Below are 57,090 nucleotides of genomic sequence, written 5' to 3'. Positions count from 1 at the left end.
CCGAGCCGGGGATGTAGGGATAGCCGGTCACCGCCTCGCGCGCCACCTTGAGATCGATCGCGCCATCGCTCTGGCCACTGCCGGGGTGGAGGAAGGTTTCGGCCAGAAGACCGAACATCACGTCGCTCATGATCAACTCGCCTTATCGTCGTGCAGAATACCAGAGAGGCAATCGCCGAAGCCCCAGCGATGCCGGGGCCCCAGAGGGCCGGGCGTGCCGGTCGCGCCATCGAGAAACCAGGTGGTGCCGGCGGTCAGCACCGGCCGCATGGGGTGCGGGCGTCGGCCCAGATCATCCCAGCCGCCGATCATGCCGGGCTTCCTGGCGCAGACCATGCGAATGCTGCCGCCGCCGCGGCCGAGCGCTCCGCCGGGGGTCAACAGGGCCGGTGTGGCGATCACCGGGCCGGTCGCGACCACGACGGCCCCGGCACCCGGCGGCTCGGTGGCCTCGGTGATCCCATCCGGCGCCACATCGCGGAGCCCGGCTGCGCGATGCTCGCCGCCCAGGGCGACGGTGCCCGGCAGGCCATCCAGCCCGGCCAGCCGCGCGGCGACCTGTGGATCGGTCGCCTGCACCCGCACGCAGATCTCCAGCCCCTCGGCCGGACGGATATGGACCGGGGCGTAGAGCGCGCCCTCCTCCACCCGCCGTGTCGCCACGTCGCGGCCGATGCCGATGCGCGGTTCGGATTTCCAGAGGCACGCGGTCAGGCGCAGATCGCCCTCCGCGGGCACCTGGCCCGCCAGGAAGCAGGTCATGCCACCGGCGGTCAGCCAGGCATCGGTGACCATCTTCGATTTCTCCGGCAGCTCGGGCAGGCAGGTCGGGCCCAGATCGGTCTCGATCACCTCGCCCGGCCGGGCGCGGGCCAGCTTCTCGTCCTCCAAGCGCAGCAAGGCGGCCGGGGCCGGGTAGAGCCGTTCGCCGTTCAGCGCCAGGAAGGGTGCACCGAAACGCAGATGCCCGCCATTCAGCAGCCCGGCGGTCGTCTCCGACCATCGGCCACCACGGGGGCCCTCAAGCGCCTGGGCCAGGGCGTTGCGCACGGCGCCGACGAGGGTCGGCGGGTTGGGCGGGAACAGGCTCTCGGCCTCGGCGGCGCCGGGGTCGCTCTGGTTGAACGGCCGGCCGCTGCGGAAGAACAGCGTGTCCACCGGGCGGAAGGCGAAAATGCGGTCGAAGCGCCCGGTCATCGGCCGTCTCCCGTATCGGCCACATCCGGTATCGGCACCTGCGACCGGGCACCGCCGACCGACTGGCGGGCAAAGAAGCGCAGGAACAGGGCGGCATCCGGGTTGAGGCACGGCCGGCCACGCCGGGCCCCTGCCCCGCCCGGCACCTCGCGGAGCAGAGCCACGAGCGGCCGGATTTCCTCGCGGGCGATCTTGAGCCTCTCCTCTTCGGAGAGGTCGCCCCCGGGCGCATCCATGGCCGGCAGATCCCGGCTGCGATTCCTGAGATGGGCCTGGGCCAGCAGACGCTCGAAATCATCGTCATGGCCGCCATCGGCAAAAAGGTCCAGCACCGGCGCCCCGAAGCGCCCGCCGATCGCATGCAGCAGGCCCGACGAGGCGGCGAGCGGCGCGTGCTGTCCCGACGCGAACCCCGCAAAGGCCTCGACACCCGGCGCATCCCATTGCGACACCCAGCTGCGGCTGAAATCGCCACCGCGAATGATGTCGGCGGCCAGGCTGTCGCGGCCATTGCCGTTCTTTGCCACCTCGTCCAGCACCTCATGCGCCCGGGCCAGCACCAGGCGCAGCGGCACGGTGGCCTCGGCGAAGATCACGGCGGCAGAGATGGTGGGTCGGGTGCCCTCGCCCATCGCCGCCTCGGCCGCTTTCGTCCAGTGCTCACGCAGCTCACGCGCGCAGGTCACCGCATCCGGCACCGACAGCAGGGCCAGCACATCATCACCGCCGGCATAGATGCAGATGCCGTCATGCCGCCAGATCGTCTGGGTCACCTGCTTGCCGAACCTCTTGAACAAGGTCGCAATCGCGCCCGGCCCCGCCTGCGCCAGCGCCGTGCCGATCCGGTCGCCATCCATCAGCAGCAGGGCGTAATGGGTGGCGGGCTCGCCGATACCGGCGGCGGTTACGAGAGCGGCGCGGGCAGCCTCCAAGTCCCGGCGACGGTCGCCGGCTTTGTTGTCCGCGATGGGAAAGTCTTTGGTGTTCCTGAGGGCATCCCGATCGAAGAGGTTGCCGTCAAGCTTGCCGATCTCCCCCAGATCGCTGGCCAGATGCGCAGCGGATCCGCTCTCGGTCTGGAAATCATTTCCGACAAGGTCCCTAAGCCGGTCGATAAACGGCTTGTTCGCGACATGCCGGTTCGCGACCCGCCGAAGCCAGGGCAGCACCGCCATATAGCGGGTAGAAGGCCATGAGCGGATCCTGCCGCTGTCGTTGCCAGGCACCCAGTCGATGGCGCTTTTCAACGCACAGGCTGGCAAGGTCGGGAACAGACGCTTGACCAGCGCCGGTGCGCACAAACGTTCGCCTTGCGCCAACTCTATGGCATTGTGCCCAAGTATCATCCCGATCTGGTCGCGGATGCTGCCCCAGAAGGCATCCTGCGCGTCCGCATGGCTCGCCCGGGCATAACCCGACAATTCCCGCCAGTCGGGCATCAGCTGGCAGTGATCGCCGCCCTCGCGGCCAAGCGTGGCGTATTCATCCGGCAGCAGATGCCTGCGCCAGAGCTTGCGCCGACGCAGCAGGTCTCCGGCGCGCTTCAGGGTCTGCCGCCCGTCCTCGCCGTCGACCGTCGGCACGACCACCCAGGCGATTTCCCAAAAACCCTCGATCTGCTGCGTCCAGACCGCGGACAGGTCGTGGAAGTTGGAAAGCTCCTTGACCGGTTTGACGAACTTGCACCAGACCGCCTCGGCAAGCTTTCGCCAGGCACCCTGGACGGCCTCGCGGCAGATCTCAGGCCCGACACCCACGGGCAGGCGTGCGGTGAACTGGTTGGGCAGTGATCCGACGACCGGCGGTGTCACCCCATTGCCGTGGATCAGAAGCCTGATCATCGGATCGTCGTCCACCTGCGGCATGACGATCTCTCCGCCCGCCTTCTTCACCGCCGCCATCGCCTGCGCCGACAGCCAGGACAGAAGATAGGATCCGGCCCAGAGATCGCGGGTGCGGCGCGCCTGGCCGACGAATTCCTGGACGGGGGTGATGGAGAGGATGAACCATGTCTGCTCAGGCATCGGTCACCTGACCTGCGAAAATCATATCCTGATCCTCGATCTTGATCGGTCCTCTGGCGGATACCGGGAGGGCCGGGCCGCCGAGAATGCCGATCGCGTCGGATGCGTGCAGGCGGCTGTAGCGCTGGATCTGTGGCGAACCTCCGGAGGGGAAGACGGCAATTCGTGCATCATTCGGCAGGAAACGGCCGGGAAAGACCGTGACCACCCCGACATACCCGTCCGACAGCCTGTGCACATGAAGCATGACCGGGCTGGCCCGGCGGCCCTGTTTGTTGCCGGCTTCAAGGGTCGACAACTCGCTCGATCCTTTGTGGTGTTGCGGCAGGCCGAGCGCGATCTTTTGGGGTACGCCGGCTCTCAGATCCTTGCGATAGGACTTCAGGTCGTGACCGAACGCACCGATCACGCCCAGAGGCGACGTAAACCTCTCCCAGGCGATGGCGCAGATGGTTCCCATGCCAGAGGATGTGCCGAAGAATGCTGTCCAGTCCGGCTCGCCAGTCGTGTCTGTATCGGGCATCAGCTGTTGTAGCTGGCGGACATAGTCCACACGCCTTGTCGGGCCAGCGACACGTCGCCCGTCGAAGGAAAGCGCCTGGAGGCTGACGCTGCCGAATCCGCGGCGCACGCGTCCGCCAAGACCACCCAGGAGGCCGAAGAGCCTCACAGCCTGCAGCAATTCTGCTTTCTGCACGGGCGAAAGCGTGAGGCGGGGCAGAAAAGTGACGTCGAAGGTGCTGCCCTTATCAAGGCCAGGGCGCACGGTTGTTGGCGCGTCACCCGTGGCAATCAGCCCGTACCCCGCATACTGTGCCCCCGCCATCGCCTCTCGCCTTTGCCGCTGGCGCCCATCCTTTTGAGGAAAGAACGTCCCCAGCCCGGTTCCCTTCGGCAGGGGGAGCAGCCGATCCGTCCGCACCCGCAACAGAAACGCCCCCTGCCCCCGCCCGCCGGCGCCGTTCCGGCCCTCATCCGCCGCCGCGCCGAACAGGATGTCTTCCTGCTCCTTCAGCGCCTGAGGCGTGCGCACGCCGCGCCCCCAGGCGAGCGCGCGCCACCAGAAGCGCAGCGCGGCCTTGATTTCGGTCGGGCGGATCTCGGCCGGGCCCTTGTCGCCCTCCTGGCCCGAGAACATCGGCGCCGAGAGTTCGAAACGGGCAGTGATGACGTCGGACGGTCTGAAGGCGACGGACATGGACGACTTCCCGTTCAAAGGCAATTTCCGGGCCGCTATCGCCCGAGAATGACATGACACATGCCAGATGGTTGCACGGGTTTTGCCGCCTGTCATCACCAACGCGCATATTGCGCCGGGTTGCACCCGCAGCCGCAGGAATGTGAGTTTCGTTTGACATTCGTATTACCTTCACATTACGCTTCCCTGACTTTCGAGCAGTACAAAGAATGCTGCGTTGCGAAAGCCTGGGGAGGGAAGACGGGTGACGGGCGATCCGGTCCATGACATTTTCGTCATCGGCGGCGGCATAAACGGCTGCGGCATCGCGCGCGATGCCGCCGGGCGCGGCTATTCGGTCGCGCTGGCCGAGATGAACGACCTCGCCTCGGGCACCTCTTCCGGGTCCACCAAGCTGATCCATGGCGGCCTGCGCTATCTGGAACACTATGAATTCCGGCTGGTGCGCGAGGCGCTGATGGAGCGCGAGGTGCTGTGGCACAACGCCCCGCACATCATCTGGCCGATGCGCTTCGTGCTGCCCCATCACAAGGGGTTGCGGCCGCGCTGGCTGCTGCGGCTGGGCCTGTTCCTCTACGATCATATCGGCGGGCGCAAGCTGCTGCCGGCGACACGCACGCTGGATCTTCGCCGCGATCCGGCCGCGAAACCGCTGAAGCCGCTGTTCCGAACCGCTTTCGAATATTCCGACTGCTGGGTGAACGATGCCCGGCTGGTGGTGCTGAACGCCATGGATGCCGCCGCCCGCGGCGTGGAGCTGATGGTCCGCACCCGCGTGACCTCGGCGCGGCGCGAGGGTGAGCTTTGGGCGGTGACCGTGCAGAGCGTCGACCACCCGGAGGTGACCCGCAGCTTCAGTGCGCGCATGTTGATCAATGCCGCCGGCCCCTGGGTTGATCAGGTGCTGCAGGGCACGCTGGCGCGCAACGACGTCCACAATGTCCGCCTGGTTCAGGGCAGCCATATCGTGGTGCGGGCGAAGTTCGACGATCCGCGGGCCTTCTTCTTCCAGAATTCCGACGGCCGGATCATCTTCGCCATTCCCTATGAAGACGATTTCACCCTGATCGGCACCACCGACCAGGACTTCAAGGGCGATCCGAAAGATATCCGGATCACCGAAGGCGAGATCGATTACCTGTGTGCCGCGGCCAGCGAGTATTTCGCCGAGCCGGTGCGGCGCGAGGACATCGTCTGGACCTATTCCGGCGTGCGGCCGCTCTATGACGACGGCGCATCCAAGGCACAGGAAGCCACACGCGATTATGTGCTGAAGGTGGAGCGCGGCCCCGGTACGCCCGGCAGCGGTGCGCCGATGCTGCCCGGTGCGCCCGGCACCGGCGCGCCCATGCTGAACGTGTTCGGCGGCAAGATCACCACCTACCGGCGTCTGGCCGAATCGGCGCTGGAGAAGATCGAGGCCGAACTGGGCGCGCGCGGACCGGCCTGGACCGCCACCGCCACCCTGCCCGGCGGTGACTTCCCGGCCACGGGTTTCGAGGCCGAGGTCGCCCGGCTGCGTGCCGAATACGGCTTCCTGGACGACGGTTTTGGCCGCAGACTGGTGAGACTGTATGGCACACGGGCGCGGATGATCCTTGGATCCGCGCGAAGCAAGGCGGATCTGGGGCGCGATTTCGGTGCGGATCTGACCGAAAACGAAATCCGCTATCTGGTCACCCACGAATGGGCGCGGACGGCGGAGGATGTGCTCTGGCGACGCACCAAACACGGCCTGCATCTGTCGGAAGACCAGCGGGCCGCCGTCGACGACTTCATGCAAAGCCTGCCCGCCGCCGGCACGGCGGCCGCCGAATGACCGTCGCAGGACACACCCACCCCGTCCCGAAAGCGAGCCGACCGCGAGATATGGAACACCGCGATGCTTGAACTCAAAGGCGTTTCCAAACAGGTGGGCGACGAGACCCACATCGGCGAGGTCACGCTCACCCTGGAGCGCGGCACGCTGAACGTGCTTCTCGGCCCCACCCTCTCGGGCAAGACCACGCTGATGCGGCTGATGGCCGGGCTGGACCGCCCGACCCGCGGCTCGCTCTGGTTCGACGGCCGCGACGTCACCGGCGTACCCGTGCAGAAGCGCAACATCGCGATGGTCTATCAGCAGTTCATCAACTATCCGATGATGACGGTCTACGACAACATCGCCTCGCCGATGCGTCTGGCCGGTGCCGACCGCGCGACCATCGACCGCGAGGTCCGCCAGGCCGCCGAACTGCTGAAGCTGACGCCCTATCTGGACCGCCAGCCGCTGAACCTGTCGGGCGGCCAGCAGCAGCGCACGGCGCTGGCCCGCGCGATCGTGAAGAAGGCGGGGCTGGTGCTGCTGGACGAGCCGCTGGCCAATCTGGACTACAAGCTGCGCGAGGAGCTGCGCACCGAACTGCCGAAGATCTTCCAGGAATCGGGCGCGATCTTCGTCTATGCGACCACCGAACCGTCGGAGGCGCTGCTGCTGGGCGGCAACACCGCCACCCTGCACGAGGGCCGCATCACCCAGTTCGGCCCCACGATCGAGGTGTTCCGCCGGCCCGCCGACCTGATCACCGCCACCACCTTCTCGGACCCGCCGCTGAACACGCTGACCATGACCAAGACGGGCGCGGCGTTCCGCCTGGCCGACGGCCAGACGCTGGCGGTGCCGGGCGACATGACCCGCCTGCCCGACGGCGCCTATACGGCCGGCTTCCGGCCGCATCACCTGACGACCACGCCCGCCGCCGCCGGCGCGATCCACTTCGCCGCCCGCAGCTTCGTGACCGAGTTCAACGGCTCAGAGAGCTTCGTGCACCTCGATTTCGCCGGCGCCCGCTGGGTGATGATCGCCCCGGGCGTCCATGACCACGACATCGGCACGGCGCTGGATGTGTATCTGGAGCCGCGCCACCTGATGTTCTTCGACGCCACGGGCCGCGCGGTACACCTTGCCGCCGCCACCCGGGCGCAAGCGGTCTGAGCCGGGGAGAGGACACGCGACATGGCCCTGATCGACCTCGACCATATCCGCCATTCCTATGGCCCGGCGCCGAAGTCGGAAGACGATTACGCGCTGAAGGAAGTTCATCACCGCTGGGATGACGGCGGCGCCTATGCCCTGCTCGGCCCGTCGGGCTGCGGCAAGACCACGCTGCTCAACATCATCTCAGGGCTGCTGCGGCCGTCGGAAGGCCGCATCCTGTTCGACGGCCGCGACGTCACCGGGCTGTCGACGGAAGAGCGCAACATCGCCCAGGTGTTCCAGTTCCCGGTGGTCTACGACACCATGACGGTCTATGACAACCTCGCCTTCCCGCTGCGCAATCGCGGCGTGCCCGAGCGCGAGGTCGATGCCAGGGTCCGCGAGATCCTGGAGATGATCGATCTGGCCGACCGGGCGAAGAAGAAGGCGCGCGGCCTGACTGCCGACCTGAAGCAGAAGATTTCGCTGGGCCGCGGCCTGGTGCGCAACGATGTCAGCGCCATCCTGTTCGACGAGCCGCTGACCGTGATCGATCCGCATATGAAGTGGATGCTGCGCACCCAGCTGAAGCAGCTGCACAAGCGCTTCGGCCACACCATGATCTACGTCACCCACGACCAGACCGAGGCACTGACCTTCGCCGACAAGGTGGTGGTGATGTATCAGGGCCAGATCGTGCAGATCGGCACGCCGGACGAGCTGTTCGAGCGCCCGGCCCATACCTTCGTCGGCTATTTCATCGGCTCGCCCGGCATGAACGTGCTGCCGGTGACGCTGGACGGGGCGACCGCGCGGCTGGGCACCCATGCGATCGGCATCGGCGCGGCACCGGCCACGAAGCCGGGTGCCAGGCTGGAACTGGGCGTGCGGCCCGAATTCGTCCGCCTGGGCCGCACCGGCCTGCCGGCCACGATCACCAAGGTCGAGGATATCGGCCGTCACCGCATCGTGCATGCCGATCTGGCCGGGCACGGGATCGCGGCCGTGGTGCCGGAAGACGGCGAGATTCCGGCCGAGGCGCGGATCACCTTCGACCCGCGCGGCATCAACCTCTATGCCGACGCCTGGCGCGTCGACACGGGAGCCTGAGCCCATGGAAAAGACCTGGAACAACAAGGCCTGGTTCATGGTGCTGCCGGTGCTGGTGCTGGTGGCCTTCTCGGCGGTGATCCCGCTGATGACCGTGGTCAATTATTCGGTGCAGGACACCTTCGGCAACAACGAGTTCTTCTGGGCCGGCACCGAGTGGTTCAAGGAGATTCTGCAGTCGCCGCGCTTCTGGGATTCGATGTTCCGGAACCTCGGCTTCTCGCTGCTGATCCTGGCGATCGAGGTGCCGCTCGGCATCCTGATCGCGCTCAACATGCCCAAGAAGGGCTGGGGCGTGCCCTTCTGCCTGGTCACCATGGCCCTGCCGCTGCTGGTGCCGTGGAACGTGGTCGGCACCATCTGGCAGGTCTTCGGCCGCGGCGATATCGGCCTTCTGGGCCATACGCTCGAATCGCTCGGCATCCCCTACAACTATGTGCAGGATCCGCTGTCGGCCTGGATCACCGTGGTGGTGATGGATGTCTGGCACTGGACCAGCCTGGTGGTGCTGCTGTGCTATGCCGGCCTGGTCTCGATCCCCGACGCCTATTACCAGGCGGCCAAGATCGACGGTGCCTCGCGCTGGGCGGTGTTCAAGTACATCCAGCTGCCCAAGATGCATCGCGTGCTGCTGATCGCCGTGCTGCTGCGCTTCATGGACAGCTTCATGATCTACACCGAGCCCTTCGTCGTCACCGGCGGCGGCCCCGGCAATTCGACGACCTTCATGTCGATCGATCTGGTGAAGATGGCGATCGGGCAGTTCGATCTGGGCCCCGCGGCCGCGATGTCGCTGGTCTACTTCCTGATCATCCTGCTGCTCTCGTGGGTGTTCTACACCGTCATGACCAATTACGACGCGAGGACGTGACATGACGACCTCCGCCATGCCCGCCACCCGCACCGACGCCCGGGACGAACAGCTGGCCCGCCGCATGCGCAAGCGGGGCACCAGGTCCCGCTGGTCCTGGCTGGTGCCGACCCTCTACATCATCTTTCTGATGCTGCCGCTCTACTGGCTGGTCAATATGAGCTTCAAGACCAACGAGGAGATCGTCTCCGGTCTGACGCTCTGGCCGGCGGAGCCGACGCTTCGGAACTATGAGATCATCTTTACCGATCCGTCCTGGTATTCGGGCTACCTCAACTCGATCACCTATGTGGTGATCAATATGGTGGTCTCGGTGGCGGTGGCCCTGCCGGCCGCCTATGCCTTCTCGCGCTACCGGTTCCTGGGCGACAAGCATCTGTTCTTCTGGCTGCTGACCAACCGCATGGCGCCGCCCGCCGTGTTCGCCCTGCCCTTCTTCCAGCTCTATTCGGCCTTCGGGCTGATCGATACCCATATCGCGGTCGCGCTGGCACACTGCCTGTTCAACGTGCCGCTGGCGGTGTGGATCCTGGAAGGCTTCATGTCGGGCGTGCCCAAAGAGATCGACGAGACCGCCTATATCGACGGCTACTCCTTCCCGCGCTTCTTCGGGAAGATCTTCCTGCCGCTCATCTCCAGCGGCATCGGCGTCGCGGCCTTCTTCTGCTTCATGTTCTCGTGGGTGGAACTCCTGCTGGCCCGCACGCTGACCACCGTCGATGCCAAGCCGATCGCCGCGACCATGACCCGGACCGTCTCGGCCTCGGGCATGGACTGGGGCCTGCTCGCCGCCGCCGGCGTGCTGACGCTGATCCCCGGCGCGCTCGTGATCTGGTTCGTCCGCAACTACATCGCCAAGGGCTTCGCCCTGGGCCGCGTCTGAGGGAGGCCGCACCGATGTCGTTCGACTTCTCGTGGATGGCCTGGACCTGGCCCACGATCATCTTCTTCGTCGTCATCGCCTGTCTGCTGCTGGGCATGGGTGTGTGGGAATACGCCCGCCCCGGGGGGGCGCCGAAGGTCGGCGTGCTGCGCTTCGAAACCACGCGCGGCGACCGCCTGTTCATCTCGCTGCTGGGCAGCGCCTTCATCCATCTGGGCTGGCTGGGACTTGCCGATGCCAGCCTGTGGTGGGCGACGGGGCTGTCGGTGATCTACGCATTCCTGGTGTTCCGCTTCGCCTGACCCCGCTGCCCGGGGTCCTGCACGGCGGATGATCCAAGACCAATCGACCTGAGACCAATCGAGGCTTGCTTCGAACGACGGATGCCCCGTGTCGGCATCCGCGGCTGATCAAGAGGGAGGTAGCTTATGCGGAAGCATCTGATGGCATCCACGGCAGCGCTGGCGCTGCTGCTGGCTGCCGGCCAGGCCTGGGCCGGGATGGAGGAGGCGAAAGCCTTCCTCGACAAGGAGATCGGCGATCAGTCGGTCCTGTCGCGTGCCGACCAGGAAAAGGAGATGCAGTGGTTCATCGATGCCGCGAAGCCGTTCGCCGGCATGGAGATCAAGGTCGTCTCGGAGACGATCACCACCCACGAATACGAAAGCAAGGTGCTGGCGCCGGCCTTCACGGCCATCACCGGCATCAAGCTGACCCACGACCTGATCCAGGAAGGTGACGTCGTCGAGAAGATCCAGACCCAGATGCAGACGGGTCAGAACCTCTACGACGCCTGGGTCAATGATTCGGACCTGATCGGCACCCATTGGCGCTATAAGCAGGTCCGCAACCTGACCGACTGGATGACCGGCGAAGGCAAGGACGTCACCAATCCGGGCCTCGACATCGACGACTTCATGGGCAAGTCGTTCACCACCGCCCCGGACGGCAAGCTCTACCAGCTGCCCGACCAGCAGTTCGCGAACCTCTACTGGTTCCGCTACGACTGGTTCAGCGACCCCAAGATCAAGGAAGAGTTCAAGGCCAAGTACGGCTACGATCTGGGCGTGCCGGTCAACTGGTCTGCCTATGAGGACATCGCCGAGTTCTTTACCGGCCGCGAGATCGACGGCCGCAAGATCTATGGCCACATGGACTACGGCAAAAAAGACCCGTCGCTGGGCTGGCGCTTCACCGACGCCTGGCTGTCGATGGCCGGCAATGGCGACAAGGGCCTGCCCAACGGCATTCCGGTCGACGAATGGGGCATCCGCGTCAACGAGAAGAGCCAGCCGGTCGGCTCCTGCGTTGCCCGCGGCGGCGACACCAACGGCCCGGCGGCGGTGTACTCCATCCAGAAGTATCTGGACTGGATGAAGGCCTATGCGCCGCCGGAGGCCCAGGGCATGACCTTCTCGGAATCCGGCCCGGTGCCGGCCCAGGGTCACATCGCCCAGCAGATCTTCTGGTACACCGCCTTCACCGCCGACATGGTGAAGAAGGGCCTGCCGGTGGTGAACGAGGACGGTACGCCCAAGTGGCGCATGGCCCCCTCGCCGCACGGCGTGTACTGGAAGGAAGGCATGAAGCTCGGCTATCAGGACACCGGTTCCTGGACGCTGATGACCTCTACCCCCACCGACCGCGCCAAGGCCGCCTGGCTCTATGCGCAGTTCGTGACCTCCAAGACCGTCGACGTGAAGAAGAGCCATGTCGGTCTGACCTTCATCCGCGACTCGTCCGTCCGCCACGAGAGCTTCACCAAGCGCGCCCCGGAACTGGGCGGCCTGGTCGAGTTCTACCGCTCGCCGGCCCGTGTGCAGTGGACGCCGACCGGCACCAACGTGCCCGACTATCCGAAGCTGGCCCAGCTGTGGTGGCAGGCGATCGGCGATGCGTCCTCGGGCGCCAAGACCGCGCAGGCTGCCATGGATTCGCTCTGCGCCGAGCAGGAGAAGGTCATGAGCCGGCTGGAGCGCGCCGGCGTGCAGGGTGAGTTCGGCCCCAAGCTGAACCCCGAACATGACCTCGCCTACTGGAACGAGCAGGCGAAGAAGAACGGCACCATCGCGCCGCAGCTGAAGATCGAGAACGAAAAGGAAAAGCCCCAGACCGTCAACTATGACGAGCTGGTGAAGAGCTGGGCGGACGCCAACGCGAAGCAGTGATGCGCGCGTGACCGCCGGACCGATGCATCGCCTTCGGGGGAAGGGGGTGTGACGGAGAGGGGGCCATCCGGAGGGGTGGCCCCCTTTTTTCGGGTCAATGCCTGGTCATCCGACGACGAAGCCATGGGCGAAGGGATCGCGGTCGTCGATGAAGATCGTGTTGATGCCGGTCATGCGCGCCCAGCCGGCGATCGAGGGGATGATGGCATCACGCCCGGTAACCGTGGCCGCCGCTTCCACCCGGCCGTTGAACAGCGAGCCGATGATCGATTCATGGACGAAATCATCGCCGACCTTCAGCCTGCCCTTCGCGACGAGCTGCGCCATGCGCGCCGACGTACCGGTGCCGCAGGGCGAGCGGTCGATCGCCTTCTCGCCATAGAAGACGGCATTGCGCGCATGGGCCTCCGGCCGGGTCGGCGCCCCTGTCCACAGGATGTGGCTGAGGCCGCGGATCCCGGCATGCTCCGGATGGACGACCTCGTATTTTTCATTGAGCGCGGCCCTGAGCTTCGGGCTCCAGCCGATCAGCTCTCCGGCGGTGTGGTCGGCCATGTCGCGGAAGGCTTTCTGCGGCTCGACGATGGCGTAGAAATTGCCGCCATAGGCGATGTCGACGACAACCTCGCCCAGCCCCTCGACCTCGACGGTCAGACCTTCGGCGTAGAGAAAAGCGGGCACGTTGGTGAGGCGTACCTCTTCCACGAAGCGCCCCTCCTGCCGGTAGGTGATGTCGACCTTGCCGGCCGGCGCGTCGACCGACAGCCGGCCCGGCTCCCGCGGGGTGATCAGGCCGTTCTCTACACCCATGGTGATGGTGCCGATGGTGCCATGGCCGCACATGGGCAGGCAGCCGGAGGTCTCGATGAACAGGATCGCGACATCACAATCGGGCCGGGTCGGCGGATAGAGGATCGCGCCCGACATCATGTCGTGGCCGCGCGGCTCGTACATCAGCCCGGTGCGGATCCAGTCGTACTCCCTGACGAAATGCGCGCGCTTTTCAAGCATGGTCGCGCCCTCAAGACGCGGGCCGCCGCCGGAGACGAGGCGGACGGGATTGCCGCAGGTATGCCCGTCGATGCAGGAGAAGGTGAAACAGGCCATGGCGTTCACTCTGTCAGAAGCGGTGGGGCGAAAAGGGCGTGAGGTCGATCGGCGGTCGTTCATCGGTCAGCAGGTCGGCGACCAGCCGCGCGGTCCCGGCCGATTGGGTGAGGCCGAGATGGCCGTGGCCGAAGGCATAGATCACGCGCGGTTGGCTGCCCGCCCGGCCGATCGCCGGCAGGCTGTCGGGCAGGGACGGCCGGAAGCCCATCCATTCCACGCCCCCCCGGGCGGCAAGCCCGGGCAGAAAGGCCTGCGCCTTCATGAGCATGGCCCGCGAGCGCCGGTAGTCGGGCGGCAGGTCCAGCCCGCCGAGTTCGACCGCGCCGCCGACGCGGATGCCGGTGGACAGGCGGCTGACCACGAAGCCATGCCCGCCGAAGGTGATCTGGGTTCTGAGATCAAAGGCGCCGGGCGGCAGGGTGGTGTTGTAGCCGCGCTCGGTTTCAAGCGGGACGACGTCGCCGAGGGTGCGGGCGATGCGGTGCGAGAAGGCACCCGCGGCAAGCACCACCCGGGCCGCGGGCCGCGACGCCCCGTCGGCCGTCACGATCCCGATACCCGCCGCATCGGGCCGGAGTGCCGTAACCTCTGCCCGCTCGATCCGGCCACCCCGCTCCCGGACATGATCGGCAAGCGCCAGGGTGTAGAGCCTGGGGTCGGCGATGGAGTACCAGCCGGGGGTGAAGGTTCCATGGGTGAAGCGCGACGAGAGCCCCGGCTGGATCGCCGCCATCCCCGCCGCATCGAGATGGTGGAAGTCGATGCCATGGCGCTCGCGTGCCGCCCAGCCGGGCCGCGCGGCTTCGAATTCCGCCCGGCCTTCATAGACCTGAAGGTTGCCGTCCTTGCGCAACATGGCGCGCGTGCCGGTCTGTTGCAGGAAAGGTTCCAGCTCGGCCCTGGACAGATCCATCAGGGCCGCCTGCGCATCGGTGGCGGCGGCGACGCGCGCGGGCGCACAGGCCCGCCAGAAACGGTACATCCAGGGCGCGATCTTGAGCGCATAGGCCGGCGGCACCGAGAGCGGCCCAAGCGGATCGAGCAGCCATCGGGGCGCCTTGCGCAGGATGCCGGGCGAGGCGAGCGGGAGAATATCGGTGAAGGCGAAGGCGCCGGCATTGCCGGCCGAGGCACCGGCCGCCGGCCCCTCGCGGTCGAGCACCGTGACCGCAAAGCCCCGTGCCTGAATGGCAATCGCCGCAGAGAGGCCGATCACCCCCGCCCCGATGACGACGACCTCCGGCGCCGTCATCAGCGCACACTCCCCAGAAAGGCCTGCGTCTCCGGCCGCCGGGGGGCGCCGAAGATCTGATCCGGGGCGCCGATCTCTGCCAATACGCCCTGATGAAAGAAGGCCACCCGGTCCGAGACGTCACGCGCGAAGGCCATTTCATGGGTGACGCAGATCATCGTCATCCCCTCTTCGGCCAGCATCCTGAGGGTGTCGAGCACCTCCCCCACCAGCATGGGATCGAGCGCCGAGGTGACCTCGTCGAACAGCATGTATTCAGGCGACATGGCGAGTGCGCGGGCGATGGCCATGCGCTGCTGCTGCCCCCCGGACATGCGGTTCGGATAGACCGACAGCTTCTCCCCGAGGCCCACATGGGTGAGCTGCCGCACCGCAATCTCCTCCGCCTGCTGCCGGGAGAGACCCAGAACCTTGCGCGGCGCCAGCATCACATTCTCCAGCACCGTCAGATGCGGGAAGGCATTCCATTGCTGGAAGACGATCCCGACCTTGCGGCGCAGCCGGTTCAGATCCGTCGTCCGGGCATGAACCTCGGTGCCGTCGATGCGGATCACGCCCGCATTGATCGGCTCCAGACCGTTGATGCAGGTCAGAAGCGTGGATTTGCCCGAGCCCGACCCGCCGATGATCGTCACCACCTCGCCCTTGTCGACGGCGAGGTCGATGCCCTTCAGCACCTCCAGACTGCCGAAAGACTTCCGGACGTTCTTTATCTCAATCATGGGGGGACCACCGTCTTTCGAGATAGCCGCCGAGCCGGGCGATCGGGAAGCTGATGATGAAATAGATGACGCCGCAGATCAGCAGAATGAACAGCGGTTCCTGCAGGCGGGTTACCAGGATCTGCGAGGCGCGCAGCAGCTCGATCAGGCCGAGCCACAACACCAGCGCCGAATCCTTCATCACCCCCAGCGTCAGGCCGATCCAGGCCGGAAGCGACACCCGTACCGCCAGCGGTGCCACGATATGGCGCATATCCTGCCACCAGGTCATCCCCAGCGAGCGGCTGGCGCGACGGGTGGTGGCCGGCACGGCATCGATGCCGCCGCGGACGATTTCGGCGCAACAGGCGGCGGTGTAGAGGGACAGCACCACGCAGGAGGTGGTGAAAGGCGGCCAGCCCAGCTTCGCGATCGACTGCAGGGCATTGCCCAGCACCAGCTGGATCAGCAGCGGAACCGATCTGAAGATGTCCAGGAAGACCATCAGGGGTATGGACCAGACGGGCCCGGCCTGAAAGCGGATCACACCGAAGACAATGCCCATGACCGTTCCGGCCGCCACCGAGACGCCGGTCACGGCCAGGGTCATAAGGGCCCCCTGGCCGAGGAAGGCCAGGTCGCCCCAGGTGAGGGCGGTATCGAACATGCCCTGCCCTCCTAATACCGGAACAGGCGCCAGGCGAGCGCCCGGGCGGCCAGGGTCACGAATTTGGCGATCAGGTAGTAGATCACCGCGGCGATCGCGAAGAATTCGAAGGTCCGGAAGGATCGCGCGTTCAGCTCCTGCGTCACCCCGGCCAGGTCCATGTTCATCCCGACCGTCACGCCCAGCGACGTCATCAGAATCGCCCAGATCATCTGATTGGTCGCGGGAAGGTAGCCGATGCGCAGCATCTGCGGCAGCACGATGAACAGGAAGGTCTGCACCGGGGTCATGCCGAGAGAACGGCCGGTGCGCGTCTGTGTCTCCGGGATCGCCTTCAGCGCCCCGCGGAAATTCTCGGCCAGATAGCCTGCATTGTTGAAGGCGATGCCGGCCAGAAGGGCCGCATAGGGGCTGAGATGGATGCCGAAATTGCCCAGGCCGAAATGCGCCATATAGATCTGAAACAGCGCCGGCGTGTTACGGGCGATTTCGACCCAGACCGCCGCCACCGCCGACAGCAGCCGGTTGCCGGACAGGCGAAAGGCCGTCAACGCGATGGCACAGACCAGACCGATCGCCATCGACAGCACGGCGATCTGAAGCGTGACCAGCGCGCCGTCGAGCATCTGCGGCAGCGCCTTGAGCGCCTGATTCCAATGGAAAGTATAGGTGAACATGCCCGTCTCCCGTTCCAGAAGCAGGTCATCTTCCTGAAGGAAGCGGCGGCGCCGGCCCTGGCCGGCGCCGTACCGGAAACGGGTCCGTCAGCGATAGACGCTGCCGACGGTAAGATCCGGCGCCGCACCGCCCACCCATTTTTCGTAGAGTTCGGCATAGCGACCGGTGCGGACCTGCTGATTGATGAACAGGTTCAGATAGTTGATCAGGCCGTATTCCTCGCGGTTGGTGAACAGCGCGACGTAATCGGTGTCGAAGGGCGCGCTGCCCACCACCGACAGCCCGGCGAACCTGCCCGACTTCACATTGGCCTGTGCCACGGTCGAGGTGGAGACCGTGGCGTCGATCTGGCCCTGGGCCAGCGCCAGGAAAACGTCGGCCTGCGTCTGATAGGGGCGGAAGGACCCGCTGCCCCAGGCCTTCACCTGGTTCTCCAGAGCGATGGCCTCGTAAGTGCCGGCGGTGGCCCCCACCACCTTGCCCTTCATGCCCTCGAACGACGTCACACCCGATCCGGCATTCGCCGTGACCACCATCTCGAAGGCGAAATAGGGGATGGTCATGCCCACGGTCTTCGCCCGTTCCAGCGTGTCCGAGGTCGAGGCGACACCAACATCGACGCGGCCCGACATCAGGGCCGGAATCCGCTCGGGAAAGGGCGTCTCGACGATCTCGGCCTCCACGCCCAGGGCCTTCGCCAGATCCTTGCAATAGTCGACATCGAAGCCGATCGGCGTGTTGTTCGCATCGCGCGCACCCATCGGCGGGAAGTCCAGCACCACCGCGCAGCGCAGCGTACCCGAGCCGATGATGTCATCCAGCTTGTCCGCCTGCGCCGTGCCCCCCAGGGCGGTCGCGGCCATCAGTCCGAGAGCGAAAATTGAAGCCTTGTTCACTGTTGTCTCCCATCAGCAGTGATCCTCGCCGGCGAAGGCCCCTCCCACGCCGAACGGCGAAAACCCCCTATTCAGGATACAAGAAAAATACAAAAAATATATATGCTTCGAGAAAAAATCCGGCTGGCAGAACAGGCACTTGTCCCGCATCGCCGGATAGACGGCGCGTCCGCGCCACCCCGCCCCGGCTGCGACATGCCCACAAAAAAGGCCCTCCGGAGGGAGGGCCGTTCGCAGGCAGGGCGGCTCCGCCTTACGCCTTGTATGTCTGTACGGCACCCGGAAGCCGGCTCCACGCCGCATACCAGGTGTCGAACAGTTTCAGCTGGGTGGTGACGTAGCGGCGCTGGCTTTCGGTGAGTTCATCGGTTTCGTTGAAGTGCAGCGCGTATTCCGGATTGCCCTTCAGAACCATCATATACTTGAAGTACAGAACCAGATCCGGCCCCTCGTCGAACGAGGACAGCACGCCGAGTGCCGATTCCAGCTCCAGCGCGCGCTGCCGGGCATCGGGATCGCCTTTGGCGGCGGCCTGGGCAAGATTGCTGAGGTGCAGCACTTCCTTGGGCAGGACGCAGCCGATGCCGGTAATGGCACCGGTGGCGCCGCAGTTCACGAAGCCATGGAACACGCAGGTATCGACGCCGATCATCAGCGAAACGTCGTCGTCGCAGCTGGTGATGGTCTCGGCCGCATAGCGCATGTCGTCGGGGCCACCGAATTCCTTGAAGCCGACGAGATTGGGATGTTCGGCCCGCAGGGCGAAGAACAGATCGGCGCGCGTGGCGAAGCCGTAATAGGGGCTGTTATAGATCACCGCCGGCAGATCAGGGGCCGCGGACAGAATGGCCTTGAAGTGGTTCCGCTGCGCCGCGACGACCGTGCCGCGTGAAAGCACGCGCGGAATGACCATCAGCCCCTGCGCGCCCACCCTCTGCGCATGGGCGGCATGCGCCACCGCAGAGGCGGTGTTCACCGCGCCGGTGCCGGCAATGACCGGGATCCCGGCCTGAACCAGGCGCTCGACGCCTTCCATGCGCTGCGCATCCGTCAGAAGCGGCCAGTCGCCCATGGAGCCGCAATAGACCACGGCGGACATGCCGGCATCGATCAGCTCCCGGGCCTTGCGCACCAGCCCGTCGAAATCCGGCGTCCGGGCGGGCGTGCAGGGGGTCATCAGGGCGGGGATCACACCGGAGAAAATCGTCGCCTTCACCTTCGTCTCCTTCCAGCCGTTCGGTCGGGCAGTCCGCCGGCAGGACGCAGCTGTCCTCCCCCTCTGCCATCACCGTGATAGCAGTTTGCATTTTTCTTGTCGACAAACAAAATACAAATATCAGAGCGGGATATCGAGCCCGCCATTGCGGCTGAACAGCTTCTGCACCTGGGCCACGATCTGCTCGGCATGGGCCCGGCCCAGCTGGTCGGCCCGCTCGACGTCACGCGCTTCGATCGTGGCGATCATCTCGGCATGCTCATCCACGAAGCGCTGCGGAAACTGCTCTTCATAGGACCGGTAGTAGAGACGCAGGATGCGCCGCCCCTCGTCGAGCAGCTTGCGGAACAGGCCGGTGAAATACGGGTTGCGGCCGGCTTCGGCGATGGCGGCGTGGAAGGCGGCATTGGTGGCGATCATCGCCAGGGCGTCGCGCGCCTCCACGGCCGCCGCGTATTCCTGGTGATGACGGCGGATGGCGGGCAGATCTTCCGGCCGATGGTTCTGTGCGGCCAGCCGCGTCGTCACCCGATACATCAGCACCAGGGCATCGAAGAAGGTGCTGAGGTTGAGAAAATCGATGTTCGACACCATGGTCGACCGATTCGGAAGCGTCTCGATCAACCCCTCGCCGGCCAGGCGGACAAGCGCCTCGCGGATCGGCGTGCGCGACATCTTGAACCGCTCCGCCAGCTGCACCTCGTCCACCGGGCTGCCCGGCGCAAGTTTCAGATCGAGAATTTCATCGCGCAGAAGGTCATAGACCATCTTGACGCCGGAGCCGCGTCGGCGTTCGGGCAGTGCAGTGGGCTTCGGGTCGGCCATCGATCTTCCCCGTGCTGGCACATAAGAGACGGCCGCGAGGGGCCTGTTTTCGGGATTGGATGCTACGGTACGGCCCCCCGGCTGGAAAGACCGGGTGGCGGAAAAGATGCGCCAGCCCCGCACCGCCTCTTTATTGCGACTGACTTGCATTCTCACAACAGGAAGCCCATCCTTCGGCTGCGCGACCGCCAGCCCGGAGAGACCGCCATGACCACGCCCGCCCCCTCTGTCGACACACCGTCCGACGGCGCCCCCGTCATCACCCCGCGCGGCCGGGAGCTGCGCCTGGATGCCGCCCTGCCCTTCGATGCCGAAGATCATGGCCGGCGGCTGCTGCGCACCGCGCGGTTCGGCACGCTGTCGACGCTCGACCCGGAAAGCGGCTATCCCTATGGCGCGGCCACCAATCTGGCGACCGATCACGACGGCAGCCCGGTCTTCATCATGGCCGGGCTGGCGCTGCATGCGCGCAATCTGGCGGCCGATCCGCGCGCCGCGCTGACCCTGATCGAGCCCGGGCTTGCCGATGTGCTGGGGGGCGTGCGGATGACCATCGTCGGCCGGGTGGTGCCGGTGACCGAGACGGCCCGGCTGGAGGCCGTCCGTCGGCGCTATCTGGCCCGGCACCCGAAGACGAAGCTGTACATGACCCTGCCCGATATCGGCCTCTACCGGCTGGAGATGGCGGATCTGCGCGTGTCCGGCGGCCCCCGCCGCAATGCGGGCGAGCCGCAGGTGGCGCATTTCCTGACCGATCTCTCAGGGGCCGAAGCCCTGCTCGCCGCCGAGGCCGAAGAGGTCGAGCGCCTGAACGGCCCCTGGGGCGAGGATCTGCCCGGGCGGCTGGCCCGGCTGCATGGCGGCAGCGATGCCGGACGCTGGCGGGCGGCTGGCATCGACCCCGAGGGCATCGACCTCACCTCTCCCCAAGGCGATCTGCGCATCCGCTTCCCCCGCCGGGTGACCGACCCCCAGGCGATGCGATCGGCGCTGGCAGCGCTGGTCCGGCCGGTGATCGTGGGCGGCGGCAGATGAGGCGCCGGAACATCAGCCCACCGACAACGCCAGAATGCGGCTGATCCGGGTGAGATCGAAGCCGGTTTCCGCCTGCCAGCGGTCCAGGGCGGCCTGGACCGCGGCGAAATCCCTGGCCGAAGACGGGGCTTTCGAAACGACATCGGCGGCGATCAGCGCCTTGACCACGTCATCGGAACAGATCAGCGACGGCACGCCCATCCGGCGCAGCAGCAGCTGGCCGGTCTTGCCGCCCAGACGGTCGCCGCGCATCTTCAGTTCGCGCACCAGCTCCATATAGCGCCCGGCCGGGAAGGTCAGGATCCAGGCCGCGACCGAGCCATGGCTGCGGGCGAGGTCTGAGAAGAAGGCGGCATTGCCGCCGACCGAGCGCAGCTTGGCGGCGTTGCGCACGATACCGGGCGCCGCCATCAGCCGGTCGAGATCGTCATCCGACATCAGCGATCAGCGGCCGGGATCGAAGCCCTCGAAGGCCGCCTCGAAATCCGGCCAGCGGCGATCGATCGCCGCCCAGTCGAACCCGGCCTGGAAGATCACCCGGGTCGCCTCGGCCAGGAAGCGGTCGTCGGGCACGGCGCGCAGCTCGTCTGGGGTGCGCGCCGTCCAGGGGGTGGCGGCAAGGCGGGCCTCCAGCGCTTCCGCCCCGCCATGATGGCGGGCGGCGCGGTCCAGCACCCCGGCGAAAGATGTCATGGCGTCCTCCGGATGGATGTCGTCGTCACGCCGCCTGATCATGCACCCGTTCAAGGCCCAGCGTCTCGATGATCCGGTCGCGCAGCCAGGCCGCCGCCGGGTCGCGATCCAGCCGCACCGGCCAGACCATGCGCACCGGCGGGAAAACCAGATCCAGCGGCACCGGCGACACGGTCAGGCCAAGCGCCGGCGCGAATCGCCGGGCGACGCGGGTCGAGATGGTGGCGATCACCGGCGCCTCGACCGCAGCCGACAGCACGGTCAGGAAATCCGGCGCCGCCATCACGACGTCCAGATCGGTGCGGATCCGCTCCAGCGCATCCTGCACGCAGCCGTGCAGGCTCTCGCTCTGCGAAACCACGGCATGCCGGCCGGCCAGATAGGCATCCAGCCCGACCGGCACGGTCAGCGCCAGCAGCCGCGGATTGAAGCAGCACGACACGCCCGCGGGGAAGAGGTCGAGCCCGCGATGCCGGCTGGCCGGTTCCAGCGAGCAGCCGACCGCAAGATCGATCACCCCGGTGTCGATCATCGCCTCGACCTGGGTGGAGGGGGCCATGCGGGCATGCAGGCGGATGCCGGGTGCCTCCGCCGTCAGGCGGGCGGTGAGCGCGGGAAGAAGCAGCAGTTCCAGCTCGCTGGACATGCCGAGGCGGAAGATGCGGCGTTCGGTTTCGGGGCGGAAACTTTCGCGCGCGCCCAGCGCCGCCTGGGCCTGGGTCAGGGCCGCACGCACCGGTGCGGCCACGGCGATGGCACGGGCCGTGGGCTGCATCACCTGTCCCACCCGCACGAACAGCTCGTCCTGCAAAAGCATGCGCAGGGTAGAAAGCGCGTGGCTCATCGCCGGCTGGCCGATCTTCAGCCGCCGGGCGGCGCGGGTGACGCTGCCCTCTTCCATCAGGGCGTCGAAGGCGACCAGAAGGTTGAGGTCGAAGGCGCGCAGATTGAAATGGTCGATACTCTCCATGATCCGCATCGATTTGATTGCTGACCTGACCATAGATACCTGAAGCGGCGTCCGGGGCAAGCCTGTCCCGATGATCACGGAGACCTCTTCCCATGTCGAAGACCCCCCTTGCCGCCTCCCTCGCTTTCGCCGGCCTGCTCGGCCTCTCGATCCTTGCCGGTCCGGCCGCGGCGGACGAGGCCCTGCCCGCCCCCTATCAGCTCGATATCGGCCGGATCAGTGTCACCGCCCTGTCCGATGGTCAGATCCCGGTGCCGCTGGCCGACATCATGCGCGGCGAACCCAGGCCGCAGATCGAAGCGGCGCTGGCCCGCGCCGGTAAACGGTCGCCGGTGACGCTGGCGGTGAATACCTATCTGGTCGCCATGCCCGATGGCCGGCTGGTGCTGATCGACACCGGCACTGGCGATCTGCTGGGGCCGCGCCTCGGCCATCTGGCCGAAAGCCTGAAGGCCGCCGGCCACACGCCGGACGAGATCGACGACATCGTGTTGACCCATATCCATGCCGACCATTCGGGCGGGCTGACCCGCAACGGCAAGGCGGTGTTCCCGAAGGCGCGGCTGCATGTGGCGGAGCGCGACGCCGCCTATTGGCTGAGCGACGAGGCCCGCGCCGCCGCCCCCGAGGCCGCCCGGCGCGGCTTCGACGAAGCGATCGCCATGACGGCCCCCTATCGCGAGACCGGGCGCTTCACAACCTTCGCCGACGGCGCCGACCCGGTGCCGGGGCTGCAGTCGATCCTGCGCGCCGGCCATACCCCGGGCCATTCCTCGATCGTGGTCAGCGATCAGGGCGAAAAGCTGGTGGTCTGGGGCGACATCACCCATGGCGAATTCGTCCAGTTCGCCGAGCCCGAGGTCACCATCGACTTCGACGTCGACCAGGACGCCGCCCGCCAGAGCCGCCTGGCGGCGATGGAAGACGCCGCCGCCAAGGGCTATCTGGTGGCCGGCGCCCATATCACCTTCCCCGGCATCGGCCGGGTGACGCCGGGCAGCGACGGTGCGGCCTATGGCTGGGAGCCGGTCGGCCGCTGAACCGGTCAGGGCTGGTCGCGCCCGAACAGCGCCACCAGCCCGTCGGAAAGCACCCCCTGCCAGGCGACGTAGTCATGGCCGGTGGCGTATTCGCGATGGCGCACCCAGACGCCCTTCGCCATCAGCACATCGCGCAGATGGCGGTTGGTGTCGAGGATCGAGGCCGTCACCCCGTCGCCGGAGGTCTCGTAGATCCCGGCGGCAAGAAAGACGCGGAGCGGCGGCGGCATGGTCGCCGCCGCAACCCGCCCGGCCACCCATTCCCGCCCGGTCTCGGGCGTGCCGGGAGGGCTCCACCAGAACGAGCCGGACATGGCCAGCACATTGCCGAACGCCTCCGGATGGCGGAGTGCCGCGGTCATCGCGGCCAGGCCTCCGAAGCTCGATCCCGAGAGTACGGTGCGGGCCGGGTGGGGGGTGAAACCGGCCGTGCTGCGCAGCATGGGCAACAGCTCTTCGGCGAGCATGTCGGCGAAATCCGGATTGCCCGGCAGTTCGCGGCCGCGGGTGTCCTGGTCCAGGCTGTCGACCAGCACCGCCACCACCGGCGGGATCACCCCGGCGGCGATCATCGCATCCAGGATCCGCGGCACCGGCACCTTCCGCTGATACTCGCGGCCGTCGAACAGGATCAGCAGCACGGTATCGGCCCGCGCCGGATCAAACCCGGCCGGACGGTAGAGGGTGATGTCGCGGGTATTGCCGAGCCTGCGGCTGGCCAGCCGCAGGCGATCCAGCCGGCCATGCGGCACGGAGGCGTCGGCATCGGCCCAGGGCTGGGCCGGCGCATCATCCAGCACCAGCAGGGACTCGCGCGCCCAGATATCGGGGGCATCCGCCGGCCAGGGATGGCGGTTGAGCGGATCGGCCGCCGCCGTCGCCAGCACCGCCACCCGGCGTTCGCGCGCCGTGCCGTCGAATTCGGGCACATCCGGCGCCAGCTGATAGGCGAGCCGCGTCTCCGAGGGCAGGAGATAGCTTCGGTACCAGACATCGGAGAGACCCAGACGCTCCAGCTCGTCATGACCGGTGCCGGGGCCGCCGAACAGGCGGACATTGCGGCGGGCACCGCGGGCGAGGAAGGTCACGATCCGCCGGTCGGGGCGGTCGGCGGGCTCGACCAGCGGCGTGCCGCGCCGGGCCATTTCGGCCCAGAAGCCGGCGGTATCGCCGCCGCGGGCGAGATCGCGGGCAAGGGCTGCAATGGTCGGGCTCGGCAGTTCCGGTTCGGGCGCCCGTTGCAGGGCGGCCGGGATCGGCGGGTCCAGGTCGATCCGCCAGCGTCCGGCCTCGACCGCACGGAGCCGCAGCCGTTCATCCGCAGCCCCCACGACATGGTGGAAGCTGCCGGCGGTCGGGATGCTGCTGCCGAGATGGCGGAGGGGGACGCCCGCGCCATCGACCAGATCGAGATCGAAGCGGCCGCTTTCGACGGTCAGACGACCGCGGAGATAATCGCCCGGCGCCGCCCCGAGGTGGACCAGCGCGGTCCCGCCGGTGGCGAGCGTGCCGCCGGTCTCGCGCGCCCCGGTCTCGCGCATCCCGGCCGCATCGGCGGCCGGGGTGGCGAGCAGAACCAGAAGGGGAAGCATGAGGGTGAGTGCCCGACGGATCATCGGCCGGCTCACCAGCGCTTCTTCAGGGTGGCGACCACGGTCCGCCCCTCGCCGTAGAAGCAGGCATAAGCGCTGGCGCAGGAGGCGACATAGGTCTCGTCGGTCAGGTTCTTGGCATTGACCTGCACCGACACGCCCTGCCAGCTGCCACCCAGGGCCGAAAAATCGTAGCTGGCCGAGGCGTCGAACAGGGTCACGGCCGGCACCTCGAAACTATTGGTGTTGTTGCCCTGGCTTGTGCCGATATAGCGCGCGCCTGCGCCGAGACCGAGCCCCTGCACGGCGCCCTCCGTGAAGCGGTAATCGGCCCAGAGCGACGCGGTATGGGCGGGCACCCGCGCGGGCGTCCGGCCGATCTCGGCCGCGGTCACCGAATCCTCGATGGTCGAGTCGATATAGGAATAGCTCGCCACCATCGAGAGATTCTCGTCCAGCTCGGCCTTGGCCGACAGCTCCAGCCCCTGATTATGAACCTCGCCGACCTGGGAATAGACCGACCGGCCGAGATTGGAATCCCAGGCACTCATCACCACGTCCTTCTGGCGCAGATCATAGACCGCGGCAGTCAGCAGCAGGCCGGTGCCCTCGGGCGCGTATTTGACGCCGAGTTCGACCTGCCGGGCGGTGGTGGGGTCGAAGGCAGGCGCACCCGCTTCGGGGGCGTAAAGCGACGGCTCGAACGAGGTGGAATACGAGACGTAAGGCGCGATGCCGTTGGCGAAAGTGTAGAGCGCACCCACGCGCCAGGTGAGCGCATTGTCGTCGTAGGCATAGGACAGATCGTTGAAATTGTCATCGATATCGGTCGAGGCGCGATCATACCGCAGACCGGCCAGCAGGCTGAAGCCGCCGATATCGATCTGGTCCTGCAGATAAAGCCCGAACTGCTCCGCCGTCAGATCCTGATCGTCGGTGGTGGTGAGATCGAGGGACGAGAAATCGAAACCGCCATAGACCGGGTTGGCGACGTCGATCGACGGCACATTGCGGTTGCGGCCCCAGGTGTAGTCGCGGGTGCGGTGACGATAATCCAGCCCGGCGAGCAGGGTATGCGCGGCAAGGCCGGTGGCGACGCGGTATTCGGCCTGGTTGTCGACCGTGATCTGCCGCCAGTCATCAGTACCGCCGGTCAGGCTGCGGCTGAAGATGGTGTCGGCCCCGGTGGTCGGGCTGGCACTGGCGCTGCCATAGATCAGGCTATGGTGCGTCACCTCAACCTGATGATAGCGGGCGTTCTGGCGCAGGGTCAGCGCATCCGAGACCGCATGCTCCAGCTGATAGCCGATCCAGATCTGTTCGCGCTCGAATTTCTCGAACCCGGTGTCCGAGACGAAGAAATCGCGCGGGACATAGCCATAGCCCGGGATCGGCGTGATGGTACCGGCCGCATCCAGGAAGTTGCGATAGCCGGCATCGGGCTCGTTCTGATAGCCGCCGAGGATGGTGAGGCTGGTGGCCTCGTGATCGGTCCAGCGCAGCGAGGGTGCCACCGCGAAGGCGCGGCGTTCGGCGCCGTCTTCCTGAAGATCGCGATTGACCCCGGTGACGGCCAGCCGGCCGGCCCAGCGGCCATCGGTCGTCAGCCGGTCCGACAGGTCGAAGGCGGCGCCATAGTGATTGCCGGTGCCGATCGAGACCTCGGTTTCGTAGAGGGGCATGTCGGTCGGCGTCTTGCTGACCATGTTGACCAGCCCGCCCGGATTGGCCTGGCCGTAGAGTACCGAGGACGGGCCGCCCAGCAGTTCCACCCGTTCCAGCAGATAGGGCTCGATCTTGGCGTAAGAGAGATCGCCGCCCAGGAACAGCCCGTCGAGATATTTTGGTGCGTAATAGAAGCCGCGAACGAAAATCTCGTCGCGCAGGTTGGAAGCTCCGCGATACTCGGCGAAGACGCCGGGGGTGTAGCGCAGCGCCTCGGCGACGCTTTCGACCTTCTGGTCCTGCATCTGTTCCCGGCTGACGACCGACACGCTCTGCGGCGTCTTTGCGATCGGGCTGTCGGTCTTGGTGCCGGTGCGGCTCTGCCGGGCGACATAGCCGCCGACCGGGCCGGTGCCGTTCTCGGTCCCGCGCTCTTCCACCCTCAGGGCATCGAGCGGAACCGCGTCTTCCGCCGCGGCCGGCCCTGCGGCCAGAAGTGCTGCCCAGGACACGGAAAACGCCCATTTTCCCGCCAGTGCCCGATACGCCATGCGTGCCATCCGTTTTTCTCCGACATACGCGAACGCCCTTCCGCCCCCTGCCAGGGCGGTGGAAGTCCATTGACTTTCCGATGTTTAGGGCTAGGGTGTCGGAGCTGTCGTGCGACATGACCTCTTCAAAAGCGGCAAAGATCTGCGCGGGCACGATGGCAGCGTCGTGAGGACACCTGAACCGACCGTGATCAAGGTGTTCACATGCAGGAAACCGTGCCCGCCCTGGGCATTCCCAACGATCTGTTCGTCGGCACGATGACCGGCCTTGCGACCTGCACGCCCGACGAGGAGCTGCATCAGGTCTGGCCGAAATTCATGGTGATCGTGCTGTTGCAGGGCGCGCAGCATTTCGTGATGGACGGCGAGCATTTCCGCCTGGATGCCGGCGATGCCGACATCTCGGTGCCGCAGCTCTTCATGCTCAACGTCGCCCGGCCCTGCCTGGTCCGCTTCGTGAACGACAGCGATGTGGCGATGCGCAAGGTGATGGTCTCAGCACCCCTGCCCTGGGTGCAGGATCTGATGCGCAGCTGCCCCGAAGACGGCATGCCGGCGCTGCGCCGCTTTTTCGCCGGCCATCTGAACCGGTTCAGCTTCGAACCCGGCCGGGCGCTGATCCAGTTGGCGGAGCGTATCCTGGAGCCGCCGGCGGCGATGCAGGGCGAATTGCGCACGCTCTATCGCAAGTCGAACGCGCTCCAGCTGATGTGCGAAGCCTGCCTGCACATGCTGGACACGACCGACACGGAAGCGCCGAAGCCGGTGGAAATGAACCGCCGCCAGATCGCCCGCATCCACGACCATATTCTTGAGAATCTGGCCCGGCCGCTGACCGTCGAGGGGATCGCCCGCGAAATGGGCCTCAGCACCTCGTCGATCCAGCGCCATTTCAAGGAACATCTGGGGATGACGGTCTATGAATTCATCCGCCTGAAACGGCTGGAAGCCGCCCGGGCCGCGCTTGAACGCGACGGCGTGCCGATCGCCCAGGCGGCCTGGATTGCCGGCTATACCAGCCCGACCAGCTTCACCGCCGCGTTCAAGAAGACCTACGGCCTGCCGCCGAAACATCATCGGGCATGAGGCCGTTTCCGGGCGTCGCGGCCTGTGTAAACCGCGGCGCCCGCTTTTCGACGAACGCGGTCAGCCCTTCGAGCAGATCGGGGCCGCGGGCATAGTCCAGCAGGGCGCGGACCTCGGTCGCCAGCGCGTCGTCCAGGCTGCGATCGCGGGCGCGGGCATGCAGGGCCTTGATCCGGGCGATGCCGTCGGCGCTGTGGCGGGCGATGGTTTCGGCCACCTGCTGGACATGGGTCTCCAGCGCATCGTCGGCGAGCACGGCGTTGACCAGGCCATGGGCGGCGAGTTCGCGCGGATCGGCAAGACGGCCGGTCAGCAGCAGTTCGCTCGCCACATTGAAGGGCAGCCGCCGCGACAGCCGGGCGGTGGAGCCGCCGCCGGGCATCACGCCGAACTTCACATGGCCGTCGCCGATCCGCGCGCTTTCCGCCGCATAGACCAGATCGGCGGTCAGCATCAGCTCCAGCCCGCCGGCGACGGTGACGCCGTTGACGGCTGCGATCACCGGACGGCGGAACTGCTCGATCCTGGTGAACAGCGCCCGGCCGCGTTCCAGATAGGTGTCGAAGGTATCGAGCGTGCCGCTGCCCACCAGCCGCTGGAACAACGCCAGATCGCCACCGGCCGAAAAGGCCGGCCCGGAGCCGGTGATGACCATCACCCGGAACCCCGGATCGGCCTCCACGGCGTCGATGGCACGGGCAAGACCCTGGACCAGCGCTTCCGACATGGCGTTGCGCTTCCCGGCCATGTTCATCCGCACCCAGGCAACCGGCCCGCGGCGCTCCAGCAGCACGGCGCCTTCGGCGAAACCGCCGACATAACCATTGGTTGAGACGTCGGTCGCGGGTCCGGATGCGGTGGTCATGGGGCGGGATCTCCTTTGAGCTGGCCGCGACTGTTGAGCAGGGCTTCGACATCATGGCGCTTGATCTTGCCGGTGGTCGACCGGGGGAAATCGTCATAGTCCAGGAAGACCACCGCTTTCGGCAGCTTGTACCGGGCGAGCCGGCCATGCAAGCGGCCGAGCACGTCTTCGCGCGTCACGTGGGGGGCGGCCGCGACCACGGCGACCGGCACTTCGCCCCAGCGCGCATCGGGCGCGCGCACCACCACCGCCTCGCGGATGTCGGACCCGGCCAGGATCAGCCGTTCGATCTCGGCCGGATAGACGTTCTCGCCCCCCGACTTGATCAGGTATTTGCGCCGGTCGACGAAATCCAGGCTGCCGTCTGGGTTGCGGACGAACATGTCGCCCATATGGAACCAGCCGCCGCGGAAATCCTCGGCGGTGGCGTCGGGATTGTTCCAATAGCCCGAGAACAGCGAGGGGGAGCGGATGGTCGCCTCGCCCGGCGTGCCGTCGGGCACTTCGGCATCGTTCCAGTCGACCAGCCGCACGGCACAGCCGGCGCTCTGACGCTTGGAGAGCCCGGCGGGCCATTCCCCCACCCCGATCACCGCGGCCGAGGCGGGGGCGGCCCCGGTTTCCGTCGATCCGAAACTGTTGAGATAGGGCGCGTTCAGGGCCTGGGTCACCGCCTGGATCTGGGCGAGCGGAACCAGATCGGCCATGCAGCCCATCACCATCACATCGGGCGCGATCGGGCCCGCCGCCGCCAGATGGCGCAGGAAATCCTCGATCATGCCGGGCATCAGCACCAGCCAGCCGATCTTTTCACGCGCCACCACCCGGATGATCGCCTCCGGATCGTAGCCGTCGACCACCGTCACCTTGCCGCCGCGGATCAGCGTGCCCAGAACCTGATCGGCCGAGACCATGTGGAAGAGCGGCGCCCAGGCGACGAAGCCGCGCCCGGGCGGGATGGCGTGGTCGATCGCCATCACCTGCGCCCGGGCGATCTCGGCGCGATGGCTGATCAGCGCGCCCTTGGGCAGGCCGGTGGTGCCGCTGGTATAAAGGATGACCAGCCCGCTTTCGGGCCCGGTGACCGCGGGCAGATCCGGCACCGGCCCGGTGGTGGCAATCGCCTCGAATTCCGGACCGAAGCGCAGTTGCGGCAGATCGTCGACCCCGGCGGCATCCAGCAGGCCGGTATGGCGCGGGCTCGCCACGATCAGCCCGGGTTCGACCAGCCGCAGGCAATGGGCGACCTCGGGCGGTGCCAGACGCCAGTTGATCGCGGCCAGGATCGTGCCGCTCATCGCGGCTGCGAGCAGCAGTTCGACGTATTCGGTGCGGTTTTCGGCCAGCACCGCGAAACGGTCGCCCGGCTTCAGCCCGGCCGGACCGGTCAGCCAGAAGGCAAGGCGCGACACCCGGGCGAACAGCTCGCCATAGCTGAACGCCACCGCCCCGCCGGCATCGGCAAGCGCCGGTGCCTGGGGGGTGGCGCGGGCCTGGCGCGCGAACAGCAGGTCGATGGTGAGGCCGCCCGCGGCGGTCACCTCCGGCAGGACGGGAGAGGACGGCGTGTCGGTGGTCATCGGGCAGCCTCCGGGGGGCGATGTCAGCCGGCGCAGGATTTCAGCTTCGCGACATCGGGCAGTTTGGAGAGATTGCGCCCCATGGCGAAATCCCCGGCCATGCCGCGCCATTCGGCATAGTCTGCCATGTATTCGACCTGAGAGGCGGCGATCTTCGCAAAGAGCGGGTTGGCGCAGGCCTCGTCGACCAGGGCCTGGTTGGAAATCTCCTGCAGCTTCGCCACGTCCTCGGCCGGCAGCTGAACGACTTCGGTGCCGGCCTCCTTGAACCTGCGCACCGCCTCGACCGCATCATGCTCGTAATAGGCGATCGACCACGAGAGCGTGGCATCGGCGGCGATCTTCAGCCTGGTCTGCACCTCTTCGGGCAGTTCGTCCCAGAATTTCTTGTTGATCATCACCCCGCTCATCGAGCCCGGCTGGTGCCAGCCCGGGGTCATCCAGTATTTGGAGACCTCCTGCAGCCCCATGCCCCAGTCGACGCCGGGGCCGGAGAATTCGGCGGCATCCACCACGCCGCGCTCCAGCGCCTGATAGACCTCGCCGCCGGCGATCTGGGTCTGGGCGGCGCCCAGCCGCTTCAGGATCTCGCCCTGGGCGCGGCCGGACATGCGGATGCGCTTGCCGTCCATATCGGCGAGCGTCGGGATCGGATTGCGGCCGCGCAGCCCCGATTCCATCGAGACCACGGCATAGGGCAGATAGACCATGCCGAACTGGCCATAGGCCTCCTGGAAGGCCTCGAACCCGCCCCACTGCTTGGTCCAGAGGATGTAATCGGCGGCGGTGAACAGCATGGGATAGCTGCCGAGCAGGCCGAAGGCCGAATTCTTGCCCGCCCAATAGCCCGGCCAGTCGGCCGAGGCCTGGACGGTGTTGCTCTGCACCGCATCGAAGACCTGGGTCGGCGGCACCAGCGTGCCGCCCTCGAAGAACTCGATCTTGAGCGCATCACCGGTGATCGCATTGGCGATCTCGACGAATTTCTTGTCGCCCTCCATCAGGTTGATGCCGCTGGTCCAGGTGGTGGTCATGCGCATGGTGGCATCGGCCGCAAGGGCCGTACCGGCTGCGAGCGTCAGGCCGGCCGCGAGACCGGCGACCCTGGCGATCCCGGATATGGCGATACTGGGCATGGTGTCTCCTCCGCGCCGTCCGTTCATGCGGACGTGTCTGGTCGTTGGGATGTTTCTTCGGCCTGGCCGGTATCAGCCCACGCGAGAGGGCAGCCAGGTGACGATGCCGGGGAACAGCGCGCACAGCCCGATCACGCCCAGGATGATGAGCACGAAGGGCACGACGCCGCGATAGATGTGCATGGTGGTCACGCCCTTGGGCGCGACGCCCTTCAGATAGAACAGGGCATAGCCGACCGGCGGCGTGAGGAACGAGGTCTGAAGGCAGACCGCGATCATCATCACGAACCACAGCTTGTCGAAACCGAGGGCGGCGGCGATCGGCAGGAAGATCGGGAAGCAGATCATGATCACGCCGAGCCAGTCGAGGAACATGCCGGCGACGAACACCGCGAACATCAGCAGGGCGAAGGTGCCCCAGCGGCCGATCTCCAGCCCGGTGAAGAAGGACTGCACCACCCCCATGCCACCGCCGGCCACGAAGATGCCGGTGAAGGCAGTGGCGCCGATCGCCACGAACATGACCATGGCGGTGGTGATGCCGGTCTCGATCACCGCCGTGCGCAGCATCGCCCACGAGAAGCGGCGATAGGCCAGGATGATCAGGAAGGCGATGGCGGCACCGATCGAGGCCGCCTCGGTGACGGTCGCGATGCCGGTGAAGATGGAGCCCAGCACCCCCAGGATCAGCGCGAGGGTGGGGGCCACCTCTTTCAGCAGCATCAGCAGCAGGGCGCCGGTAGACGTCTGCGCGCGTTCCTCGGCGGTGACCGGGGGGCCGTATTGCGGCTTCATCCAGCACAGGATGCCGGTATAGAGCGCATAGCACACCGCGAGCAGGAGGCCCGGCACCAGTGCCGCCGCGAACAGCTTGCCCACCGACAGCTGGGCATAGCCGCCCATCACCACCAGCATGATGCTGGGCGGGATCAGAATGCCCAGGCTGCCGCCGGCGGCGATGGCACCGGTGCTGGTTTCCTTGCGATAGCCATAGGCGATCATCGCCGGCAGGGCCAGCACACCCATCACGGCGAGCGAGGCGCCGACCATGCCGGTGGTGGCGGCGAGCAGCACCGAAATGATGATCACCGCAAAATTCAGCCCGCCCGGCACCGGGCCGAACAGCAGGCGCAGCGTGTGGAACAGCCGGTCGGTGATGCCGCTGTCGCTGAGCAGCCGGGCCATGAACACGAAGATCGGGATCGCGACCATGACGTAATTGTCGGCCAGGCCCCAGACCCGGTTGATGACGATGCCGAAGGCGGGAATGCCGGGGCCGAGCATCGCGAAAATCACCGACAACCCGCCCAGCACGAAGGCGAGCGGATGGCCCAGCAGCAGCCCGACCAGAAGCCCTGCAAACATCAGAAGGGTGAAGAGTTCGGGGGAGAGATGCATGGCCTCACGCCCCCTTCAGCCGGGCGGCACCGCCGGCGAGCACCCGCAGGAACTCCGCCACGCCCTGGATCAGCAGCAGCAGATTGCCGGCGAAGAACAGGGTCTTGACGGGATAAACCGGCAGCGCCGCCACGCCGGGCGAGGTTTCCAGAATGGCCCAGGAGGCCAGCATGAAATCCCAGCTCCACAACACCATCACGATGGCGAAGGGGAAAAAGAAGGCCAGCCACGAGACGGCATCCATCGCAAGCCCGGTGCGCGGCCCCGCCCGCTCTCGCAGGATGTCGACGCCGACATGGCCGCCGCGCAGCAGGGTGAAGCCGCCGAGCAGCAGGAAATGGGCGGCGTAGAACTGCACCGTGGCATCGAAGGCCCAGAGGGTCGCCCGCCCGGCGAACAGGCGCAGCGCCACATCCATGATGGTCACCACCACCATCACCGGCACCAGCCAGACCACGACCCGGGCGACGGCCGTGTTCAGCAGATCGGCCAGGCGAAGCAGGCCCCCACCCGGCGCCCCGGGCGTGCCGGGCGATACGGCCCCGGCCGGTGCGCGCACCTCGCCCGTCATGCCGGCACCGCCCTGATGGCGGGGCCCGCGACATCCATCGACATGGGCTTCCTCCCGTTCGGTTCCGCCCGGTCTGGTTCCGTCGCCGGGCTTGCCCCGGTTTCCGCTCCGCCCCGTTCCGGCCCCGCTGCCGCGCCCCGACGACACGGGATGACGCAAACGGAAACCATATCGGCAGAAATGAAAACCCGTGGGTTTTCCATCCGTAATATCTGGTTACCCCTGAGTCAAGCGGCGGGTCCGCAGGCTGGCCCTGTGACCGGCGGTTTTGTCATTCTGTGGTCATGGATCTCTGGTGATCTGCGGCCACGGCGGCGCATGGCCCGCACGCCGCCCCGGAATGAAAGGATCATGCCGATGGACAGCACCGATGCCACCGATCCCGGCAACCAGCCCGACCGGCCCCGCCTGACCGTCGGCCCGGTCCTGGATGCCGAACTGCCGGCGCTGGTGGCGCTCTGGCAGGCCTGCAATCTGGTGATGCCCTATAACGACCCGCTGGACGACATCGCCTTCGCCCGCGGCCGCTCCCATTCCGAGGTGCTGGTCGGGCGGCTGGACGGCCGGCCGGTCGCCTCGGTCATGGCCGGCCATGACGGCCACCGCGGCTGGCTCTATTACGTCGCCGTCGACCCCGCCTGCCGCCACCAGGGCCTGGGCGCCGACATCGTCACCGCCGGCGAAGACTGGCTGCGCCGCCACGGCGTGCGCAAGGTACTGCTGATGATCCGCGAGACGAATACGGCGGTGAAGGCGTTTTATGAAAAGGTGGGGTATAACGCGGTGCCGCGGGTGGTGATGGAGAGGTGGTTGTGAGGGGGGCCAGACCGGTCGGTCCAGACTGCTTAGATAGGTAACAGTTCAGCCCGCTGACATGGGTAACAGGCACGATGTGAAAGCTCATCGGTCAGCACATTGGGGAAAATGGGGGCAAAATCTCAGGCGATCGGCAAATCGCGCGGCGGGCAGACAACCAAAGTCCACCTCCTGACGGATACTCTTGGACGACCTCATACGCTCGTGCTCACGCCTGGAAATGCGTCCGACATGACAGGAGCGGATCTGCTGCTGTCCAGGATGCGGAAAACTCGTTACCTCATCGCGGACAAGGGCTATGACGCCGACAGGCTCCGCGCGTCCCTGCGCGACCGCGGTACCGTTCCGGTGATCCCGGGGAGGACCAACCGAAAACGGAAGGTGGCGTACGACCGGAAGCGTTATCGCAATCGCCATCTCGTTGAGAACGCTTTCTGTCGCCTCAAGGACTTCAGGCGTGTCGCGACCCGCTATGACAAGCTCGCCGCCAATTTCCTGTCAGCCGTCGCCCTTGCGGCCATCATCGCGTTCTGGGTGTGATTGAGTCTGGAGCCTAATACCAATCTGCAATAATCAGACTCCATGAGCCTGAGAGCCCGTCCGGAAGGTTATTGAATCCGGTGAATCCGTTGTGATTCTCTGCCGCGCCAGAGGAAACGGGAGCGGACAGAATGTGGACGACGGAAGTCCGCCGGGTTTATGAACGGCCTGGCCTGAGATATCCGAGCGACCTGACGGATGAAGAATGGTCGCTTGTCGAGCCGCTGATCCCGCCTGCGAAGCGGGGTGGTCGACAGCGCACGGTCGATGTCCGCGAAGTTCTCAACGATGTATTCTATGTGCTGATGACCGGCTGCCAATGGCGGGCTCTGCCCAAGGATCTGCCGCCCCGGAGTACGGTGCATGAGTATCTGGGTCTGTGGGAATGGGATGGCACGCTGGCGCGCATCCACCATGCCCTGTTCGTGGATGTTGGCGAGTTGGCCGGGAAAGAGGCCGGAGCGAGCGCGGCAATCATCGACAGCCAGAGCGTCAAAAGCGCGGAAAAAGGGGGGCGCGGATCGATCCGTCGGGCTATGACGCGGGCAAAAAGGTCAAAGGCAAGAAGCGGCATATCGTCGTCGACACGCTCGGCATGATGCTGGAAGCGTAGATCCAGCCTGCCGACATCCAGGATCGGGACGGTGCGTTGCCGGTGCTGAAAGAGGTCCGCCGCCTGTTCCCGTTCATCGAGCGCATCGTCGCCGATGGTGGCTATCAGGGGGCCGCCACGGCTGCCGCCGTACGTGAACTCGGCGTCTGGCACCTGGAAATCGTCAAGCGTTCCGATACCGCCAAGGGCTTTCAGGTCCTGCCCAAACGCTGGATCGTCGAACGGGCCTTCGGATGGCTCGGCCGCTGCCGCAGGCTGGCCAAGGACTTCGAGAACCTCTCACGGATGGCTCTGGCATTCCTCCGCCTCGCCATGATCCGGATCATGATGCGCAGAATCACAAGGAGCCGGAAATCATAGATAAACTCCCGGGCGGGCTCTCAGATGAATTGACAATTGATATGAATATCGCCACCAATAATAATGCCATACAAATATGAAGTCGATATGGCCCATAATCTCTGGTGATCATACGATTAGTCCTTGATCATAAATTTCTTCACAATCACCAACAGGAACCCCACGACTCCACCGATTACAGCCCCTGCAGTGATGGAGACGAGCGCCTGCTGCCATTCGGGCCTGCCAAGATCAGCCAGATGGTCAAGGATGATGCTGCCGCCGAAAACGGCGCAGGTGGCGGGGAGCCCGATCATGCAGACGCGCAGTGCCGCCTCGGCTGTGCCGGGTTTCATCCGCTTTGCTCCAGATGGTTATCAGACATTCGCCGCCCTTTTTTGATAATGAGAATCATTATCAACTAAGGAGCACCTCGTCAACCTCCGGGGGCTTTTGTTGCGACTTCAGATCCTGAGGGGTGATGTCTCGCCCATCCAAAAGGGAAGATAGCGTGTTGGCTTGGCGCGCAGATAACCGGTCATCTGGCGCCGGTTTTGCTCCGATGCGCACGGATCTCAAATCATGCTGCGGCCCGCCCCGCTCTCCCCATAGCCCCCCACCCCGCCCCCTGCTAGAGTGCCAGCCCCATCCCGCACGCCTGCCCCGGAGCCGTCCCGATGTCCGCCCCCTCCCCCCGTTCTCCGGCGCCGGCCGGCCGTGGCAAGCCGCGGGTGTCGCCCTTCTCGCCTGCGGCGCCGGTGCAGCCGTTGTGGAAGCCCTATCTGGCGTTTCTGGTGCCGATGATCGGCAGCAATCTGCTGCAGGCGGCCTCGGGCAGTCTCAACAACATCTATGTCGGGCAGATGCTGGGCGTGTCGGCGCTGGCGGCGGTGACGTCGTATTTTCCGCTGATGTTCTTCATGATCTCGCTGATCATCGGGTTGGGTGCCGGCGCGGCGGTGTTGATCGGGCAGGCCTTCGGTGCCGGCCAGACCGGGCAGATCAAGGCGATCGCGGCCACGACGCTGAGCGTGGTGGCCGCGGCGGGTGTGCTGGTGGCGGTTTTCGGGGGCAGCGCCACCACCTCCATCCTGGGGCTGCTCGGCACGCCGCCCGATGTGCTGCCGCAGGCGGTGGCCTATGCGCGGATCATGCTGATCGCCACACCGGGCATCTTCATCTATCTGCTCGCAACCTCGATGCTGCGCGGCGTGGGGGATACGGTCACACCGCTCTTCACGCTGGGCCTCGCCACGCTGATCGGCATGGTGCTCACCCCGGCGCTGATCCGCGGCTGGGCGGGGCTGCCGCAGATGGGGGTCACCGCACCCGCCTGGGCCTCGATCATCTCGATGACCATCGCCACCACCTGGATGGTGATCCATCTGCGCCGCCGCAACCACCCGCTGGCACCGGACGGGGTGTTCCTGCGCGCGCTGGGCTTCAACCGCACCCTGCTCGCCAAGGTGCTGCGCATCGGCCTGCCCACCGGCATCATGCTGGTGCTGATCTCGCTTTCCGAAATCCTGATCCTGTCGCTGGTCAATCCCTTCGGGTCCGACGCCACCGCCTCTTACGGCGCCATCACCCAGATCGTGAACTATGTCCAGTTCCCGGCGATCTCGATCGGCATCACCGCCTCGATTTTCGGCGCCCAGGCGATCGGCGCCGGGCGGATCGACCGGCTGTCGGAAATCCTGCGCACCGCGCTCGCCTTCAATCTGGTGCTGACCGGCAGCCTGGTGGTGCTGGTCTATGCGTTCTCAGGGCCCCTGCTCGGCCTGTTCCTGGCCGATCCGGCCGTGGTCGCGGAGGCCCGCACCCTGTTGCACATTGTGGTCTGGGCGCTGGTGATCTATGGCATGGGCATGGCGACCTCCAGCCTGATGCGGGCCAGCGGCATGGTGCTGCTGCCGACCGTGGTCTCCGCCACGGCCATTCTCGCCATCGGCCTGCCGGTCGGCTGGGCGCTGTCGGCGCGGATCGGCATCGAGGGGGTGTGGATGTCATATCCGGTCGCCTTCTGCCTGCTGGCGGCGGGGCAGTCGGCGCTCTATCACCTGGTGTGGAAGAAGCGGCCGATCCGGCGGCTGGTCTGACGGGCGGGAAAGCCTTGCCCCGGCATGGCCGCTGACCTAACATCCCGCCCCATGAGCATCATGGCCGCCAGACCCAGCGCGAACCTGTTTCCAGCCTGAACCCATCGTTCGAGGCTGTCGTACCGTCATGCCCTGAGCATGACGGAACCACAGGACGACGCACAGCGGAATGCTCGATCAATGACCACACCCTTTCTGACCAATGCCTTCGACAGCCCGTATAAGGGCCGCGAAATCCGCGACCAGATCACCAACCCCAACATCATCGCCGGCCGGTTCAGCTATTATTCCGGCTGGTATCACGGCCATGGTTTCGACCACTGTGCCCGCTATCTGATGCCCGACCGCGATGATGTCGACCGGCTGATCATCGGCTCGTTCTGCTCCATCGGCACCGGCGCCGCCTTCATCATGGCCGGCAATCAGGGCCATCGCGCCGACTGGATCTCCACCTTCCCCTTCTTCTGGTGGACGGAGGAACCCGCCTTTGCCGGGGCGGAGAACGGCTACCGGCCGGCAGGGGATACGGTGGTCGGCAGCGATGTCTGGATCGGCGCGGAAGCGGTGATCATGCCGGGCATCACCATCGGCCATGGCGCCGTGATCGCCACCCGCGCGGTGGTGACCCGCGACGTCGCCCCCTACACCATCGTCGCCGGCAATCCGGCCCGGCCGGTGCGGCAGCGCTTCGACGACGATGCCGTCGCCATGCTGCTTGAGATGGCGTGGTGGGACTGGCCGCTGGACGAGATCCGGCAGGCCATGCCGCTGCTGTGCTCGGGCGATGTGGCGGGGCTGTACGGCTTGTGGCGAAACGCACGCCGGGCGTGACCGCAAGCTGTCCGGCCGTTGATCCGGCCGGGCAGCGCCCCATGTCCAGCCCCATGATCAGACACGCCCTGTCCCGCCGCCGGCTGCTGGCCGGCGGCCTCGCCACAGCCGCCCTGACCGCCCTCGCCCCGCATGCGGGGCTGGCGCAGGCGCCGGCGCTCGCCCGTCTGCTCGACGATGCCCGGCGCTTCACGGGGCTGCACGCGCTGATCGTGGCGCGGGCGGGCGAGGTGCTGGCCGAACGGATCTATCGCGGCCCGCCGGCCACGCGGCCCGTGAACGTCAAATCGCTGTCGAAAAGCATCATCGCCCTGCTGACCGGCATCGCGATCGATCGCGGCGTGCTGACCGGCACCGACCGGAGAGTGGCGGAGCTGCTGCCGGACAGCCTGCCGGACGATCCCGATCCCCGGCTGAACCGGCTGACGATCGGCCATCTGCTGTCGATGCAGGCCGGGCTGGAACGGACCTCCGGCCCCTATTACGGCGCCTGGGTCGAAAGCCGGAACTGGGTGCGCACGGCACTCGCCCGCCCCTTCGTGGCGGAACCCGGCGGGCGGATGCTCTATTCCACCGGCAATTCGCATCTCTTGTCGGCGATCCTGACCCGCACCAGCGGCAAGAGCACGCTGGCGCTGGCCCGCGACTGGCTGGGGGATCCGCTCGACATCACCATCCCGCCCTGGACCCGCGACCCGCAGGGCATCTATATGGGCGGCAACCAGATGGCGCTGTCGCCCCGCGCCCTGCTTGCGATCGGCGACATGCTCCGGCGGGGCGGTGTTGCGGCAGACGGAACACGGGTGGTGTCGGAGGGCTGGATCCGCGAGATGTGGACGCCCCGTACCAGATCGCCCTTCACCGGCGATTCCTATGGCTATGGCTGGTTCCTGCGCGAGACGGGTGGCCGGCCGGCGGTCTATGGCTGGGGCTATGGCGGCCAGCTGCTCTATCTGGTGCCGGGCATCGACCTGGTGGTCGTGATCACCTCGGATCCCGATACGCCGTCGGGGCGCACCGGCTATGTCGACGAGTTGCACGGGCTGGTGGCGCAGATCATCGCCACCACCATGTGAAACATCGCAGACCGGTCTTGACGTGATCACCCACACGGGCGCAGGCTTACCGGCTGGGGGGAGACAACCAATCACCTGAGCACCGCCGGCCGGCCGATGCAGCGTCATGCAGGGACGGATCGCGGTTTTTCTGTCCGGCTCCTGACGGAATGTCGTCAGGAGGTGACCGCTATCATGTCGTTCCACGTCCAACCGATGTGACCATGCCACGAAACCGACCGCTGCCCGGACCGACCGCCATGCCAGATGCTCCGCTGATGTCCCGCCTGTCGAACCTGGCCGCGCCGCTGGTCCTCGACTGGATCGACGCCGTGAACGAGGATGATTTCGACACGCTGCGCCAGCTGTTCACCGATAATGCCGAGGTTGTCAGGGGCGACCGGCAGATCCGGGGCCGGCCGTCGATCGGCGCCTGGGCGGCGCATGAGATTTTCGCCATGCGCCTGCGCCTCACACCGGTCGACTGGCAGGAGACCGGGGCGGAGGTCGCGGTCAGAGTGGCGGTGGCGGGCGATTTCGACCCGGCCGGCCTGCCCGACCCGGTGATCATCCTGCTGCGCTTCACCCTGGTGGCCGACGGCATCAGCAGGCTGGTAGTGGCACCGGTCGCCGCACCGCCATCCGGCACCGCCGGGTTCTGACCTCCGGAGACGAGATTGCGCCGCTTCCTGCCCAGCCTCTCTGCCCTCCACGCCTTCGATGCGGCGGTGCGCTATCTGAGCTTCACCAAGGCGGCCGAAGATCTGTGCGTCACCCAGAGCGGCATCAGCCGCCAGATCCGCAATCTGGAAGAGTTTCTGGGCGTCACCCTGTTCGAACGCGCCGGCCCGCGAATCATCCTGACCGCCGCCGGCCGCGCCTATTACGACGAGATTTCGCATCTGCTGGACCGGATGGAAGAAGTCTCCATCGATGCCGTGCGTGGCCGGACCACCGAGGATTTTCTGCGCATCGGCATGTCGCCGACGCTTGCCCGGCGCTGGGCCCTGCCGGTGCTGAAACATTTCGCCCGCGCCGAGCCCGAAATCCTGTTCGAGGTGGTCGCCTGCCCCAACACCCAGGATCCGACGGATTTCGACGCCAATCTGTTCTTCCTGCGCGGGGTCGGCAACTGGGCCGCCTGCCGCAGCCATCTGCTGTTCGAGGAAGACCTGGTGGTGGTCGGCGCCCCGGCCCTGCTGCCGGATCAGGGCTTCCTGCCCGAAGAGGATCTGCGGCGGATCACCCTGATTCAGAACGTGTCGCGGCCCAGCCTCTGGATGCACTGGCTGCGGGCGGCGGACATCCCCTTCACCGGCCCGATCCTGGGGCCGCGCTTTTCGGTCACCGACATGATCATCGAGGCGGCGATCAGCGGCATGGGGCTGGCGGTGGTGCCGGAAAGCTATGTTCTGGCTGAACTGGCCGACGGCCGGCTGAAACCGGCCTTCGCCCAGCGCTGCTCGTCGGGCGAAGGCTTTTACATGTGCTGCCCCGAAGCCTTCATGAGCCAGAACGGCGTCGCCGCCTTCCGCCGCTGGTTCCTGGCCGAGGCGCGGCGGCGGAACCTGCTGCCCGCGCCGCGCCCCACCGCCCGAGATGATCCGGCCGCGTGATCACACGCACCGCAGGGATGCGCCGGCCTCAGCGATAGCCGTGATCGACGCTGTCCAGCGCCATCGGATCCTCGCCGCGCTTGCGCAGCCAGGAATAGACCGGCGGCACCCGCTCCGCCAGGGATTCGATCCTGAGGTCGATGAAGCACGGGCCGGCCTTCCAGGCGAAGGCCTGGGCCAGCGCCTCGTCGAGTTCGGCCCCCGTGCGCGCCGTCCAGGCCTTCAGTCCGAAGGCCTCGGCGATCGCCTGGCCCTCCGGCGGCAGGAAATCGACGCCGAAGCACTGGTTGTGGCCCTTCAACCGGTGCAGGCCCTTGATCCAGCCATAGGTGCCGTTGTTGAACAGGATCAGGATCGCCGGCACCTGAAGGCGGACCAGGGTTTCAAGCTCGCCCACGCTCATGCCGAACGAGCCGTCGCCGAACAGGCCGATCGGCCGCTTGGCGGGATCGGCCGCCCAGGCACCCACCGTCGCCGGCAGGGCCGAACCCAGCCCGCCGAAGGCGCGCGGGATGGCAAAGCGGGTCTCGCGGTCGTTGATCTTCAGAAACCGGGTCATATAGGGCGTCGGCGTGCCGGCATCGGAATAGATCAGCGCCGGCCTGCCCGAAGCTTCCAGCGCACGATTGAAGGCATGCACCGCCCGTTCGGGCCGCAGCGGCACCCGCTCGTCGGTCAGAAGCGGCGCCGCAGCCTTCCAGAAATGCGCGCGATCGGCGTTCAGTTCGTCCACCCAGCCGCCGCGCCGGGCGGGTCTGGTGTCGGTCCCGATCTGCAACAGGCGCTGAAAGACCAGTTTCGCATCCCCCTGCACCGAGAGCAGGTTCTCGTAATTATTGGCCATCACCTCGGGCGAGATGTCGATCTGGACCAGCCGGCGGTTCAGCGTCACCTGCGGGAAGGTCCAGCCGATGGTGACCACCGATCCGATGCGCGAGCCCACGAAGATCGCGAGGTCGGATTTCTCCAGCGCCAGATTGGCATGGGGATGATAGCCGTTGTCGCCGATCACCCCGATGGCCAGGCGATGATCGTCGGGGATCGAGCCCTGGCCGGTCATCGTGGTGCAGATCGGGATATCGTGGCACTCGGCGAAGCTGGTGATCACATCGCCCGCATCGGCACGGTTGACGCCGCCGCCGGCGATGATCAGCGGCCGTTCGGCGCGGGCGATCAGCTCCAGCAGCCGGGTCAGCTTGGCCTCGGGCGGCAGGGTCGGATAGGCCGGGAAGGTCCGGCATTCCTCTTCGACATGGAGCGAAATCCGGGCCGGATCGACCTCGGCCAGCAGCATGTCCTCGGGGATCTGGAGATGCACGGCACCGGGCTTGCCCGAACAGGCGGCGCGGAAGGCCCGGCGGATGATTTCGGGCAGCTTTTCCGGCGATTTCACCTGCACCGACAGCTTGGTCACCGGCTCGAACAGCTTTGCGCAGTCCAGCTCGGTCAGCACGCCGCGGCCCTCGCCGGGCAGCGGGATGTCGATGGTCAGCAGGATCACCGGCACCGACGACCCGTTGCTCTCGGCGACCGGCGGCAACGAATACATCGCCCCGGCACCCGAGGGGCATTCGAACACGCCGGGACGGTTGGTGAAGCGGCCATAGGCATCGGCCATGAAGCCGGCGGAACGTTCGTCGCGCGCCATCACATGGCGGATCTCGTCGGCGCGCAGTTGCAGCGCCTCGTAGAACGGCACATTGGTGTCGCCGGGCACGCCGAAGATGGTGTCGACGCCGTAACCGATCAGCATCTCGACCAGAATGTCTGCACCACGCATCGTCGATCCTTTCAGAACGGGGTCATCCGAAGACCGGTCACCACCGGAAGCGCGCCGCAGCGAACGGCTCGGGCGGCAGGGGGGGCGTGGATCCCGTGACCAGGGCGGCGACCAGCGCCGCGCTTTTGGGGCCGGCCGCCAGGCCGACATGGCCATGGCCGAAGGCGTAGAAGACATCGGGGCTGCGACGGGCGGCCGAAATCACCGGCAGCCCGTCGGGGGTGGAGGGCCGGTTGCCCATCCAGCGGCGCACCGGCAGATCGCGGGCAAGCCCCGGCCAGGTGGCGTAGAGGTGGCGCAGCAGGATCTCGGCCCGGCGCCAGTCGGGCGGCGCCCCGGGCCCCGCCAGCTCCACCTGCCCCGCCGCACGCAGCCCTTCGCGGGTCACCGTATTGGCCATCTTGCCGTCGCTCGGCATCACCGGCAGATGCGGCCCGCCCAGGGCACCGCCGGTCAGCTGGACGTGATAGCCGCGCTCGGCCTCCAGCGGGATGCGATCACCCGCCGCGGCGGCCAGGCGGGCCGAGGCCATGCCCGCCGCCACCACCGCCCGGTTGCAGGCGATCGGCCCATGATCGGTCTCGACTGCCCGCAGGCGGTCGCCCTCGAAGGCGAAACCGGTGGCCTGCGCCGTCACCCGGCGCACGCCCAGGCGCGCAGCATGCGCCGCCAGCGCCGCGACATAGGCGCCGGGATCCGCGCAGTTCGCCGCCGCCGGCACATGCACGCCGAAACCATAGGCCGGCGACAGCGCCGGCTCGAAGGCACGCAGGGCGGCGGCATCCAGCTCGCGCCACACCACCCCGGCCGCACGCCGCAGGCGCCAGGACAGGGCCTCGACCGCGAAGCCGGCGCGATCGGGATAGACATAGAGCACGCCGCGCCGCTCGATCAGCCCGGGCACGCCTGCCGCCTCGGCCAGGGCGGCATGGCGGTCCGGCGCGTCGTGCAGCAGGCCGGACAGGATGGCGGCGGTGCGCTCCACCCGGGCCGTGGTCATGCCGGCGGCCAGAAACCGCAGCAGCCAGGGGGTGAGCCGCGGCAGATGCCGCCAGCGGATCGTCAGCGGCCCGTCGCGATCCAGCAGATAGCCCGGCACCTTGCGCCAGAGGCCCGGCACCGACATGGGGATGATCGAGGCCGGGGTGATGAAGGCGCCATTGCCATAGCTCGCCGCCTGTTCGCCGCCGGGCTCGTCCGGGTCGACCAGGGTGACGGCCAGGCCGGCCTGGCGAAGGGCCAGCGCCGCGCACACGCCGACGATGCCGGCGCCGATGACGACGGCCTGCGTCTCGTTCGTCTTGGACATCTCTGCTTCCTGGGGGCGCCGCCGCGGAGCCGTCGTCAGGCCCGCAGCGGCGGCATGTCAGGCTTCGGCGAGGATGCGGGCATTGCCGCGCACCGACTGTTCCGTCACCTCGATGCCGAGGCCGGGGCCGGTGGGGACGATCACCCTGCCATCGCGGTTGGGAACCCGCTCCAGCAGCACATCCTCGGTCAGCACGTGATGGGGCATATAGAATTCGCAGCCGAGCGACATGCCCGGCGTCGCGGCGATGAACTGGGTGCCGGCCGCAAGGGCGATGCCGCCCTCCCAGAGCGTGCCGCCATAGCCCGGCAGATGCAGCGCGTCGGCAACCGCCATCAGCGCCTGCGCCTTCAGGATGCCGCCGGCCTTCATCAGCTTGACCGAGACGGCATCGGCCGCACCCAGCCGGGCGATCTCCAGCAGATCGCGGGCATCGAAACAGCTTTCATCGGCCAGGATCGGCGTATCCAGGGCCGCGGCGAAGGATGCCATCGCCGCCAGGCAGTCGCGCGGCACCGGCTGCTCGATGAAGGTGGGCCGGAACCGGTCGACATCGCGCAGGATGGTGATGGCCCCGAAAGGATCGAGCGCCTGATTGTAGTCGAGCCGAAGGTCGACCGTCTCTCCGAAGGCGTCGCGGATCGCCTCCAGATGCGCCATGTCTTCGGCATGGGGCTTGACCCCGGTCTTGACCTTGAAGATCCGGTTGCCGGCCGGAACCATGGCCTGCATGCGGGCGAAATCGGCAGCGAAATCGGGATCGGCGATCGAGAAGGAGAGCGGGATCTCGTCCCGCACCCGGCCGCCGAGCAGGTCGGCGACCGAAAGCCCCGACCGCTTGCCCAGAATGTCGAACAGCGCCGTCTCGATCGCGAGCTTGGCCTCGCCATGGCCGACCAGCGCCTTGTCCATCGCCCGGGTCAGCTCGCGGATGCGGTTGACCGGCGCGCCGATCACCAGCGGCCGCAGATAAACGTCGATCGCGGCGAAGGCCCCTTCGGCCGTACCGGTGAACACCTCCCAGGGGGCGGCCTCGCCCCAGCCGATAAGGCCCGAGGTGGAGGTCGCCTCGACCAGGACGCGCTTGACCGTGCCCTTGACGTTGCCGACGCCCTGCAGGCGGGCCATCGCGATCGGGCTTTCGATCAGGAAGACGCGCAGTCTTTCTATGCGCTCCATGGCTTGGTCCTAGATGGCTTTGTGGAAATGGCTGAGGAACTGACGGGTCGCCTCCTGGCGGGGGGCGCCGATCACCTGAGCGGCGGGGCCGTCTTCGACCACCACCCCGTCGCGCATGAACACCACCCGGTCGGAGACCTCGCGCGCGAAGGCGATCTCGTGCGTCACGATCACCATGGTCATGCCGTCGGCGGCAAGTTTCAGGATCGTCGCCAGCACCTCGCCCACCAGTTCGGGATCGAGTGCCGAGGTCGCCTCGTCGAAGAGCATCACCTCGGGCTCCATGGCGAGCGCCCGGGCGATCGCCACCCGCTGCTTCTGGCCGCCCGACAGCGTGTCGGGCATCTGCCCGGCCCGGTCGGCCAGGCCCACTTTTTCAAGCTGGGCCAGCGCCATCTCCCGCGCCTCGGCCTTGGACCGGCGCCGCACCTGGACCGGGGCCTCCATCACGTTCTGGAGCACGGTCATATGCGGGAAGAGGTTGAAGTTCTGGAACACCATGCCGGTGCGTGCCCGGAAGCCCGCCAGCTCGCGTTGCGACGGCAGCGGCGCACCGCTGCCAAACACGAAACGGGCATCGCCGACGCGGATGCTGCCGCGATCGGGCGTCACCAGCAGGTTCATGCAGCGAAGCAGGGTGGACTTGCCCGAGCCCGACGGCCCGATCAGCGAGACCACGCCGCCGGCGGGGACCGTGAAGCCGATATCGCGCAGCACGGCGAGCGATCCGAAGGATTTCTGCAGGCCGGCGATCTCGATCTTGGTCTCTTGCGGCCTGGTTTCGGCGGCGGTCATGACCGGCCCCCCAGCCTGCGCTCCCGATGGCGGACGAACAGCGTCAGCGGGAACAGGATGACGAAATAGGCGACCGCGATCGCGGTATAGGTCTCAAGCGGCCGGAAGCTGTCATGGGCGGCCATCTGGCCCTGATAGACCAGATCGGGCACCGCCAGCACCGAGACCAGCGAGGTGTTCTTGAACTGCAGGATCGACTGGTTCATCAGCGCCGGGATCATGCGCCGAAGCGCCTGGGGCAGGATGATCCGCCGCATGGTCTGCGCCGGCGTCATGCCCAGCGCCGCCCCCGCCTCGCTTTGGCCGGGATCGATCGAGACGATGCCGCCGCGGATGATCTCGGCATAGAAGGCACCGCCATAGCAGGACAGCGCGATCAGCGCCGCGCTGGTGGCACTGAGTTCGATACCCGCCAGGATCGGCAGGGCGTAATAGCACCAGATCAGCTGCACCAGGATCGGCGTGCAGCGGAAAACCTCGATGAAGGCGAGGCTGGCCAGGCGCAGCGGCGCGAAACGGCAGAGCAGCCCCAGCGCACCGACCAGCCCGACCCCAAGGCCACCGGCCACGATGGCGACGGTGAACGAGACCGTCACCCACAGCCCGTCGAGGAAGAGCCAGCGATAGCCCCACAACAGGCCGAAATCCCACTCGTACATCCGGATCTCCCGGTCCAGGGTGGCAGCGGATCCGCGGCGGCGACAGCCGGCCCCGCCGCGGATCCGGGGAGATCAGACGTCGAAACCGGGCGGGAAGTCGGACTGTTTCACGCCCACCAGCTGCATGTTGCGGATGATCGCGTCCTTGATGAAGCCGCTCGCACGGTTGGCCTTGATCCAGCCGTCGACGAACTGCCGCCAGGATTGGTCGTCCTCGCGCCGGAAACCGGCATTGGAGGTGGTGTAGTCGGCGGGCGTCGGAATGATCAGCTTGCCGATCTTCGGGTTCTTGGCCCGAAGCGACAGGCCCAGCACCAGCACCAGGCATTGCGCATCCGCGCGACCCGATTGCAGGGCGGCGGTGGCGTCGCTCTGGTTCTTCAGGCGCACAACCGTTGCATTGGGCGCATGGCGCGTCACCGCTGCATCATGCGACGAGCCGGCATCGACCGCGATCCGGATCTCCGGCTTGTTCACATCCTCCCAGCTGGTCGCCTCCAGCCCGTCTTTCGCGACCAGCGAAAAGGCGTTGTTGAACACCGGCACCGAGAAGTCGATGACCTTCTGCCGCTCGGGCGTCGGGTTCAGGCCGAAGAAGACATCGACCTTGTCGGCCTGAAGATCCAGCACCGAATTGCCCCAGGTCGTCTCCAGCACCGACAGTTCAAGACGGAGATCGTCGGCCAGCTTCTTGCAGATATCGATATAGAAGCCCTGCCAGCTGCCGTCGGTCAGACTCTTCTTGTAATAGGGGGCACCATCCGGCACACCGCCGATGCGCAGAACCCCCGAATTCTTCACCCGCTGGAAGGAACCATCGGCCGCAAAGGCCCGCCCCATCCCGATCGACAGCCCTGCCGCAGCCGAGACCATGCCCGCGCCGAGGAAGGTGTTGAACCGCCTGCGATTCATCATATCCCGCATGTCTCCTGACCTTCATTTTTATTTGTAGGTCGAGTATGGGATCATCCAGCCGGCATCACAACGCATGAATATTGGGCATTGCATGACGAAAAGTCATGCTACCAGCCGGGCAGGACAGCATTCGCACGCATGACGCAGAGGTTGAGGGAGTGGCTGCCGCGGTTCAGGCGTCCGAAGCGCGTTCGCCGGTAAAGCCTCCGAAGCTGAAACGTTGCGCAGCGGTCATCCAGACAGCCAGACCGGACCAGACATCCGGGTGCCGCTCCAGCATGGTTTTGAGCGGAAAGACGAGGTCCGGGGCCCGGGCCCCGACGGCCTCCAGCAGGGCCTGACCATCAGGCGCCTGCCGCACCAGGACCGGCACAGCCGTAAAACCGACCGGATCAGCCGCCGCCAGCGCCAGAGCGGCAGCGAGCGGCCGATAGCCGCCCGCCGCCACCCTGCCGGCATCTGCGGCATCCAGACTGGCCCGCACCAGCCGGTAGCTGTTCACCAGCCGCAACAGCCGGCGGGGCGAGCTTGCCGCCAGCGGCGCGATCTCGGCCAGCCAGTCGATTTCAGCCCGGGTGAGGGTCAGCGGCGCCAGGGAAATGTCATCCTCCGGAAGGTCATCGACCGGAGCCGACCCATCGTCGTCATCGTGAGCATCCGGATCGGAACGGAGCCCGTCATTGACGGATGGTGCGGGCGGTGCGGGCGGAATGGCCGCCATCGGCACCGACGCCGGCCGTTCCAGATCCGCCGCAAGCCTGCGGCGCACGAAGTCCGAGGCCGCGTCCCCCCTCACCTGCACCGGCCAGACCGGCAGCTGGAAGATCTTCTCCAGATAGTCGATCGCCGCCGCCTGCCCCTCGCGGTCCAGCAGATCGGGATAGACCTTGACCAGGGCGCCCTTCAGCCAGCGCTGATCCACCGCCACGATCACCACGAAGAGCGAGAAGGCGAGCAGCAGATGCACCGCCTGGAGCACGTCGACCACCTTTTCGGGCGGGCAGCGGTCCAGGTCGTCGATATAGAGGATGATGCGGGTGAAGGCCGGATCGGGGGAGCGGCCGAGATCCGGTTGCAGACTGGCCTTCTCATCCTCGGTGAGACGTTGCCCCGGCCCGTCGAGGAAGGCCCGGAGCCGGGCCTCATAGGCCTGTTTTTCTTCCGCGAAGCGCCGCAGCTCTTCAGCGCTTGCCTGCACGTTCATCAGGGCCGAGAGGTCGGCGAAGTCGCGGCGGATGGTGCCGATCAGGCCCTGGCGGCTGCGATAGACCCCATCGGCCGCCGCCTTGTCGTGGAGAAAGGCCCTGAGCCGCGCGGCCGCCGTCTGGTCATGGAAGGCACGCGCCGCCTCGGCCTGCTGGCGCAGTGCCAGGTGCAGGTCTTCCGTGGCCTGCGCCACCCGGGTTTCTGCCTCGGCGACCCGGCGCCGCGCGGCTTCCGCAGCCGCATCCCCGGCCGTCGGCGGAAGCGAGACCTCCCATCCGGCACGGAAGCGCTCGGCCGCTCTGGTGAGCGCGTCACGCGCGGTCAGCACCTGCCGCATGGCGCGGGAGGCCCGGGCCGCGACCGTCGTCACCCCCACCACCGCCACCAGCAGCCCGTCATGCAGCGGCCGCAGCCAGTCTGCGGCGGCGCCCAGCACGATCGGCAGCAGGAAGGCGATCGCGAGCGCGCCCCCCAGCACCAGCCACTGGTCCGGCCGGGCCAGCTGGCGCAGCAGGCCCGCCATCGGCGGCAGGGTTTCCTTCAGCTCCTGAAATGCCTGACGCGGTTCCTGCCAGCGATCGACGATGGTCTCAAGCGGCTCGCCGAAAGCGCTCTCGACCGCAGCGCCGACCTCCTTGCCCGAGGCCGCCCTGCGGATGCCTTCGGCGGCGGCGATGATCTGCGGCCGGAGCGCCTGACGCAGCTGCTGCCGTTCCGCGCGAAGCCCTTCTTCAGCCGCGATCCGCGCCCTCTCTGCCTCGTCGACGGCCTGACGGTGCACCACCAGTGCGCCGGCCGCCTCCAGGGTCAGCCGGCGCGCAGTGGCCAGCCGCCCGAGGAGATCCGGCTGCGTGCCTTCCGCAGAGCCCCGCCCCTGCGCCGCCAGGTCTTCGAAGATGCAGCCGGCGAGGCTGGCCCAGAGATCGGTGTCGACATAATGCCAGGCATTGAACCGGATCTGGGCGATCCGGTGATGAAAGCCGGCAGGTTTCGCTGCGGTCAGCTCCGTCACCCGATCATGGACCTGGCGCAGGAAATGGCTCTTGCCCGACCCCCAGGCCCCGAAGACGCCGACCGCCAGCGGCGGGGTGAAACTCTCTGAGGCTGCCAGCCGCGCGAGCGCCGCAGCGACGGCGTCGTCTCCCACGCGATGCTCGGCGGCGAGACCCCAGCCGTCGTCGTTGGCGAGGCGGGGCACGGCGTCCCGTGGGATGGCGCCAGCCGGCACTGCGTCCGGCAGCATATCGGCCGTCTCGGAGATTTCAGGCTCTGACGCCTCCGGAGGCAGCTCATTGCCGAGGGCCTCGTCCCGCACCAGGGCTTGCAGGCGTTCTGCAGCTGCAGGATGGCCACGGGCAGACAACAACCCCATCCATATCCGGAGGTCCTCGCCCGGCTCCCTCGCCTCAAAAACCCGTTCGGCACAGCGTGTCACCCAGACGGCGAGATCGTCCGCCCCCCTGGTCAGCTGCAGTATCCGCCCGAGTTCGGCCTGCACATCCTTGTCGGGCGCCGTCAGAATCGCCATCAGCAGATGGCGGGCGCCGATATAGGCGTCTTTTCCGCCCGTCCTCCTGCGAATGTCGACGGCATCTTCGAGGGCCGCGAGCAGGCCGGCAGAAAGTGACAGATCGGAGATCGCGACGGGTCTCGCGGCGACCCCCGTCAGCCAGGCAACGATCCTGTTCCCCGCGCCGGCGATGGCCGCCAGCCAGTCATTGTCGTGCCGGGCGGCGCTGGACAGATAGCTGGCGATATCGGCGACCGGCTGTTGCGTTTCGAACGGCGACGGTGCCATGCCGTCCAGATGCGCTCTCAGGTTCTTCGACAACCGGAACCTGCGCGCCTTCAGAAGCGCCCCAACGGTCATGGACGGGGCTGGTGCCACCGATTCGCCAGGGTCGTCCATGCCGCCTCCACCATGAGGTGATCACCCGAAGATCACCTCATGGTAACCGGTTCTTCCCCGGCAGGCATCCGCCGTTCAACCGGCAGGGGGTATCACACCCCCTGCAACACCTCCGCGGCCTCGTCATCCGCCTGGATGAACCCGCCCGACTGGCGACGCCAGAGCCGGGCATAGAGGCCGCCGGCGGCGATCAGCTGGTCATGGGTGCCCTGTTCGACGATGCGGCCCTGATCCATCACCACCAGCCGGTCCATGGCGGCGATGGTCGACAGGCGATGGGCGATGGCGATGACGGTCTTGCCCTCCATCAGCCGGTCCAGATTGGCCTGGATCGCGGCCTCGACCTCGGAATCGAGCGCCGCCGTCGCCTCGTCGAGGATCAGGATCGGTGCATCCTTGAGCATGGCGCGGGCGATGGCGACCCGCTGGCGCTGACCGCCCGAAAGCTTTACCCCGCGCTCGCCGACATGGGCGTCATAACCGCGGCGGCCATGGCTGTCGGCCAGGGTGGCGATGAAATCATCGGCCTCGGCCCGGCGGGCGGCGCGGATCATCTCCTCATCCGTGGCATCGGGCCGGCCATAGACGATGTTGTCGCGCACCGAGCGATGCAGCAGCGAGGTATCCTGCGTCACCACGCCGATCGCGGCGCGCAGCGAATCCTGGGTGACGCCGGCGATATCGGTGCCGTCGATGGTGATCCGGCCCTGTTCGACGTCGTAGAAGCGCAGCAGCAGGTTCACCACCGTCGACTTACCGGCACCGGACCGGCCGATCAGCCCGATCTTCTCGCCCGGCTTCACCACCAGGTCGAAATCGCGCACCACCGGCCGGCGGCCGCCATAGTTGAAGCCGACATGATCGAAGCGGATCGCACCCGTCACCGGGCCGAGCGCGCGGGCGTCCGGCCGGTCGGCAACCTCGTAGGGCAGCGAGATCGAATTCATGCCGTCCTGGACGGTGCCGATATTCTCGAACAGCCCGGCCATTTCCCACATGATCCACTGCGACATGCCCATCAGGCGCAGCGTGAACGACACCGCCACCGCAATCTCGCCCACGCTGACCGCCTGCACCGTCCACAGCCAGATGCCCAGCGCCGCGACCGAGGCGATCAGCATATAGTTCAGACACAGATTGCCGACCTGGACCACGGTCGACATCCGCATCTGCAGATGCACGGTCTTGAGGAAGCTTTCCATGGCGTCGCGGGCATAGTCGTCCTCGCGCCGGGCATGGGAGAAGAGCTTGACGGTGGCGATGTTGGTATAGCTGTCGACGATCCGCCCGGTCATCTCGGAACGGGCGTCGGCCTGGGCCTGGGAGACCGCGCGCATGCGCGGGATGAACCAGCGCAGCAAAGCGGCATAGAGCACGATCCAGGCAAGGAAGGGCAGCATCAGCCGCCAGTCGGCCGAGGCGGCGACGATCAGCGCGCCGGTCATATAGACCAGCACGTAATTGCCCATGTCGAGCAGCTTGATCACCGTCTCGCGCACCGCAAGCGCGGTCTGCATCAGCTTGGTGGCGACCCGGCCGGCGAATTCGTCCTGGAAATAGCTCATCGACTGGCGCACCAGATAGCGGTGCAGGCTCCAGCGGATGCGCATCGGGAAATTGCCGAGCAGGGTCTGGTGAATGATCAGCGAATTGCCGAGCGCGATCGCCGGCATCACCACCAGCACCAGCACCGCCATGCCGGCGAGCTTCCAGCCCTCGGCCGCGAACAGCCCTTCGGGCGTGTTGGCCTGAAGCAGATCGACCAGCGAGCCCATGAACGAGAACAGCGCCACCTCGGCGAGCGCGATGGCGGTGGAGAGCAGCGCCATCGCGATCAACCAGGGTTCCGCCCCCCGGGAGTAATAGCGGCAGAAGGCGACCAGCCCGCGCGGCGGCTGGCCGGGCGGGGCCGGCGGATACGGATCGAGCCGGGACTCGAACCAGCGCATGATCCGGCTGGCCGGAGACCGGCCGTTCAGACGGCTGGTATCGATCGGAGACATCAGAGGCGGGTCCTGTTCACGCGGGGGGACGAAAGCAAGCCCCCACATATATGACCGCGGATGCCCCGCGACCAGAGCCCCTGAGCCTAACCCACCCCGTTCCATCCGGCGGTGAGGGCGGTCACGACCGCCTTGAGCCGCATGTCGAACACGCCGGGGTCGTCGAGCGCGCGGGCCAGGACCAGAGCGCCCTGAATGTCGGCGACCGCCGCGACCGCGCGGGCGCGGGCCACGGTGGGGGAGAGCCCGAAGGTGACCAGCGCCGCGCCGAGTGCCTCGATCCAGGCGCGGAAATAGCCGGCCACCGCCGCAGCGAAACGATCGCGCACGCCATCCAGGGCAAAGGCGCCCACCAGGCAGATCCGCCGCCCGCCCTGGAAATATCCCGCGGCCGCGGCCGCCATCTCGTGGATCGCCGTCCGCACCAGATAGGGTGCGGCGGATGCGGCGGCCACTTCCAGAGGCCGGAAGATCTCGTCCCGGAACCAGCGGTCGATATCGGCCAGCACGGCCGCCGCCATCTCTTCCTTGCCGCCGGGGAAGAAGTTGTACAGGCTGCCGCGGCCAAGGCCGGTGGCGGCGCCGATCACCTGCAGGCTGGCGCCCTCATAGCCATGGGCGCGGAAGACCTCGCCCAGAATCGGGATGATGTCGCTGCGTTCCCTGACCAGCCGTGCCATGGCGCCGGGCCGCCTCCCCTCTTTCGATCCCTTACAATCCCAGCTCGCTGAGGCCCGGATGATCATCCGGCCGCCGCCCCGAAGGCCAGTGGAATTTGCGATCGGCCGCGGCGATCGGCAGATCGTTGATGCTGGCGATCCGGCGTTTCATCAGCCCGTCCTCGTCGAATTCCCAGTTCTCGTTGCCACAGGACCGGAACCAGTTGCCGCTGTCGTCATGCCATTCATAGGCGAAGCGCACCGCGATCCGGTCCCCCGCCGTCGCCCAGAGTTCCTTGATCAGCCGGTAGTCGTGCTCCCGTGCCCATTTCCCGGTCAGGAAGGCCACGATTTCGGCCCGGCCGCGCAGGAAACTCGCCCGGTTGCGCCACACGCAGTCGGGCGTATAGGCGCCGGCGACCCGCTCGGGATCGCGGCTGTTCCAGCCGTCTTCGGCGGCGCGCACCTTCAGGGCGGCGGTTTCGGCGGTGAAGGGCGGCACGGGCGGGCGCATGGGCGGTCTCCGATGATTTGTACCGTTCAGTCCAATCTGTATCGAACAGTACAAACATGCCGTCACGAGTCAAGCCTGACGCAGGCCACGCCAACCGCTATGATGCGCAGCCGAGCCATGCAGGGCATGCAAGCCCTGATGCTGCAAACGCTGATACTGATGTTCTGGACATCACCTTTGAAGGTATTAACATGATGATTGCCAGTCCGGACCGGAGGACCCCTTGATCACGGCGGCCCAGATGCGCGCAGCCCGCGCCCTGCTCGGCATCGACCAGCGCCAGCTGGCCGAACTTGCCGGCGTCTCGCTTCCCACCATCCAGCGGATGGAGGCAAGCGAGGGAACGGTGCGCGGGGTGGTCGACACCCTGACCAAGGTGATCGAAGCTTTCGACCGGGCGGGCGTGGAATTGATCGGCGACGGGGCGCAGAGCCTCGGTCAGGGCCGCGGCGTGCGCCTGAAAGAGGCACCGCCCGGCCGCTGACCATCTGCACCCGCCACCGGCCCCGATCGTGCACGTCCTGATCGTGCAAGGCTCGATCACGCAAAGGGATCCGGAACGGATGGCCGCCTCAGCCCAGGGCCCGCGCCTGGCGGAGCTTTTCACCCCCAAACTCGTCACCGTGCTGCGCGAAGGCTATGGCCTGGGCGCGCTGCGCGCCGATGCGATCGCCGGCCTGACGGTCGCCATCGTCGCCCTGCCGCTGTCGATGGCCATCGCCATCGCCTCGGGCGTCGGGCCCGAACGCGGCCTCTACACCGCGATCATCGGCGGCTTCCTGGTCTCCGCCCTCGGCGGCAGCCGCTTCCAGATCGGCGGGCCGGCCGGCGCCTTCATCGTGCTGGTGGCGTCCACCGTCGCCGCCCATGGCGTCGACGGGCTGATCCTGGCAACGATGCTCTCAGGGCTGATCCTGCTTGCGATCGGAGCACTCCGGCTCGGCACCTTCATCAAATACATCCCCTATCCGGTGACGGTGGGCTTCACCGCCGGCATCGCGGTGATCATCTTCTCAAGCCAGATCAAGGATCTGGCCGGGCTGGAGCTGGCCGGGCCGGAACCGGCCGCGATCCTGCCCAAGCTTCGCGCGCTGGCCGATGCCGCAGGCACCGCCAGCCCGGCGGCGATCGCGCTGGCCCTGGCCGCCATCCTGATCATCCAGGGTACGAAGCGCTTCGCCCCGCGCCTGCCGGGCATGCTGATCGCGGTGGTCGGCACCGCCCTGGTCGCCGCCCTCGCCGGCCTGCCGGTAGAGACGATCGGCAGCCGTTTCGGCGGCATCCCCTCGATGCTGCCCGCCCCCGCCCTGCCGGCGCTCTCGGTGGAGAAGGTCATGGCCGTGCTGCCGGCAGCACTCTCTTTCGCGCTGCTGGGCTCGATCGAAAGCCTGCTCTCGGCAGTGGTCGCCGATGCCATGACCGGCCGGCGCCACCGGTCGAACTGCGAACTGGTCGCCCAGGGTGTGGCCAACATCGCCTCGGCGCTGTTCGGCGGCATCTGTGTCACCGGCACCATCGCCCGCACGGCGACCAATGTCCGCTCGGGCGCGCGGGGGCCGGTCTCGGGCATGCTCCATGCCCTGTTCCTGCTGGGCTTCATGGTGATCGCGGCACCGCTTGCGGCCTATATCCCGCTCGCGGCGCTGGCCGGCGTGCTGGCGGTGGTGTCGTGGAACATGATCGAGCGCCATGCGATCGGCATCCTGCTCCGCGCCTCACGCGGGGATGCCGCCGTGCTGACCGTCACCTTCCTGCTGACGGTGTTCGAAGACCTGACCGCCGGCATCGTCGCCGGCTTCTCGCTGGGCGCGCTGATCTTCCTGCACCGCATGGCCGGCACGGTGGCGGTGGAAACCGGCGTGCCGCTGATCGAGCCCGACCGCGCCGACAGCGACCGCCCGGAAACCGGCGGCCGCACCGCCTGGCGCCCGGCGGAGGGCGACGAGCGCGCGGTGGCGGTGCTGCGCATCTCCGGCGCCTTCTTCTTCGGCGCCGCGGCGACCGTGGGCGCCACGCTCGACAATGTCGGCGCCGCGGCCCCCAAAGCCTATGTGCTGGACATGAGCGCGGTGCCCCTGCTCGATTCCACCGGCGCCGCCACCATCGACGGTTTCCGCCGCAAGGCCGATCGCCAGGGCGCCACCTTGTGGATCGCAGCCGCCCGCCCGGCGGTGCGCCACATGCTCCACCGCCACGGGCTGATCCCGCCCGCGGTCCATTTCCGCGGCGATACAGGCACGGCGGTTGCGGCGGCGCGGCAGGCGCTGACGGCCGGATAGCGACGCGACACGCCGTCAGCGGGCGCCGAGATGCGCCTCC

Annotated in this window: 52 protein-coding genes and 2 pseudogenes (2 of these 54 running past the window's edge); 20 read left to right on the top strand and 34 right to left on the bottom strand. The window is 67.1% G+C overall.

The window, feature by feature from the left end; genetic code table 11:
• The 4 genes in view from cmr4 to P7L68_RS00440 are tightly spaced (at most 2 nt apart) and all read right to left on the bottom strand, a layout consistent with a single transcriptional unit that may run on beyond the window.
• Positions 1-130, bottom strand: partial view of a type III-B CRISPR module RAMP protein Cmr4 gene (cmr4, locus tag P7L68_RS00455; protein WP_371999035.1) — the 5' end (the start) only. Its footprint begins 713 nt before the window's first position; only the first 130 of its 843 coding nucleotides appear in the window; its start codon is at positions 128-130; the stop codon falls past the left edge of the window.
• 2 nt (positions 131-132) lie between these two features.
• Entirely contained in the window at positions 133-1,197 is a 1,065-nt protein-coding gene (locus tag P7L68_RS00450; protein WP_371999034.1) for a type III-B CRISPR module-associated Cmr3 family protein, read from the bottom strand.
• The gene (locus tag P7L68_RS00445) at positions 1,194-3,221 is read right to left on the bottom strand and encodes a type III-B CRISPR-associated protein Cas10/Cmr2 (RefSeq protein ID WP_371999033.1); all 2,028 of its coding nucleotides are present in this window, start codon (positions 3,219-3,221) and stop codon (positions 1,194-1,196) included. The genes P7L68_RS00450 and P7L68_RS00445 overlap by 4 nt, the downstream gene beginning before the upstream one ends.
• A complete protein-coding gene (locus tag P7L68_RS00440; RefSeq protein ID WP_371999032.1) occupies positions 3,214-4,419 on the bottom strand; it encodes an RAMP superfamily CRISPR-associated protein in 1,206 nt (401 codons plus the stop codon). Before P7L68_RS00440 ends, P7L68_RS00445 begins: the two co-directional genes overlap by 8 nt.
• A gap of 244 nt (positions 4,420-4,663) precedes the next feature.
• Between P7L68_RS00440 and glpD the strand changes: the two genes are divergently transcribed.
• The 7 genes from glpD (at position 4,664) to P7L68_RS00405 (ending at position 12,407) form a co-directional block, all read left to right on the top strand.
• The gene (gene glpD / locus P7L68_RS00435; RefSeq protein WP_371999031.1) at positions 4,664-6,238 is read left to right on the top strand and encodes a glycerol-3-phosphate dehydrogenase; all 1,575 of its coding nucleotides are present in this window, start codon (positions 4,664-4,666) and stop codon (positions 6,236-6,238) included.
• Between the two features lie 63 nt (positions 6,239-6,301).
• Complete coding sequence (locus P7L68_RS00430) at positions 6,302-7,393, top strand: ABC transporter ATP-binding protein (protein WP_371999030.1); 1,092 nt, start codon at positions 6,302-6,304, stop codon at positions 7,391-7,393.
• A gap of 21 nt (positions 7,394-7,414) precedes the next feature.
• Positions 7,415-8,485, top strand: coding sequence for an ABC transporter ATP-binding protein (locus P7L68_RS00425; protein ID WP_371999029.1), 1,071 nt, complete (start codon positions 7,415-7,417; stop codon positions 8,483-8,485).
• A gap of 4 nt (positions 8,486-8,489) precedes the next feature.
• Positions 8,490-9,356 carry a carbohydrate ABC transporter permease gene (locus P7L68_RS00420; RefSeq protein ID WP_371999028.1) on the top strand — a complete coding sequence of 289 codons (867 nt, stop codon included), beginning with the start codon at positions 8,490-8,492 and terminating at the stop codon, positions 9,354-9,356.
• 1 nt (position 9,357) lies between these two features.
• The gene (locus P7L68_RS00415; protein ID WP_371999027.1) at positions 9,358-10,239 is read left to right on the top strand and encodes a carbohydrate ABC transporter permease; all 882 of its coding nucleotides are present in this window, start codon (positions 9,358-9,360) and stop codon (positions 10,237-10,239) included.
• A 14-nt stretch (positions 10,240-10,253) separates the two neighbouring features.
• Positions 10,254-10,541: a DUF2160 domain-containing protein gene (locus P7L68_RS00410; RefSeq protein ID WP_371999026.1), complete on the top strand. Its 288-nt coding sequence runs from the start codon at positions 10,254-10,256 to the stop codon at positions 10,539-10,541.
• 126 nt (positions 10,542-10,667) lie between these two features.
• Positions 10,668-12,407, top strand: coding sequence for an ABC transporter substrate-binding protein (locus tag P7L68_RS00405; protein WP_371999025.1), 1,740 nt, complete (start codon positions 10,668-10,670; stop codon positions 12,405-12,407).
• Between the two features lie 105 nt (positions 12,408-12,512).
• Here P7L68_RS00405 and P7L68_RS00400 read toward each other — a convergent pair whose 3' ends face one another.
• The 8 genes from P7L68_RS00400 to P7L68_RS00365 all read right to left on the bottom strand — a co-directional run bounded on the left by P7L68_RS00400 (position 12,513) and on the right by P7L68_RS00365 (position 19,752).
• Complete coding sequence (locus P7L68_RS00400; protein ID WP_371999024.1) at positions 12,513-13,514, bottom strand: 4-hydroxyproline epimerase; 1,002 nt, start codon at positions 13,512-13,514, stop codon at positions 12,513-12,515.
• Positions 13,515-13,527: 13 nt separating this feature from the next.
• Positions 13,528-14,769, bottom strand: coding sequence for an NAD(P)/FAD-dependent oxidoreductase (locus tag P7L68_RS00395; RefSeq protein ID WP_371999023.1), 1,242 nt, complete (start codon positions 14,767-14,769; stop codon positions 13,528-13,530).
• Positions 14,769-15,491, bottom strand: a complete 723-nt coding sequence (locus P7L68_RS00390) for an amino acid ABC transporter ATP-binding protein (protein WP_371999022.1) — start codon at positions 15,489-15,491, stop codon at positions 14,769-14,771. Before P7L68_RS00390 ends, P7L68_RS00395 begins: the two co-directional genes overlap by 1 nt.
• Positions 15,484-16,137, bottom strand: coding sequence for an amino acid ABC transporter permease (locus P7L68_RS00385; RefSeq protein ID WP_371999021.1), 654 nt, complete (start codon positions 16,135-16,137; stop codon positions 15,484-15,486). Before P7L68_RS00385 ends, P7L68_RS00390 begins: the two co-directional genes overlap by 8 nt.
• Before the next feature lie 11 nt (positions 16,138-16,148).
• Positions 16,149-16,814 (bottom strand): amino acid ABC transporter permease, encoded by a 666-nt coding sequence (locus tag P7L68_RS00380; protein WP_371999020.1) that lies wholly within the window; start codon positions 16,812-16,814, stop codon positions 16,149-16,151.
• An 87-nt stretch (positions 16,815-16,901) separates the two neighbouring features.
• Positions 16,902-17,678 carry a transporter substrate-binding domain-containing protein gene (locus P7L68_RS00375; RefSeq protein ID WP_371999250.1) on the bottom strand — a complete coding sequence of 259 codons (777 nt, stop codon included), beginning with the start codon at positions 17,676-17,678 and terminating at the stop codon, positions 16,902-16,904.
• Between the two features lie 286 nt (positions 17,679-17,964).
• Positions 17,965-18,927, bottom strand: coding sequence for a dihydrodipicolinate synthase family protein (locus P7L68_RS00370; protein WP_371999019.1), 963 nt, complete (start codon positions 18,925-18,927; stop codon positions 17,965-17,967).
• Between the two features lie 120 nt (positions 18,928-19,047).
• Positions 19,048-19,752, bottom strand: coding sequence for a GntR family transcriptional regulator (locus tag P7L68_RS00365; protein ID WP_371999018.1), 705 nt, complete (start codon positions 19,750-19,752; stop codon positions 19,048-19,050).
• 207 nt (positions 19,753-19,959) lie between these two features.
• Here P7L68_RS00365 and P7L68_RS00360 point away from each other — a divergent pair, with 207 nt between their 5' ends.
• The gene (locus tag P7L68_RS00360; protein ID WP_371999017.1) at positions 19,960-20,787 is read left to right on the top strand and encodes a HugZ family protein; all 828 of its coding nucleotides are present in this window, start codon (positions 19,960-19,962) and stop codon (positions 20,785-20,787) included.
• A gap of 12 nt (positions 20,788-20,799) precedes the next feature.
• On the opposite strand, the gene P7L68_RS00355 is transcribed toward P7L68_RS00360, so the two are convergent.
• From P7L68_RS00355 to P7L68_RS00345, 3 genes are read right to left on the bottom strand one after another with little or no spacing between them, the layout of a single operon-like run.
• Entirely contained in the window at positions 20,800-21,225 is a 426-nt protein-coding gene (locus P7L68_RS00355; RefSeq protein ID WP_371999016.1) for a DNA-3-methyladenine glycosylase I, read from the bottom strand.
• 6 nt (positions 21,226-21,231) lie between these two features.
• Entirely contained in the window at positions 21,232-21,480 is a 249-nt protein-coding gene (locus P7L68_RS00350) for a hypothetical protein (protein WP_371999015.1), read from the bottom strand.
• A 25-nt stretch (positions 21,481-21,505) separates the two neighbouring features.
• Positions 21,506-22,450, bottom strand: coding sequence for a LysR family transcriptional regulator (locus tag P7L68_RS00345; RefSeq protein WP_371999014.1), 945 nt, complete (start codon positions 22,448-22,450; stop codon positions 21,506-21,508).
• Positions 22,451-22,542: 92 nt separating this feature from the next.
• Here P7L68_RS00345 and P7L68_RS00340 point away from each other — a divergent pair, with 92 nt between their 5' ends.
• Positions 22,543-23,490 (top strand): MBL fold metallo-hydrolase, encoded by a 948-nt coding sequence (locus tag P7L68_RS00340; protein WP_371999013.1) that lies wholly within the window; start codon positions 22,543-22,545, stop codon positions 23,488-23,490.
• Between the two features lie 5 nt (positions 23,491-23,495).
• Here the strand turns inward: P7L68_RS00340 and fes are convergent, their stop codons facing one another.
• Together fes and P7L68_RS00330 are read right to left on the bottom strand one after the other, a co-directional pair.
• On the bottom strand, positions 23,496-25,118 hold the full coding sequence (gene fes / locus P7L68_RS00335; RefSeq protein WP_371999012.1) for an enterochelin esterase: 1,623 nt from the start codon (positions 25,116-25,118) through the stop codon (positions 23,496-23,498).
• The gene (locus tag P7L68_RS00330; RefSeq protein WP_371999011.1) at positions 25,115-27,307 is read right to left on the bottom strand and encodes a TonB-dependent siderophore receptor; all 2,193 of its coding nucleotides are present in this window, start codon (positions 27,305-27,307) and stop codon (positions 25,115-25,117) included. Before P7L68_RS00330 ends, fes begins: the two co-directional genes overlap by 4 nt.
• 195 nt (positions 27,308-27,502) lie before the next feature.
• On the opposite strand from P7L68_RS00330, the gene P7L68_RS00325 reads away from it, so the two are divergent.
• Positions 27,503-28,384, top strand: a complete 882-nt coding sequence (locus P7L68_RS00325) for a helix-turn-helix domain-containing protein (protein ID WP_371999010.1) — start codon at positions 27,503-27,505, stop codon at positions 28,382-28,384.
• Here the strand turns inward: P7L68_RS00325 and P7L68_RS00320 are convergent.
• The 5 genes from P7L68_RS00320 to P7L68_RS00300 form a co-directional block, all read right to left on the bottom strand.
• A complete protein-coding gene (locus P7L68_RS00320; RefSeq protein WP_371999009.1) occupies positions 28,341-29,249 on the bottom strand; it encodes an enoyl-CoA hydratase/isomerase family protein in 909 nt (302 codons plus the stop codon). The two genes, P7L68_RS00325 and P7L68_RS00320, sit on opposite strands and share 44 nt — an antisense overlap.
• On the bottom strand, positions 29,246-30,829 hold the full coding sequence (locus P7L68_RS00315) for a class I adenylate-forming enzyme family protein (RefSeq protein ID WP_371999008.1): 1,584 nt from the start codon (positions 30,827-30,829) through the stop codon (positions 29,246-29,248). Before P7L68_RS00315 ends, P7L68_RS00320 begins: the two co-directional genes overlap by 4 nt.
• Positions 30,830-30,852: 23 nt before the next feature.
• Positions 30,853-31,965: a TRAP transporter substrate-binding protein DctP gene (dctP, locus tag P7L68_RS00310; RefSeq protein WP_371999007.1), complete on the bottom strand. Its 1,113-nt coding sequence runs from the start codon at positions 31,963-31,965 to the stop codon at positions 30,853-30,855.
• Between the two features lie 72 nt (positions 31,966-32,037).
• Entirely contained in the window at positions 32,038-33,363 is a 1,326-nt protein-coding gene (locus P7L68_RS00305; RefSeq protein WP_371999006.1) for a TRAP transporter large permease subunit, read from the bottom strand.
• 4 nt (positions 33,364-33,367) lie between these two features.
• Positions 33,368-33,934, bottom strand: coding sequence for a TRAP transporter small permease subunit (locus P7L68_RS00300; protein ID WP_371999005.1), 567 nt, complete (start codon positions 33,932-33,934; stop codon positions 33,368-33,370).
• A 357-nt stretch (positions 33,935-34,291) separates the two neighbouring features.
• Between P7L68_RS00300 and P7L68_RS00295 the strand changes: the two genes are divergently transcribed.
• The 3 genes and pseudogenes from P7L68_RS00295 (at position 34,292) to P7L68_RS00285 (ending at position 36,263) form a co-directional block, all read left to right on the top strand.
• Positions 34,292-34,750, top strand: coding sequence for a GNAT family acetyltransferase (locus P7L68_RS00295; protein WP_371999004.1), 459 nt, complete (start codon positions 34,292-34,294; stop codon positions 34,748-34,750).
• Positions 34,751-34,826: 76 nt separating this feature from the next.
• Positions 34,827-35,290: pseudogene (locus tag P7L68_RS00290) on the top strand (IS5 family transposase); the annotation flags it as partial.
• A gap of 131 nt (positions 35,291-35,421) precedes the next feature.
• A pseudogene (locus P7L68_RS00285) lies at positions 35,422-36,263 on the top strand (IS5 family transposase).
• Between the two features lie 116 nt (positions 36,264-36,379).
• On the opposite strand, the gene P7L68_RS00280 reads toward P7L68_RS00285, so the two are convergent.
• A complete protein-coding gene (locus P7L68_RS00280) occupies positions 36,380-36,598 on the bottom strand; it encodes a hypothetical protein (protein WP_041607300.1) in 219 nt (72 codons plus the stop codon).
• Positions 36,599-36,919: 321 nt separating this feature from the next.
• Here P7L68_RS00280 and P7L68_RS00275 point away from each other — a divergent pair, with 321 nt between their 5' ends.
• From P7L68_RS00275 to P7L68_RS00255, 5 genes are all read left to right on the top strand, one after another.
• Positions 36,920-38,341, top strand: a complete 1,422-nt coding sequence (locus P7L68_RS00275; RefSeq protein ID WP_371999003.1) for an MATE family efflux transporter — start codon at positions 36,920-36,922, stop codon at positions 38,339-38,341.
• Positions 38,342-38,536: 195 nt separating this feature from the next.
• Positions 38,537-39,172, top strand: a complete 636-nt coding sequence (gene catB / locus P7L68_RS00270; protein ID WP_371999249.1) for a type B chloramphenicol O-acetyltransferase — start codon at positions 38,537-38,539, stop codon at positions 39,170-39,172.
• Between the two features lie 41 nt (positions 39,173-39,213).
• A complete protein-coding gene (locus P7L68_RS00265) occupies positions 39,214-40,248 on the top strand; it encodes a serine hydrolase domain-containing protein (protein WP_371999002.1) in 1,035 nt (344 codons plus the stop codon).
• Between the two features lie 239 nt (positions 40,249-40,487).
• Positions 40,488-40,889 (top strand): nuclear transport factor 2 family protein, encoded by a 402-nt coding sequence (locus P7L68_RS00260; RefSeq protein WP_371999001.1) that lies wholly within the window; start codon positions 40,488-40,490, stop codon positions 40,887-40,889.
• 15 nt (positions 40,890-40,904) lie between these two features.
• On the top strand, positions 40,905-41,843 hold the full coding sequence (locus P7L68_RS00255; RefSeq protein WP_371999000.1) for a LysR substrate-binding domain-containing protein: 939 nt from the start codon (positions 40,905-40,907) through the stop codon (positions 41,841-41,843).
• Between the two features lie 28 nt (positions 41,844-41,871).
• Here the strand turns inward: P7L68_RS00255 and P7L68_RS00250 are convergent, their stop codons facing one another.
• The 10 genes from P7L68_RS00250 to P7L68_RS00205 form a co-directional block, all read right to left on the bottom strand.
• Entirely contained in the window at positions 41,872-43,623 is a 1,752-nt protein-coding gene (locus P7L68_RS00250) for a thiamine pyrophosphate-binding protein (protein WP_371998999.1), read from the bottom strand.
• A 37-nt stretch (positions 43,624-43,660) separates the two neighbouring features.
• A complete protein-coding gene (locus P7L68_RS00245; RefSeq protein ID WP_371998998.1) occupies positions 43,661-44,932 on the bottom strand; it encodes an NAD(P)/FAD-dependent oxidoreductase in 1,272 nt (423 codons plus the stop codon).
• Between the two features lie 57 nt (positions 44,933-44,989).
• The gene (locus P7L68_RS00240) at positions 44,990-46,111 is read right to left on the bottom strand and encodes an enolase C-terminal domain-like protein (RefSeq protein WP_371998997.1); all 1,122 of its coding nucleotides are present in this window, start codon (positions 46,109-46,111) and stop codon (positions 44,990-44,992) included.
• 9 nt (positions 46,112-46,120) lie between these two features.
• Positions 46,121-46,906, bottom strand: coding sequence for an amino acid ABC transporter ATP-binding protein (locus P7L68_RS00235; RefSeq protein ID WP_371998996.1), 786 nt, complete (start codon positions 46,904-46,906; stop codon positions 46,121-46,123).
• Positions 46,903-47,565 carry an amino acid ABC transporter permease gene (locus P7L68_RS00230; protein ID WP_371998995.1) on the bottom strand — a complete coding sequence of 221 codons (663 nt, stop codon included), beginning with the start codon at positions 47,563-47,565 and terminating at the stop codon, positions 46,903-46,905. The genes P7L68_RS00235 and P7L68_RS00230 overlap by 4 nt, the downstream gene beginning before the upstream one ends.
• 72 nt (positions 47,566-47,637) lie before the next feature.
• The gene (locus tag P7L68_RS00225; RefSeq protein ID WP_371998994.1) at positions 47,638-48,480 is read right to left on the bottom strand and encodes a transporter substrate-binding domain-containing protein; all 843 of its coding nucleotides are present in this window, start codon (positions 48,478-48,480) and stop codon (positions 47,638-47,640) included.
• Between the two features lie 172 nt (positions 48,481-48,652).
• Complete coding sequence (locus tag P7L68_RS00220; RefSeq protein WP_371998993.1) at positions 48,653-51,595, bottom strand: P-loop NTPase fold protein; 2,943 nt, start codon at positions 51,593-51,595, stop codon at positions 48,653-48,655.
• A 92-nt stretch (positions 51,596-51,687) separates the two neighbouring features.
• On the bottom strand, positions 51,688-53,598 hold the full coding sequence (locus tag P7L68_RS00215) for an ABC transporter ATP-binding protein (RefSeq protein ID WP_371998992.1): 1,911 nt from the start codon (positions 53,596-53,598) through the stop codon (positions 51,688-51,690).
• 86 nt (positions 53,599-53,684) lie between these two features.
• The gene (locus P7L68_RS00210; RefSeq protein WP_371998991.1) at positions 53,685-54,278 is read right to left on the bottom strand and encodes a TetR/AcrR family transcriptional regulator; all 594 of its coding nucleotides are present in this window, start codon (positions 54,276-54,278) and stop codon (positions 53,685-53,687) included.
• Positions 54,279-54,309: 31 nt separating this feature from the next.
• Positions 54,310-54,771: a DUF1348 family protein gene (locus P7L68_RS00205; protein WP_371998990.1), complete on the bottom strand. Its 462-nt coding sequence runs from the start codon at positions 54,769-54,771 to the stop codon at positions 54,310-54,312.
• Positions 54,772-54,994: 223 nt separating this feature from the next.
• Here P7L68_RS00205 and P7L68_RS00200 point away from each other — a divergent pair, with 223 nt between their 5' ends.
• Both P7L68_RS00200 and P7L68_RS00195 read left to right on the top strand, forming a co-directional pair.
• On the top strand, positions 54,995-55,255 hold the full coding sequence (locus tag P7L68_RS00200) for a helix-turn-helix domain-containing protein (protein WP_014752794.1): 261 nt from the start codon (positions 54,995-54,997) through the stop codon (positions 55,253-55,255).
• 79 nt (positions 55,256-55,334) lie between these two features.
• Entirely contained in the window at positions 55,335-57,050 is a 1,716-nt protein-coding gene (locus P7L68_RS00195; protein ID WP_371998989.1) for a SulP family inorganic anion transporter, read from the top strand.
• Between the two features lie 15 nt (positions 57,051-57,065).
• Here P7L68_RS00195 and P7L68_RS00190 read toward each other — a convergent pair whose 3' ends face one another.
• On the bottom strand, positions 57,066-57,090 hold the 3' portion of the coding sequence (locus tag P7L68_RS00190; RefSeq protein ID WP_371998988.1) for a LysR family transcriptional regulator. Its footprint extends 857 nt past the window's final position; 25 of the gene's 882 nt are visible here — the last part of the coding sequence; the start codon falls outside the window, past its right edge; its stop codon occupies positions 57,066-57,068.

Source organism: Tistrella mobilis (assembly GCF_041468085.1).
In the GTDB taxonomy this organism is placed as follows: Bacteria; Pseudomonadota; Alphaproteobacteria; order Tistrellales; family Tistrellaceae; genus Tistrella; species Tistrella mobilis_A.
This window is presented reverse-complemented; position numbering and strand designations above follow the sequence as displayed.

Coding starts and splice junctions, on each gene's coding strand:
- P7L68_RS00450 (WP_371999034.1), bottom strand. CDS start 1,197: ATGACCGGGCGCTTCGACCGCATTTTCGCCTTCCGCCCGGTGGACACG.
- P7L68_RS00445 (WP_371999033.1), bottom strand. CDS start 3,221: ATGCCTGAGCAGACATGGTTCATCCTCTCCATCACCCCCGTCCAGGAA.
- P7L68_RS00440 (WP_371999032.1), bottom strand. CDS start 4,419: ATGTCCGTCGCCTTCAGACCGTCCGACGTCATCACTGCCCGTTTCGAA.
- P7L68_RS00430 (WP_371999030.1), top strand. CDS start 6,302: ATGCTTGAACTCAAAGGCGTTTCCAAACAGGTGGGCGACGAGACCCAC.
- P7L68_RS00425 (WP_371999029.1), top strand. CDS start 7,415: ATGGCCCTGATCGACCTCGACCATATCCGCCATTCCTATGGCCCGGCG.
- P7L68_RS00420 (WP_371999028.1), top strand. CDS start 8,490: ATGGAAAAGACCTGGAACAACAAGGCCTGGTTCATGGTGCTGCCGGTG.
- P7L68_RS00415 (WP_371999027.1), top strand. CDS start 9,358: ATGACGACCTCCGCCATGCCCGCCACCCGCACCGACGCCCGGGACGAA.
- P7L68_RS00410 (WP_371999026.1), top strand. CDS start 10,254: ATGTCGTTCGACTTCTCGTGGATGGCCTGGACCTGGCCCACGATCATC.
- P7L68_RS00405 (WP_371999025.1), top strand. CDS start 10,668: ATGCGGAAGCATCTGATGGCATCCACGGCAGCGCTGGCGCTGCTGCTG.
- P7L68_RS00400 (WP_371999024.1), bottom strand. CDS start 13,514: ATGGCCTGTTTCACCTTCTCCTGCATCGACGGGCATACCTGCGGCAAT.
- P7L68_RS00395 (WP_371999023.1), bottom strand. CDS start 14,769: ATGACGGCGCCGGAGGTCGTCGTCATCGGGGCGGGGGTGATCGGCCTC.
- P7L68_RS00390 (WP_371999022.1), bottom strand. CDS start 15,491: ATGATTGAGATAAAGAACGTCCGGAAGTCTTTCGGCAGTCTGGAGGTG.
- P7L68_RS00385 (WP_371999021.1), bottom strand. CDS start 16,137: ATGTTCGATACCGCCCTCACCTGGGGCGACCTGGCCTTCCTCGGCCAG.
- P7L68_RS00380 (WP_371999020.1), bottom strand. CDS start 16,814: ATGTTCACCTATACTTTCCATTGGAATCAGGCGCTCAAGGCGCTGCCG.
- P7L68_RS00375 (WP_371999250.1), bottom strand. CDS start 17,678: ATGGCCGCGACCGCCCTGGGGGGCACGGCGCAGGCGGACAAGCTGGAT.
- P7L68_RS00365 (WP_371999018.1), bottom strand. CDS start 19,752: ATGGCCGACCCGAAGCCCACTGCACTGCCCGAACGCCGACGCGGCTCC.
- P7L68_RS00360 (WP_371999017.1), top strand. CDS start 19,960: ATGACCACGCCCGCCCCCTCTGTCGACACACCGTCCGACGGCGCCCCC.
- P7L68_RS00355 (WP_371999016.1), bottom strand. CDS start 21,225: ATGTCGGATGACGATCTCGACCGGCTGATGGCGGCGCCCGGTATCGTG.
- P7L68_RS00350 (WP_371999015.1), bottom strand. CDS start 21,480: ATGACATCTTTCGCCGGGGTGCTGGACCGCGCCGCCCGCCATCATGGC.
- P7L68_RS00345 (WP_371999014.1), bottom strand. CDS start 22,450: ATGGAGAGTATCGACCATTTCAATCTGCGCGCCTTCGACCTCAACCTT.
- P7L68_RS00340 (WP_371999013.1), top strand. CDS start 22,543: ATGTCGAAGACCCCCCTTGCCGCCTCCCTCGCTTTCGCCGGCCTGCTC.
- P7L68_RS00330 (WP_371999011.1), bottom strand. CDS start 27,307: ATGGCACGCATGGCGTATCGGGCACTGGCGGGAAAATGGGCGTTTTCC.
- P7L68_RS00325 (WP_371999010.1), top strand. CDS start 27,503: ATGCAGGAAACCGTGCCCGCCCTGGGCATTCCCAACGATCTGTTCGTC.
- P7L68_RS00320 (WP_371999009.1), bottom strand. CDS start 29,249: ATGACCACCGCATCCGGACCCGCGACCGACGTCTCAACCAATGGTTAT.
- P7L68_RS00315 (WP_371999008.1), bottom strand. CDS start 30,829: ATGACCACCGACACGCCGTCCTCTCCCGTCCTGCCGGAGGTGACCGCC.
- dctP (WP_371999007.1), bottom strand. CDS start 31,965: ATGCCCAGTATCGCCATATCCGGGATCGCCAGGGTCGCCGGTCTCGCG.
- P7L68_RS00305 (WP_371999006.1), bottom strand. CDS start 33,363: ATGCATCTCTCCCCCGAACTCTTCACCCTTCTGATGTTTGCAGGGCTT.
- P7L68_RS00300 (WP_371999005.1), bottom strand. CDS start 33,934: ATGACGGGCGAGGTGCGCGCACCGGCCGGGGCCGTATCGCCCGGCACG.
- P7L68_RS00295 (WP_371999004.1), top strand. CDS start 34,292: ATGGACAGCACCGATGCCACCGATCCCGGCAACCAGCCCGACCGGCCC.
- P7L68_RS00280 (WP_041607300.1), bottom strand. CDS start 36,598: ATGAAACCCGGCACAGCCGAGGCGGCACTGCGCGTCTGCATGATCGGG.
- P7L68_RS00275 (WP_371999003.1), top strand. CDS start 36,920: ATGTCCGCCCCCTCCCCCCGTTCTCCGGCGCCGGCCGGCCGTGGCAAG.
- P7L68_RS00265 (WP_371999002.1), top strand. CDS start 39,214: ATGTCCAGCCCCATGATCAGACACGCCCTGTCCCGCCGCCGGCTGCTG.
- P7L68_RS00260 (WP_371999001.1), top strand. CDS start 40,488: ATGCCAGATGCTCCGCTGATGTCCCGCCTGTCGAACCTGGCCGCGCCG.
- P7L68_RS00250 (WP_371998999.1), bottom strand. CDS start 43,623: ATGCGTGGTGCAGACATTCTGGTCGAGATGCTGATCGGTTACGGCGTC.
- P7L68_RS00245 (WP_371998998.1), bottom strand. CDS start 44,932: ATGTCCAAGACGAACGAGACGCAGGCCGTCGTCATCGGCGCCGGCATC.
- P7L68_RS00240 (WP_371998997.1), bottom strand. CDS start 46,111: ATGGAGCGCATAGAAAGACTGCGCGTCTTCCTGATCGAAAGCCCGATC.
- P7L68_RS00235 (WP_371998996.1), bottom strand. CDS start 46,906: ATGACCGCCGCCGAAACCAGGCCGCAAGAGACCAAGATCGAGATCGCC.
- P7L68_RS00230 (WP_371998995.1), bottom strand. CDS start 47,565: ATGTACGAGTGGGATTTCGGCCTGTTGTGGGGCTATCGCTGGCTCTTC.
- P7L68_RS00225 (WP_371998994.1), bottom strand. CDS start 48,480: ATGATGAATCGCAGGCGGTTCAACACCTTCCTCGGCGCGGGCATGGTC.
- P7L68_RS00220 (WP_371998993.1), bottom strand. CDS start 51,595: ATGGACGACCCTGGCGAATCGGTGGCACCAGCCCCGTCCATGACCGTT.
- P7L68_RS00215 (WP_371998992.1), bottom strand. CDS start 53,598: ATGTCTCCGATCGATACCAGCCGTCTGAACGGCCGGTCTCCGGCCAGC.
- P7L68_RS00210 (WP_371998991.1), bottom strand. CDS start 54,278: ATGGCACGGCTGGTCAGGGAACGCAGCGACATCATCCCGATTCTGGGC.
- P7L68_RS00205 (WP_371998990.1), bottom strand. CDS start 54,771: ATGCGCCCGCCCGTGCCGCCCTTCACCGCCGAAACCGCCGCCCTGAAG.
- P7L68_RS00195 (WP_371998989.1), top strand. CDS start 55,335: ATGGCCGCCTCAGCCCAGGGCCCGCGCCTGGCGGAGCTTTTCACCCCC.